We start from the raw sequence: 56,487 nt of genomic DNA, 5'->3' as shown, positions 1-56,487 counted from the left end.
ACTCCGCGGCCCCGCCGCCCGACGGCCGCGTGGTCCTGCCGGTCGTGCCGGCGCGGTGCGACCTGCACGCGATCGCGGAGGACAAGCGGGGCACGGTGCTGGGGCTGCGCACCGAGGTGGACGGTGTCGAGCAGCCGGTGTTCCACGTCGCCGCCTCCGACACGCTGCGCGGCGCGCTGTACGAGGTCGTGCTCGCGGCCTGCGGGCTGCCCACCGGCTCGGGCGGCTGACGGGGTCCCCGCTCGCGCCGCGGGGCTCAGGCCGTGGTGGCCGCGCGCCGGCGAGGGGCGGGCCCGTCACCGCTGGCGGTCGCGAGCAGGTCCTCCACCATCACCATGTGCATCGCCATCCGCAGGCGCGCGCGGTCCGGGTCGCGTGCGGCGACGGCCGCGAGGATCGCGTCGTGGTCCTCGAACGTGCGGTCCCCGGCCAGGTCGTGCAGCTCGTCCCAGACGCGCCGCCGCGCGTGGCCGCCGGCGAGCGCGGCGAGCAGCGCGGACAGGACGGTGTTGCCGGACCCGTCGGCGACCGCGCGGTGGAAGGCGAGGTCCGCGGCCGCCAGGCGGGCGGGGTCGGCGCGCGTGGCGACCAGCGCGCGGGCCGTGTCGTCCAGGGCGGCGCGGGCCCTGGCGAGGTGCGCGTCGGTCATGTGCAGCGCCGCCAGGCCGGCGGCCTCGGTCTCGAGGGTGGCGCGCACGGCGTGCAGCGGGCCCTGGTCGCCGGGCAGGTCGGCGAGGAAGGCCAGCGGCGCGAGCAGCGTTGCCGCGTCGAGGTCGGTGACGTACGTGCCGTCCCCGTGCCGCGCCTCGAGGATCCCCAGGACGACGAGGGCGCGCACGCCCTCGCGCAGCGACCCGCGGGAGACCCCCAGCTCGGCCGCGAGCTCCTTCTCGGCCGGGAGCCGGTCACCGGGGCGCAGGACGCCGTCCAGGATCAGGCGCTGGACGTCCTCGACGACGTCCTGGGTGCGTGACACGTGCTCGTCTCCGTCGTCGTCCGCTGCGGCGGTCGGTCGGGGCTGTCGGTGGGCTCGGTCGGTGGGGTGGTCGGTGCGACGCGGGTGTCTCAGCGCTCGGGGACGAGCGGCGGGATGCCGTACGTCTCGACCGCGGTGCGCCCCATGACGCGGTCGACCGCGGCGTCGTCGAGGCCGTCGAGCGTGGCGCGCAGACCACCCCAGACCTCGTGCCAGGACCCGTGGGCGTCGAGCGACGTCGGCCAGTCGCTGCCGGCCATGAGGCGGTCCGGGCCGAGCACGTCGAGCGCGTGGTCGACCGCCGGGCGCACGTCGTCCACGGTCCAGCCGGGGCCCGCGGCGCGGCCGAGGCCGGCCAGCTTGGCGACGACGTTCGGTGCCTCGGCGGCCACCTCGAGCGCGGCGGTCCAGTGCTGCCACGCGGTGGTGTCACCGGCGCGGCGCGCGGCGAGGGGCGGGGCGCCGAGGTGGTCGAGGACGATCGTCAGCTTGGGGTGCCGGTCGGCGACGGTGGCGACGTGCCGCAGCAGCTCGGGGGTGGTGGCGGGCAGGTCGAGGACGAGGCGCCGCTCGGTCAGCAGGGTCAGCCCGTCGTCGACGCCGTCGCGCAGGAGCCACTGCGGGTCCTGCTCGCGGTCGACGTGGTGGCTGATGCCCACGACGGGCTCGACGCGCCAGTGGTCGAGCTGGGTGGCGGCCTCGTCCGGCGCGTCGAGGGGCACCCACGCGACCACGCCGAGCACGTGCGGCGAGCACAGCGCCTGGAACAGCAGGTGCTCGCTGTCCGCACGGTTGTCGGCGGACTGGACGAGCACCACGCCGTCCACGTGGTGCTCGTCCAGGGCTCCGCCGACGTCACGGACTCGGTAGGTGCGATGCAGGAGGGAGGGGTCCTGCGACATCCACGGGTAATGGACCGACTCCGGGTCCCACACCTGCAGATGCGCATCCACGACGTCGTAGGGCATGTCGTCGACGGTAGCTGTGCTCCGATGTCTGAATCGTCGCAGCGGTCAATCCCTCATAGAACCCTCATAATAAAGCCTGTGACTGCGTCAGACATCCAATGTCTGCCGGGGCGCGATGTTGAACGTTCACACGGCGGCCGGGGTCGCCCGGATGCCGTGACTGCCCAGGTCACAGCGCTGGAGGCTGCGTGTCACAGCATTCGACGCGCCCCAGTCATCGCCCTGCGGCGTACCCCTGCTGCCCCCGCGGGTCCGCCGCCGCGCGCAGCAGACCGTCGGGACCCACGCCGGCCGCACTGAGCCGACCGAGTGACCACGGCGCCGCCTCCTGCACCGCGTGCCCCCGCGCGGCCAGCGCCGTGCGGACGTCCGCCCCCAGGCGCTGCTCCGCCACCAGGCCCCGCGGGGTGTGCGACCGGGGGTGGAACGACTGGTGCACGTGCGACGAGTGCCAGGTGGGCGCGTCGATCGCGGCCTGCAGGTCCAGCCCGCCGAGCAGGTGGCGCAGCAGGAACGGCACCGTCCACTGGTCCTGCTGGTCCCCGCCGGGCGTCCCGAACGCGAAGCCGTGGCCGTCGCCGAGCACGAGTCCCGGGCTCAGGGTCGTCCGCGGCCGGCGGCCGGGCAGCAGGCTCGCGGGCAGCCCGTCCTCGACCCAGCACATCTGCGCACGCGTCGGCAGCGAGAACCCCAGGCCGGGCACCACCGGGCTCGACTGCAGCCACCCGCCGGACGGCGTGGCCGACACCCGGTTGCCCCACCGGTCCACCACGTCGACGTGGCACGTGTCGCCCGGGCTGAGGCCGATCGGCGAGACGGTCGGCTCGCCGAGCCCGACGTCGAGCCGGGGCGCCGCACCGGCGTCCGCCGCCGCCCGTGCGGCGACCAGCGCAGCCGCGAGCCGCGGGGCGCGGCCGTCCGGGCTGCCGGGCCGGAACCCGCCGTCGGCGACCGGTCCCACCAGCCGCGCGCGCTCGGCCGCGTACGCGGGCGACAGCAGGGTGGCCAGGGGCACCGGGGCGCTGTCGCCGTACCAGGCGTCGCGGTCGGCCATGGCGAGCTTGGCCACCTCCACCACCACGTGCACCAGGTCGGCCGTCGGCCCGGGCACGTCGACCCGGGCCACGGCGTCGCGGACCAGGTCGGCCACGCCCAGCGCCTCGAGCACCCGCAGCTGCTGCAGCAGCACGGGCCCTTGGCCCCACGGCCCCGTCTTGTGGACCTCCACGCCTGCGAACGGCACCGCGACGGTCGGCTCCTCGGTGGCGTGCCACGCGGCCAGGTCGTCGGCCCGCAGGAACCCGGTGTGCGCGCGGCCCGTCGCGTCCATGACCGGGGTGCCGGTGACGAACGCGTCCACGGCCTGCGCGACGAACCCCTCGTAGAACGCGCGGCGCGCTGCCTCGATCTGCGCCTCGCGGTCCGCACCCGCAGCGGCCGCCTCGGCCAGCAGCCGCTCGAACGTGCCCGCGAGCTGCGGGTTGGCGAACCGTGCGCCCGCGGCCGGGACGGCCCCGCCGGGCAGGTACACCTCGGCGCTGCTCGGCCAGTGCGTGCGGAACATCTCCGCGACCGTCGCGATGGTGCGCGCCGCCGCCGGCACCAGCGGGTACCCGTCGCGGGCGTACCCGACCGCCGGACCGAGCACGTCGGCCAGGGGCAGGGTGCCGTAGCGCGCCAGCAGGTCGAGCCAGGCCCCGAAGGCGCCGGGGACGACCGCCGCGAGGTGCCCGGTGCCCGGGACCTCGGTGACGCCCAGGTCCCGGTACGCCGCGGTCGTGGCCCCCGCGGGCACCACCCCCTGCCCGCACACCACGAACGTGCGGCCGTCCGCCGCGCGGTGGCCGATGACCGGGGCGTCGCCGCCGGGGCCGTTGAGGTGCGGCTCGACGACGGACAGCGTGAACCCGGCGGCCGCCGCCGCGTCGAACGCGTTGCCCCCCGCCTCCAGCACCCGCATGCCCACGGCGCTCGCCAGCCAGTGCGTCGAGGCGACCATGCCGAACGTGCCGGTGAGGACGGGGCGGGTCGTGATCATGCGGTCAGGGTGCCACGGGGTCCCGACGGCGCGCGGGTCTCACTCGCCGCCGGGGAAGCCCAGCACGCGCCACGCCTCGTACGTGGCGACCGCCGCCGCGTTCGACAGGTTCATCGACCGGCGGCCCGGCAGCATCGGGATCCGCACCCGGTCGGTCACGCGCGGGTGGTCCAGGACGGCGGCGGACAGGCCCGTGGGCTCCGGCCCGAACAGCAGGACGTCGTCGTCGCGCCAGTCCACGTCGGTGTACCGGCGGGTGGCGCCGGTGGTGAACGCCAGCACGCGGGAGCCGGGCAGCGCCGCCAGCAGCGCCTCGAGGTCGGGGTGCACGACGACGTGGGCGAGGTCGTGGTAGTCGAGGCCGGCACGGCGCAGCCGGGCCTCCGACAGCTCGAAGCCGAGCGGCTCGACGAGGTGGAGGGTCGCCCCGGTGCCCGCGCACATGCGGATGGCGTTGCCGGTGTTGCCGGGGATCCGCGGTTCGTGGAAGGCGACGTGCACCGCTCGATCCTGCCACCCCGGGCGACACGCCCCGCGCGGGGACGAAGGGGCTCGCGGCGGGGGTGGTTGGGTGTGGGCGTGATCGACACCACGACCGCGGACGGCACGGCGGACGGGACGACGACGGGGAGCGCGACCGACGCACCCGGTCTCGTCCTGCGGCTCGACGCCCCGGCGGGCACCTGGACCGACGCCTTCCCGGTGGGCAACGGGCGGCTCGGGGCCATGGTCCGCGGCGGTACCGACCACGAGCGCCTGCACGTGAACGACGACGCGTGCTGGTCCGGCGCGCCGCTGGACGGACCGCCGCAGCCGGTCGGGCCCCTGCCGGCCGGCGGTGCACCGGAGGTGGTCCGGCGGGCGCGCGAGCTGCTGGCCGCGGGCGACCCGCTCGCGGCGGAGGCGGAGCTCGCGCGGCTCCAGAGCGGCTGGGTGCAGGCGTACCAGCCGCTGGTCGACGTGCTGCTGGACCAGCCCGAGGCCGCAGGCGGCACGGGGTACCGGCGGACGCTGGACCTCGGCACCGGGGTCGTCACGACGGGCTGGCGGTCCGGCGCGGGCGCCGCGTGGCGGCAGGACGTGCTGGTGAGCCACCCGGACGGCGCGCTGCTGCTGGAGCGCACCGGCCCGGCCGCCGACGCGCAGGTGCGTCTGACCACGCCGCACCCGTGGGCCACGGCACCCGCGACGCCGCCCGCACCCGGCTCCGACCCCGCACCCGGCGACGGCACCGCGCCGGACCCCCGGGCGGCCGTGGTCGTGGCCACCGTCGACATGCCCGCGCACGTGCTGCCCGACTGGGTGCAGGCGCCCGACCCGGTCCGGTACGGCGGCCCGGCGGTGCACGCGGCCGTCGCGCTCGCCGTGCTCGTGGACGGCCCCGGGGCGTCCGCGCGCGTGGTCGACGATGTCGTCGAGGTGCGCGGGGCCCGCCGCGTGCGGGTGCTGCTCACCACGGCCTCCGACCACGACACCGCCACCGGCACGCTGCACGGCGACCGCCCGCGCGTGACGGCCGACGCGCTCGCGTCGCTGGGACGGGCGCTCGCCGACGTCGAGGGGATCGCGGCGCGGCACGTCGCCGACCACGCCGCGCTGATGGGGCGCGTCCACCTCGAGCTGACCGACGTCCCCGTGCCGGACCTGCCGCTGGACGCGCGGCTGGTGCGGCACGCACGGGGCGAGGCGGACCCGCACCTGGCGGTGCTCGCGTTCCAGCACGGTCGCTACCTGACGGTCGCGGGCTCCCGTCCCGGCACCCTGCCGCTGAACCTGCAGGGCATCTGGAACGACCGGGTGCGCCCGCCGTGGAGCTCGAACTACACGATCAACATCAACACGGAGATGAACTACTGGCCCACCCTGGTCGGCGACCTCGCGGAGTGCCACGAGCCGCTGCTGGGCTGGTTGGACCGGCTGGCCGTCGCGGGCGCGGGCACGGCCCGCACGCTGTACGACGTGGGCGGCTGGGTGGCCCACCACAACAGCGACCCCTGGTGCTTCACGGGGCCTACCGGCCGCGGCCAGGACTCGGCGAGCTGGTCGTCCTGGCCGCTGGGCGGGGCGTGGCTCGCGCGGCACGTGGTCGACCACCACGACTGGACCGGTGACGTCGACGCGCTGCGCCGACACTGGCCCGTGGTGCGTGGCGCGGCCCGCGCGGTGCTCGACCTGCTGGTGGAGCTGCCCGACGGCACGCTCGGCACGTCGCCGGCCACCAGCCCGGAGAACCTCTACCTCCTGCCCGACGGGCGGCCCGCGTCGGTGTCGGTGTCGACCACGGCCGACCTGGCGATCGTCCGGGACCTGCTGGAGCACGTGCGACGCCTGGCGCCGGTCGTGGGCGACCGCGACGAGGACCTGCGCGCGGACGTCGACGGTGCGCTGGACCGGCTGCCCACCGAGCGGGTGGGGGCGGACGGGCGTCTGGCCGAGTGGCACACGGACGTCGCGGACGCCGAGCCGGGCCACCGTCACCAGTCGCACCTGTACCGGGTGTTCCCCGGCACGTCGCTCGACCCGGACACCGCACCGGGGCTGGCGGCCGCCGCGACGCGCACGCTGGACGCGCGCGGCCCGGACTCGACGGGGTGGTCGCTCGCGTGGCGGCTGGCGCTGCGGGCGCGGCTGCGGGACCCCGCGGGCGTCGCGACGCTCGTCGACGCCTTCCTGCACCCCGTCGACGCGGACCGAGGGGAGGGCCTCGGCGACCCTCCCGACGGTGGTCGGCGCGGCGGGGTGTACCGCTCGTTGCTGTGTGCGCACCCGCCGTTCCAGATCGACGGGAACCTCGGGTTCACCGCCGGCGTGGCCGAGGCGCTGGTGCAGGCGCACCACCGCGGTGCGGACGGTGTGCGCGAGGTGCACCTGCTGCCGGCGCTGCCCGCGGTGTGGCCCACCGGTCGGGTGCAGGGGCTGCGGCTGCGCGGGGGTCTGCGGCTCGCCGACCTGCGGTGGCGCGACGGTCGGGTGGTGCGAGCGGTCCTCACGGCGGACCGCCCCGGAGTGGTCGACGTGCGCGAGGGTGACGCGCGGCGCCACGTGACGCTGCGACCGGGGGTGCCGGTCGTCGTCGTGGGGGAGTGAGGCCCGGGTCTACACCGTGCCGGCGGGGGCCGGTGCGGTGGACTCGCGCACGACGAGCTCGGTCGCCAGGTCGATCCGCAGGTTCGCGGGCCGCTGGCCGGCGGCCAGGCTGAGGACCATCTCGGTCGCTGTCCCGGCCATCTCCCGCAGCGGCTGGCGCACCGTGGTCAGGGACGGGCCGAGCCACTGCGCGAGCGGGATGTCGTCGTACCCGACGACGGAGACGTCCTCGGGGATCGACAGGCCCAGCTCGCGCACCGCCCGCATGACGCCCAGGCTCTGGTAGTCCGAGCCGGCGAAGATCGCGGTGGGCCGGTCGGCGCGCGACAGCAGCTCGAGGCCGTGCTCGTACCCACCGGTCACGTGGAAGTCGCCCCAGCGGACCAGCGACGGGTCGGGGCGGATCCCCGCCTCCTCCAGCGCGCTGCGGTACCCGTCGACGCGGGCCCGGGAGCACAGCACGTCGGCCGGGCCGGCGATGACGCCCACCCGGCGGTGCCCGAGGGACAGCAGGTGCCGGGTGGCGATGAGCCCGCCGTTCCAGTTGTTCGACCCGACGGTCGGGACGCCCGCGGGCGGCTCGCCGAACGTGTCGACCACGACGAACGGGATCGAGCGGGACTCGAGCTGGTGCCGCTGCGTGGCGTCCAGGCTGGACAGGACCAGCAGCACGCCCAGCGGCCGACGGGCGAGGATGTCGTCGATGAGCTCCTGCTGCGGGCGGTGCGCGCCGCCGAGCTCGGACAGGACCACGCCGACGCGCCGTGCGGCGGCCGCGTCCTCGACGCCCTTGATGACCTCCTGCGCCCACGCGTTGTCGATGTGGTTGAACACCAGGTCGATCAGGTTGGGGTCGCCCGCCCCGCGCCCGCGGCGGCGCCGGTAGCTGTGCTCCTCGAGGATCGCCTCGACGCGGGTGCGGGTGCCGGCGGCGACGTCGGCGCGCCCGTTGAGCACCTTCGACACCGTCGGGACCGACACCCCGGCGAGCGCCGCGATCTCCGCGATGGTGACGTTCCGACCGCCGTCGCTGGACGTGGTCACGTGCTCTCCTCTGACCGGGGCCCCCTCGCGTCGGCCGGGTGCCGGCGCGGCGCACCCGGGACGGGTTCGCAAGTTTCGAGAGCGACGGTAGCACCGGCCGCAGGGGTCTGTCCGAGATGTGCGTCGGCGGCCGGGACGCACGCTGCCGGGTCTCGGTTCGGTCACGCGGGTTGACGCACCGCAAACGTTTGCCTAACGTGGCGGCCACACGGCGACGGGATCGTCCGTCGACACATTTTCGGCCACGAGGGCGTGGAGATCGATGCAGGCGCAGCAGCAGGACGTGCACCCGGCTCCGCCCGGTCCGTCGCCGCACGGCCATGGCCGTCACCTCCGGACCGCCCTCGGGGCGTTCCTCTCACCCGAAGGGTGGTGAAGCCATGTCCACGGACGGTGTGACCGTCGCCGGGGGCGCTCCCCAGGCGGCGCTCCAGGACCCGACGGCAGCCGCTGCGGCGCACTCCGCCACCGCCGGCCCCTCGGGGCCCGGCGGCCGGGCAGCCCGCCGACGTCGTGCCGGGCACAGGACCTGGCGGCGCGCGCTGCGCCGCGACTGGCAGCTCTACTCGCTGCTGGTCCTGCCGCTGGTCTTCTTCCTGATCTTCCGCTACCTGCCGATGTTCGGGAACGTCATCGCGTTCCGGCGGTTCCGGCCCGGCGGCTCGATCTTCGGCGAGGAGTGGGTCGGTCTGCACTACGTGCGGATGTTCATCAACGACCCCACGTTCTGGAACGTCTTCCAGAACACCCTCGTCCTGGGCGTGCTGAGCCTGGTCATCATCTTCCCGCTGCCGATCGTGCTGGCGCTCATGCTCAACGAGCTGCGCTCGCGGCGCTTCAAGCGGCTGATCCAGACCATCTCGTACCTGCCGCACTTCATGTCGGTCGTCATCGTCGCCGGCCTGGTGTTCCAGCTCACGGCGATGCGCGGGACCATCAACCAGATCGTCACCACGTTCGGTGGTGAGGCCGTCCCCTTCATGCAGCTGGCGGAGTGGTTCCGCACCATCTACGTCGGCTCGGAGATCTGGCAGACAGTCGGCTGGGGCACGATCCTCTACCTCGCCGCGCTGTCCACGGTCGACCCGCAGCTCTACGAGGCCGCCCGGATCGACGGGGCCAACCGCTGGCGCCAGACGTGGCACGTCACGCTGCCCGGCATCCGCCCCACGATGGTCGTGCTGCTCATCCTCAACATCGGGTCGTTCATGGCGGTCGGGTTCGAGAAGATCCTGCTGCTGTACAACCCCCTGCTGTACCCGACGGCCGACGTCATCGCGACGTACCTGTACCGGGTCGGCATCGGCTCGAGCCAGTTCTCGTACGCCACGGCCATCGGCCTGTTCGAGGCGATCATCGGCCTCACCCTCGTCCTGTCGGCCAACGCGATCTCGCGTCGAGTGGTGGGAGCGTCCCTGTGGTGACCGCCGAGAACGTCACGCACCTCGACGAGCGGCTGTCGCAGTCGACAGTCCGCGCCGTCAAGGACACCCGCGCCTACACGGCGTTCCGCATCATCAACGGCACGCTGCTGGTGATCATCGCCGGGGTCACGCTGTACCCGTTCATCAACCTCATCGCGCAGGCGTTCAGCTCCGAGTCGTACATCAACGCCGGCCAGGTCAACCTGTGGCCCAAGGGCTTCAACTTCACGACCTTCCAGCTCGTCATGGGCGACGCGATGTTCTGGCGCAACTACCAGAACACCGTGTACTACACGGTGGTCGCCACGCTCGTGGCGATGGTGCTGACGACGACGTTCGCGTACGCGATCTCGAAGTACCACCTCAAGGGCCGCAAGGTGTTCATCGGCATCGCCGTGTTCACCATGTTCTTCAATGGCGGCCTGATCCCCAACTACGTCCTGGTGAACGAGCTGGGACTGCGCAACACCGTGTGGGCGATCGCGCTGCCGAACGCCATCAGCGTGTTCAACCTGCTCGTGATGAAGTCGTTCTTCGAGAACTTCTCGACCGAGCTGGAGGAAGCCGCCGAGATCGACGGCCTGAGCACCTACGGCAAGCTCTGGCGGATCGTGCTGCCGCTGAGCAAGGCGGTCATCGCCACGATGATCCTGTTCTACGCGGTCTCCTTCTGGAACTCGTGGTTCGCCGCGTTCCTCTACATGGACCACCGCGACCTCTACCCGGTGACGGTCTACCTGCGCAACCTCATCGCCGGTGCGACGAGCGTCGACGGTGCCGCCGGATCGGCCGAGGCCACGCAGATCGCGGCCAACGTCAAGGCGGTGACGATGCTGCTCACCGTCCTGCCGATCGTGTGCCTCTACCCGTTCGTGCAGAGGTACTTCGTGTCGGGCGTGATGCTCGGCTCCGTCAAGCAGTGAGGCCCGGCACGCGGTGAGCCGCCGGACCCCCATACCCCCGCTGCCCCCCGGGCTGCGGTGCACTTCCCCGGATCAGGACGACGACGTTCCACCCGAAGGAGAATGATGAGGACGACGAAGAAGCGGCCCCTCGCGCTCGCCGCGACCGCCGCGACCCTCGCGCTGGCCCTGGCGGCCTGCTCGGGTGGCACGGACGAGGAGACGGCGCAGACGCCCGAGGTGAGCGACCTCGGGCAGGTCGGTGCCATGGAGGACTACGAGGTCGGCACGACGTTCAAGGCCACCGAGCCGGTGAGCTTCGGGCTGATGTACCGCGACCACCCGAACTACCCGCTCAAGGACGACTGGGACATCCTGACCAAGCTCAAGGAGAACCAGAACGTCGAGTTCGAGATCCAGACCGCCCCGCTGTCGGACTGGCAGCAGGCGCAGTCGATCGCCATCGGCGCCGGCAACGCACCGGACATCATCTCGGTGACGTACCCCGGCCAGGAGTCGGCGTTCGTCGCGGGCGGGGCGATCCTGCCGGTCAGCGACTACGTCGAGTACATGCCGAACTTCCTCGACAAGGTCGAGAAGTGGGACCTGCAGGCCGAGATCGACCGCATGCGCCAGGAGGACGGCAAGTACTACGTGCTGCCCGGTCTGCGTGAGTCGGTCCGGCCGTCCTACACCTACGCGGTCCGCAAGGACGTGTGGGAGCAGCTCGGCCTCAGCCTGGCGCCGGAGACCTACGAGGACTTCGCCGCCGACCTGGCCAAGGTCAAGGCCGCCTACCCCGACAAGTACCCGCTGTCCGACCGCTGGTCGGCCAACGGCCCGCTCGAGGCGACCCTCAACGTCGCCGCCCCGAACTTCGGCACCGCTGCGGGCTGGGGCTACGGCGAGGGCGTGTGGTGGGACGAGGACGCCGAGGAGTTCGTCTACACCGGCGCCATGGACGAGTACCGCGAGCTGCTCGAGTACTTCAACGGCCTCGTCGCGGACGGCCTCATGGACCCCGAGAGCCTGATCCAGGAGGACGACCAGGCCCTCACCAAGATCGCGTCGGGCCAGACGTTCGCGCAGCTGACGAACGACCAGGAGATCCTGAAGATCCGCACCGCGATGACCGAGACCGGCACCGCCGGTGAGGTCGCGATGATCCGGGTCCCGGGCGGTCCGGCCGGTGACATCGTCGCGGGCGGGCGCCTCGTCAGCGGCGTCATGCTCTCGTCGTCGGTGGCCGAGGAGGACGACTTCCTCGCGATGCTCCAGTTCCTCGACTGGCTGTTCTACTCCGACGAGGGCCTCGAGTTCGCCAAGTGGGGCGTCGAGGGCGAGACCTACACCAAGGACGCCGACGGCAAGCGCACCCTCATGCCGGAGATCGACCAGAACGGTCTGAACCCCGGTGCGCCGAAGTTCCTCAACGTCGACTACGGCTACCACAACGGTGTGTGGATGCTCGAGCACGGCTCCTCCGACGAGCTCGACCAGTCGATGCTGCGGCCCGAGGTCGTGGAGTTCGTCGAGTCGATGTCCGACAAGGAGCTCGCGCCGGTGGCGCCGCCGGCCCCGCTCGACGAGCTCGAGCGCGAGCAGGTGTCGCTGTGGACGACGGCCCTCAAGGACCACGTCTGGCAGAACACCGCCGCCTTCATCCTCGGCCAGCGCTCGTTCGACGAGTGGGACGCGTACGTCGCCGAGCTCGAGGGCAAGAACGTCCAGCAGTACCTGGACGTCGTGAACGGCGCGCAGCAGCGCTTCGCCGACGCGAACGGCTGACAGGAGCGGGCCCGGTCCTCGTCCTGGCGACGAGGGCCGGGCCCTTCCGCTGCCGGGCGGCGGAGGCCGCCCGGTGCGACCCCTGCACCGTCTCTCCTGACACGTACCGCCACGTGCGAGGGTTGTCCCCGTCCGCCGCGGCGGACGTCGAACCCCCTGCCACCGTCGCCTGGAGGTCGCACCCGTGCGTACCGTCGTCCCCGCCCAGCCCACCGGCCCGCTGCCCGACGCCTGGCGCGCGTGCGTCGGCACCGGCCGCATGAACCTCGCCCTGCGGTCCGACTACCGCGACTCGCTGGCCCAGGTGCAGCGCGAGGTCGGGTTCCACCACATCCGCGGCCACGGCGTGCTGTCGGACGACATGGGTGTGCTGCGGACCGACGAGGTCGACGGCCGCACCCACAGCCGGTACGCCTTCACGTACGTCGACCAGGTGCACGACTTCTTCCTGTCGGTCGGGATCCGGCCGTTCCTCGAGCTGGGCTTCATGCCGTCGCAGCTCGCGTCGGGCGACCAGACGGTGTTCTGGTGGAAGGGCAACGTGACGCCGCCGCGCGACCACGACGAGTGGACCGCGCTGGTGCGGGCGTTCGTGCGCCACCAGATCCACCGGTACGGCATCGAGGAGGTGCGCCGCTGGCCGATCGAGGTGTGGAACGAGCCCAACCTCACCGTGTTCTGGAAGGACGCCGACCAGGAGGCGTACTTCCGCCTCTACGAGGAGACGGCGCGCGCGATCAAGGACATCGACGCGGACCTGCAGGTCGGCGGCCCGGCCATCTGCGGCGGCTCCGACGACGAGTGGTGGGCGCCGTTCACCGACTTCGTGACGCGGCGCGACGTGCCGATCGACTTCGTCAGCCGGCACGCGTACGCCTCGGGGCCCGTGCAGCGGATCCCGTTCGGCGTCTACCAGACGCTCGTGGAGCCGCAGGACCTGCTCGACCAGTTCGACGCGCCGCGCCGGTACCTGGAGGGCACGAAGCTGGCCGGTCTGCCCGTGCACATCACGGAGTTCAACACCTCGTACCGCCCGGACAACCCGATCCACGACACCGCGTACAACGCCGCGTACCTGGCCCCCGTGCTGGCGGGCGGCGGCGACGTCGTCGACTCCTTCTCGTACTGGACGTTCTGCGACGTCTTCGAGGAGGCGAACGTCCCCACGTCGTTCTTCCACGGCGGGTTCGGCATGCTCACCCACCGGCAGGTCGCCAAGCCGACCTACCACCTCTACACGTTCATGGCGCGCATGGGGCGCGACGTGCTGTCGCGCGGTGCGGACCACCTGGTCTGCGCCGACCCCGACGGCCGCGTCACCGTGCTGGCCTGGCAGCCCGTGGGCGGCACCGACGCCGCCGACACGCCCGCCGAGCACCGCGTCGAGCTGTCGCTGCCGGTGCGCGGCGACGCCGCGTTCGTGCTGCGCGAGCGCGTCAACGAGCACGACGGCAACGCGTTCGCCGCGTGGCGCGAGATGGGTCGCCCGACGTCCCCGACGGCCCGCGAGCTGGACGTGCTGCGCGCGTGCGCCCGCCCCGCCGTCGAGCACGACCTGGCCCGTGGCGCGGACGGGCGCGTCGACCTCGACCTCGTCCTGGGACGCCACGAGATCACGTTCGTCGAGCTCACGCCCGTGTCCCCGACGCACCACGAGGGTCTGGACGACCGCCGCCTGCTGGGCGCGTCGGACGACCGCCTGGTCGCCGCGCACGAGCGGGGGCGGGCGTGATGTCCCGCCGCGACGACCTGGACGAGGTCGGCGCCGGCCCGCTGTCCCGCGGCGCCGCCGTCGTGATGTGGGTGCTGGTGATCAGCGCCCTGACGGTCGTCGTCGGCGGCGTGCCGCTGGTGCTCGTCCCCTTCCTCACGGGGGACGCCTCCAACGTGTGGGTCGTCGCCCTGCTGCTGGTCCCCATGGGTCCCGCGCTCGCGGCGGCCATGTTCGCGTGGCGCCGGTTCATCGAGGAGCGCGACCTGGCGCCCGCCCGGCACTTCTGGCGGGGCTACCGTCTCAACGCGCTCGACGTGCTGCGGTGGTGGGTGCCGGTGCTCGCGGCGCTGGCCGTGATCGCCTTCTCGCTCGCGCACCTCGACACGGCCGGCGTGCCCGGCGGCTACGGCATCGTGCTCGTGGTGCTGTCCGTGGCGCTGCTCATGTGGGCGGTGACGGCCCTGGCGCTGTCGTCGCACCTGAGCCTGCGCACGCGGGACGTGGCCCGCCTGTCCACGTACTACCTGGCGGCCAAGCCGCTGGTGACGCTCGGGGTGCTGTCCCTCGTGGTGCTGGCCGTGGGCATCGTCCTGTTCACGTCCGACTGGGTGCTGGTGATGCTGGCCGGGCCCCTCGCGTTCGCGGTGGTCACCACCACCGAGCCGGTCGTGCGCGACGCCGTGGCCCGCTTCACCGCCGACCCGTCCGCCGATCCCGAGCCGTCCGCGGCGGCCCCGTCCGCCGATCCCGACCCGTCCCCCTGAGGTGCCCGTGTCCCTCCCTGCCGGTGACCACATCCGCTACGGCGGCGACTACAACCCGGAGCAGTGGCCCACGGAGGTGTGGGACGACGACTACGCGGCGTTCGACCTCGCGCACGTCACGACCCTGACGGTCGGGGTGTTCGCGTGGGCGCACACCGAGCCGGCGGAGGGGGTGTACGACTTCTCGCGGCTCGACGCGATCGTCGAGCGGGCGCACGCGCAGGGCCGTGACGTCGTGCTCGCGACGCCGAGCGGCGCGATGCCGCCGTGGCTCGCCCGCGCGTACCCGGACGCCTGCCGGGTGGATCTCGAGGGGCGCCGGCACGTCTACGGGCAGCGGCACAACCACTGCCCGTCGTCGCCGGACTTCCGGCGGCTGTCCGTGGCGATGGCCGATCGGCTGGCCGAGCGGTACGGGGACCACCCCGCGGTGGTCGCGTGGCACGTCGGCAACGAGTACGGCGGCGCCTGCTACTGCGACCTGTGCGCGGCCGGGTTCCGCGAGTGGCTGCGGGCGCGGTACGGCACGCTGGAGCGGCTCAACGGGGCGTGGAACACGCTGTTCTGGTCCCACGTCTTCGGTGACTGGGACGAGGTCGTGCCGCCGTCGATGCTCTCCGAGCACTGGCGCGGGCCGAACCACACGGCGTTCCAGGGCATCACGCTCGACTACCGGCGCTACATGTCCGACCGCCTGCGCGAGGGGTACTCGGACGAGAAGGCGGCGATCCGGGAGCGCAGCGCCCTGCCCGTCACGACCAACCTCATGGGGTTCTTCCAGCCCCTCGACTACCACCGGTGGGCCGACGACCTCGACTTCGTGTCCTGGGACAACTACCCGCCGCTGCCGGACGACCCGCTGCGGACGGCGGCCCGCATGGCGGCCACCCACGCGGCCATGCGCGGGCTGAAGGGCGGCCAGCCGTTCTGGGTCATGGAGCAGACGCCGTCGACCACGGCGTCGCGGGACGTCAACCCGGTCAAGCGGCCGGGCGTGCTGGGCCTGTGGACGTGGCAGTCGGTCGCGCACGGTGCGGACGCCACCCTGTACTTCCAGATGCGGCAGTCGAAGGGCGCGTGCGAGAAGTACCACGGCGCGCTGATCGACCACTCCGGGCGCACGGACACGCGGGTGTTCCGGGAGGCCGCGGAGCTCGGTGCGGGCCTGGCGCGCACCGGGGACGCCCTGCTGGGCGCCCGCACGCCGGCCCGCGTCGCGCTGCTGCTCGACTGGGACTCGTGGTGGGCGGTCGAGATGACCGACGGGTACAACCGCCACGTCTCCTACCTGCAGACGCTGCTGCAGCACCACCGCGCCCTGTGGTCCCTGAACGCCGAGGTGGACGTGGTCCCGGTGACCGCGGACCTCGCACCGTACGACGTGGTCGTCGCGCCGCTGCTGCACCTGCTCAAGGGCGACGTCGTCGAGCGCCTGACCGCGCACGTCGAGGGCGGCGGCTCGCTGGTGACGACGTTCTACGGCGGCCGCGTCGACGAGGACGACAACGCGTACTGCGGCGTGCCGCCCCTCGACCCGCTGCTCGGCACGCGGGTGGAGGAGACGGACTCGGGCGTGCCGGGTGCGGCGAACCCGGTGACGCTCGAGCTCGACGGGGTCGCGACGACGCACGACGCGACGCTCGTGTTCGAGCTGCTCGTCCCCGACGAGGGCACCGAGGTCGTCGGCACGTACGGCGCCGACTTCTACGCGGGCCGGGCGGCCGTCACGCGCGCCCGGCGGGGCGCCGGCTCCGCGTGGCACGTCGCGACGGGCCTGGACGACGCCGGCCTGGCGCGGGTGCTGCGGCACGTGCTCACCGGGCACGGGCTGGTCGGCCCGCACGCGGACGACGTGGGCGTCGAGGTCGCACGCCGGGTCGCACCCGACGGGACCACGTCCACGTTCGTGCTGCACCACGGCGACGCGCCGGTGACGGTGACCGCGCAGGTGGCGGGGGAGGACCTGCTGACCGGGCGGGTCGTGCGGGTGGGCGACGACCTGACCCTGGCCCCGGCCGAGGTCCTGGTCCTGCGCGGCTGAGCACACCGCGCGGGCGTCGCCCGGGGTGGTTAGGCTCCCCGACCATGGCTCTCCTCGGTGACGACACGTCCGGTCCGACGCCCGCCCTGGCCCCCCTCGAGCGGGAGCGCGTCACCGCGGTCCTGGACGCGCGTGGTCTGGAGTACGGCATCGACGAGGACGGTGACGTCGGCGGGTACTTCGACGGGCACCTCTTCTACTTCTTCCTGCTGGGCCCCGGCGACATGTCGCTGCAGGTGCGCGGTCGCTGGAGCCGCGAGGTGCCCGCCGCGCGCCTCGCGGACGTGACCGCGCTGGTCAACGAGTGGAACTCGACCCACCTGTGGCCCAAGGGGTACGTGCGGACCGAGGACGACGTCCTCGGTGTCTACGGCGAGCACACGGTGGACTACGCCCACGGGGTCGCGGACGTCCAGGTCGACCAGCACCTCGCGTGCGGCATCGCCACGACGCTGCAGCTGTTCGCCCAGCTCGACGAGGCGTTCCCGGCCGAGGCGGCCGCGGCGCGGGCGGCGCTGCAGCAGCAGCAGGGCTGACACCCCACCCCCGACGACGAGGAGCCCCCGCATGCCCGCCCTGCAGCCGTACCGCGCCGCCGACGACCGGTACGCGACCATGCCCTACCGCCGCACCGGGCGCTCGGGCCTCGACCTGCCCGCGCTGTCCCTGGGGCTGTGGCACAACTTCGGTGACCTGACGCCGTTCGGCACGCAGCGTGACGTCCTGCGCCGCGCGTTCGACCTGGGCATCACGCACCTCGACCTCGCGAACAACTACGGCCCGCGGCCGGGTGCGGCCGAGGAGAACCTCGGCCGGCACCTGGCGGCGGACCTGCGGCCGTACCGCGACGAGCTCGTCATCTCGACCAAGGCGGGCTACGACATGTGGTCCGGCCCGTACCAGGACGGCGGGTCGCGCAAGTACCTGCTGTCCTCGCTCGACGCGTCGCTGCGGCGTACGGGCCTGGAGTACGTCGACGTCTTCTACCACCACCGCCCGGACCCCTCGACGCCGCTCGAGGAGACGATGGGTGCGCTGGCGCAGGCCGTGCGCAGCGGCAAGGCGCTGTACGTGGGGGTCTCCAACTACACGCCGGCCCAGACCCGCGAGGCGCACGCGGTGCTCGCCGGCATGGGCGTGCCGCTGCTCATCCACCAGCCGAGCTACTCGATGTTCAACCGGCACGTCGAGAACGTCGCCGAGGGGCAGACCGAGTCGCTGCTCGACGTCGTGGGCGACCTGGGGGTGGGGACGATCGTGTTCTCGCCGCTGGCGCAGGGGCTGCTGACCGACAAGTACCTGGGCGGTGCCGCCCCGGCGGGGTCCCGCGCGGCCGGTGCCAGCCCCTTCCTCTCCGAGCGCGCGCTCTCGGAGACGTACCTGGCGCGCGCGCGTGCGCTGAACGAGATCGCGGCGGGACGCGGCCAGACCCTCGCGCAGCTCGCGCTCTCCTGGGTGCTGCGCGACGACCGCATCACCTCGGCGCTCGTCGGCGCGAGCTCGGTGGCCCAGCTCGAGGACAACGTGGCCGCGCTGTCGGCGCCGCCGCTGACGGACGACGAGCTGGCCGCGATCGACGAGCACGCCGTCGACGGGACGGGCCGCTGAGGCGGTTCGGCCGATGAGGCGTGAAGGGGTGCTGCCGAGGTCCGGCAGCACCCCTTCACGCATCGCCCGGGACGGGCGTCAGTAGATCGGCCGCCCCGAGGCGTCCGGGACCCCGGACTTCCGGAAGAAGTAGGAGCGCACCTGGTCGCGCCACTCGGTGGCGGACCGGACCTGCTCGGTCAGCCGCTCGGCGACCCGCGCGTGCAGACGGTCGTCGACGAGGCCGCGCAGCGCGTCCCACGCGGGCACCCACGACTCGACGACGTCGACGGCGTCGGCGCGCGAGTCGTAGACGTGCTGGATCACGGTGGTGCCGCTGTGCAGCACGTGCGAGTACGGCACGTGGTGGAAGAACAGCAGCAGCTCGTCCGGGCAGGTGGCCAGGTCCTCGTACGTCTCACGCCACGGCGACGGGTACTGCCCGGCGTAGCCGGTCCCGGTCGCGACGGTCCGGTCGACGCCGATGCCGTCGCGGTCCGCGAAGTGGTACGTGCCCCACTTCGAGTACTCGTACCCGTCGACGTTGGGCCCGTAGTGCATGCGCCCCGGGTCCACCATGAAGCCCACGCCCAGCGGGGCCGTGTACGCCTCGTACGTCAGCCACGAGCCGTCCATGAGCGTGTGCAGCGTGTCGCGCACGCGCGGGTCGGCGCCGGGGAACGTCAGGCCGATCCACTCGTCGAGCAGCGCGACCGGGTCCGCCTCCGGGTCCCACGCGAGCCGCCCGTACGCGTACAGGTTGGCCTGCGCCAGCGGGTGGCCGGTCCAGAACTCGTCGTCCCCGACGTTGGACACGGCGGTGACGCCACCGGCCGGCAGCTCCCCGGACGGCGTGTCCCGCCGCCCCGGCAGCCCCGAGACGAGCGCCGCGACGTCCCGCGTCGCGTCCTCGGCCAGCGGGAACGTCAGCACCTGCGACCACAGCGGCCCCAGGTAGCACACGTGCTTCTGGTGGCCCGTGTACTCCTGCGTGACCTGCAGCTCGACGGCCAGGCGCGTGCGGGGCATGGCGGCCAGCACGGGCGAGATCGGCTCCCGGGTCTGGAAGTCGATCGGCCCGTACTTGACCTGCAGCACGACGTTGTCGTCGAACCGGCCGTCCAGGGGTGCGAAGTGGTCGTACGCGGCCCGCGCGCGGTCGGTGCGCCGGTCGCGCCAGTCCTGCTCGTGGTTGTAGACGAACGCGCGCCAGAACACCGTCCCGCCGTGCGGGCGCAGCGCGCGGGCCAGCAGGTTCGCCCCGTCGGCGTGGTCGCGGCCGTACGCGAACGGCCCGGGCTGCCCCTCGGAGTCCGCCTTGACGACGAACCCGCCGAAGTCGGGGATCGTCGCGTAGACGCGGTCCGCCGCGGCAGCCCACCACGCCTGGACGTCCGGGTCGGCGGGGTCCGACGTCGGCAGGCCACCGAGCACCACGGGCGACGCGAACGACACCGACAGGTACGTCCGCACCCCGTGGGGGCGGAAGAGGTCGGCGACGCGCGCGACGTCGGCCAGCCCGTCGGTGAGCAGCCGCGCCTCGGTGCGGTGGACGTTGACGTTGTTGATCGCCACCGCGTTGATCCCGATCGACCCGAGCAGCCGCGCGTAGTCGGCGACGCGGGACAGGTCCTCGCGCACGCGGCCGTCCGCGTAGAAGATCGAGCCGCCCGCGTACCCGCGCTCGACCTGCCCCATGACGGGGTGGACGTCGATGTTGTCCCAGTGGTCGAGCATGCGGACCGGGGCGACGGGCAGGTCGCGCACCGGCGGGGCGTCGTCACCGAACGCGTCCTCGCCCAGCCGTACCACGTCGTGCAGGCCGTAGAGCAGGCCCGTCGCGGCGCCGGCGACGACCACGGTGGTGCCGCCTGCGCGGACCCGGACGAACATGTCAGGGCTGAGGCCCGGCGCCCCGTCGGCGGCGACGAGCGCGCCGTCGGTGGCCACGGCCACCAGCGCGTCGTTCGGGTGCGGCGGCTGCGGGGCGCGACCCGGGGGCGGGACCTGTCGGGCCGCCCCGCTGTCGCGCTCGGCGGCACGCGACGCCACGACCAGCACGAGGTCGTGCGACCGGACGGACGCGGCATCGGGCAGCGCCTCGCCGGGTGCGAGGACCGTGACCGACCCGCCGTGCGCGGCGGTGGCCCGCCGGACCTCGTCGACGACGGTCGCGCCGACCGGCCCGGCGCCCGGGCCGACGGCCACGAGCACGCGCCGGGAGCCGAGCGGTGCGAACGCGGCGTCGGGCAGCCACGCGGGGTGGACCTGGGGCGTGTCGGTGGCGCTCACCAGTCGTGCACCGTGCCGTCCTTGAGCCGGTTGAACGGCAGGTACGCCGCCTGGTAGGGGTGGCGCGAGGCCGCGTCGTCGTCGTAGGTGACGCCCAGGCCGGGCTCGTGGCCCGGGTGCAGGTAGCCGTCCGCGAACGTGAACGACGTGCGGAAGACCTCGTCCGTGGTGGCGGAGTGCTTCATGTACTCCTGGATGCCGAAGTTGTGGATCGCGAGGTCCAGGTGCAGCGCTGCGGCCATGCCGACGGGGGAGATGTCGGTGGGGCCGTGGATGCCGGACTTGATCTGGTACTGCGCCGCGAAGTCGAGGATGCGACGCAGCGCCGTGATGCCACCGGTGTGCGTGACCGCCGAGCGGACGTAGTCGATGAGCTGCTCGCGGATCAGCGTCTGGTAGTCCCAGACGGTGTTGAAGACCTCGCCGATCGCCAGCGGCGTCACGGTGTGCTGCCGCACCAGGCGCAGGGCGTCCTGGTTCTCCGCCGGCGTGCAGTCCTCCAGCCAGAACAGGTCGTACGGCTCGAGGTCCTTGCCCAGGCGCGCGGCCTGGATGGGCGTCATGCGGTGGTGACCGTCGTGCAGCAGCGGCAGCTCGGGGCCGAACTCGTTGCGCACGGCCTCGAACACCCGGGGGATGTGGCGCAGGTAGGCCCGGGTGTCCCAGTCCTCCTCGGCCGGCAGGGGCGCGCGCTGCGCGGGCTCGTAGTCGTAGCGCCCGGACGACGACGGCTGCGCGGCGACCCCGTAGACGGCGTCGACGCCGGGCACGGAGGTCTGCACGCGGATGGACCGGAAGCCCTCGTCGAGGTGCTGGCGGATCGAGTCGAAGAGCTCGGGCAGGTCACGGCCCGACGCGTGGCCGTACGCCATGATCCCGTTGCGCGACGCGCCGCCGAGCAGCTGGTACAGCGGCATCCCGGCCAGCTTGGCCTTGATGTCCCACAGCGCGACGTCGACGGCGGCGATCGCGGCCATGGTCACGGGCCCGCGGCGCCAGTACGCGCTGCGGTAGAGGAACTGCCAGGTGTCCTCGATCGTGTGCGCGTCCCTGCCCATGAGCAGGGGGACCACGTGGTCGGTCAGGTAGCTGGCGACAGCCAGCTCGCGCCCGTTGAGGGTGGCGTCACCCAGGCCCTCCACGCCATCCTCGGTGACGAGGCGTAACGTTACAAAATTGCGGCCGGGGCTGGACACCAGCACCTCGGCCGAGCGGATCGTCGTGCCGGGCATCGTGGGAGGCTCCTTTCGCCCGATCGCGACGTCGCGAGGGGCACTGGTGAGAGTAGGCCCCGACACGCTAGGCTGGCAATCGTTTGCCAGCAAGATCCGCCCGGTGCACCGCCGCACCGTCGGCGACGAGCTGACCTGGAGGGTGCATGGCCGTCAGGCGACAGCCCACGTTGCGGGACGTGGCAGCGGCCGCAGGGGTCGCCGTGTCGACCGCGTCGCGGGCGCTGACCCGCCCCGGCCGGGTCAACGCGGACACCGCCGACCGCGTCGTCGCGGCCGCCAAGGAGCTCGGGTACATCCCGAGCGCGTCGGCCCGCGCGCTGCTCTCGGGCCGCACCGCCACCGTCGCGCTCGTGCTGCCCGACGTCACCAACCCGTTCTTCTTCGGGCTGGTGCGGGGCACCGGTGCGCGGCTGCGGGAGTCCGGGTACGTGCAGGTGCTCGCCGACACCGAGGAGTCCGCCGAGGTCGAGCTCGACACCCTGCGCAAGCTCCGCGGCCAGGTCGACGGCGCCGTGCTCGCCGCCTCGCGTCTGTCCGACGAGCAGATCGCGGCCGCGGCGGCGGATCTCGCGCTCGTCGTGGTCAACCGCACCATCCCCGGCACACCGGGCGTGCTGCTCGACACCGCCGGCGGCATGGTCCAGGCGCTCGAGCACCTGGCCTCGCTGGGGCACCGGCGGGTGGCCTACGCCTCCGGCCCGGTGACGTCGTGGTCCGACCGGCGCCGCCGCGAGGCACTGGAGCCGGCCGCGGCGCGCCTGGGCGTGGAGCTGGTCGTGCTCGGCCCCTACGCCCCGGTGCGGCAGGCCGGTGCGGCCGCGGCCGACGCCGCCCTCGACGCCGGTGCCACCGCCGTCGTCGCGTTCAACGACCTGCTCGCCTTCGGTGTCCTCGAACGGCTCGACGCCCGCGAGGTGCCCGTGCCCGAGCGCCTGAGCGTCATCGGGTGCGACGACATCTTCGGTGCCGACCTGGTGCGTCCCGCCCTGACGACCGTCGAGTCACCCGTGGAGGAGGCGGGGCGCATGGCGGCCGACCTGCTGCTCGCGCGGCTCGAGGGGAACCGCCCGGCCGACGACGACCCCGACGCGGCGCCGGCGGCCGACCCGGACGAGGCCTCCGACCTCGACCGGGCGCCCGACCTCGACGACGAGCCGGTCACCCGCGGCCGCGACGCGGCCGACCCCGTGCTGCTGCCCACGCACCTGGTCGTCCGGTCCTCGACCGGGCCCGTGGGCTGACGCCGCCCGACAGGTCGACAGCCCGGGGCGTCAGCCGTCGGCCGCGACCGTGGCCAGGACCCCCTCGGCGTACCGGTCGAGCTTGGCCGCGCCGATCCCGCTGATCGTGCCGAGCTCGGCACGCGTCGTCGGGCGACGGGTCGCGATCTCGCGCAGCGTCGCGTCGTGGAACACCACGTACGCGGGCACGCCCTGCTCCTTGGCGGCGCCCGCGCGCCACGCGCGCAGCGCCTCGAACAGCCCGGCGTCGCCGCCCGTCAGGTCCGCCGCCGCCGCCGGGGTGCGTCCGGAGCCGCGTCGCTCCCGCGTCGAGCGCCCGGTGCGCTCCGGCTCGCGGCGCAGCCGCACCTCGCGCTCCCCGCGCAGCACCTCCGCCGACGCGGGCAGCAGGCGGATCGTGCCGTAGCCCTCGGTGTCGACCGCGAGCAGCTCGGCCGCGAGCAGCTGACGCACCACGCCGCGCCACTCGCCGTCCGACAGGTCCTGCCCGATCCCGAACGTCGACAGCTGGTCGTGCCCGAGCTGCTGCACGCGCGGCGTCACCTTGCCGCGCAGGATGTCGACCAGGTGGCCCACCCCGTACCGCTGCCCGCGCTGGTCCAGCCGCACCACCGTCGACAGCAGCTTCTGCGCCGGCACGGTGCCGTCCCACGACTGCGGCGGCTCCAGGCACGTGTCGCAGTTGCCGCAGGGCCCGTCGGACTCCTGACCGAAGTACGCGAGCAGCTGCACCCGGCGGCAGTCCACCGTCTCGCACAGCGCGAGCATCGCGTCCAGGTGCTGCGTGAGGCGCCGCTTGTGCGCGGCGTCGCCCTCGGACGTGTCGATCATGCGGCGCTGCTGCACCACGTCCGCCAGGCCGTACGCGAGCCAGGCCGTCGACGGCAGCCCGTCGCGGCCCGCGCGTCCCGTCTCCTGGTAGTAGCCCTCGACCGACTTGGGCAGGTCCAGGTGCGCGACGAACCGCACGTCGGGCTTGTCGATCCCCATCCCGAAGGCGATGGTCGCGACCATCACGACGCCGTCGTCCCGCAGGAACCGGGACTGGTTGGCGGCCCGGACCCGCCGGTCGAGCCCTGCGTGGTACGGCAGCGCGTCGATGCCCTCCTTGCGCAGCGTCTCGGCCGTCTGCTCGACGGACGCCCGCGACAGGCAGTAGACGATGCCGGCGTCGCCCGCGTGCTCGGTGCGCAGCAGCTGCAGCAGCTGGGCGCGGGGGTTGTCCTTCGGCACGATCCGGTAGCGGATGTTGGGGCGGTCGAAGCTCGCGACGAACTGCGCGGCGTCCGTCAGCTGCAGGCGCTCGCAGATCTCCCGGTGCGTCGTGTGCGTCGCGGTGGCGGTGAGCGCGATCCGCGGCACGTCGGGCCAGCGCTCGTGCAGCAGCGACAGCGCCAGGTAGTCGGGGCGGAAGTCGTGCCCCCACTGGGACACGCAGTGCGCCTCGTCGATCGCGAACAGCGCGACGTGGCCGCGGTCCAGCAGGTCGAGGGTCTCCGGGACGCGCAGCCGCTCGGGGGCCAGGTAGAGCAGGTCCAGCTCGCCCGCCAGGAACGCGGCCTCCACCGCCCGGCGCTGGTCGCGCTCCTGCGTCGAGTTGAGGAACCCGGCGCGCACACCCAGGGCCGACAGCGCGTCGACCTGGTCCTGCATGAGCGCGATCAGCGGGGAGACGACGACCCCGGTGCCCTCGCGCACCAGCGCGGGCACCTGGTAGCACAGCGACTTGCCGCCGCCGGTGGGCATGAGCACCACCGCGTCACCGCCGGCGACCACGGTGTCGACGATCGCGGCCTGCTCGCCGCGGAACGCCTCGTAGCCCCAGACCCGGTGCAGCACCTCGGCCGGCGTCCCGTGGGACGGGGCCGGGCGTCCCGCGGCCGTGCTGCGCGGCGCGTCCGGTCGGCGCGCGCTCGTGCGGCCCGGCGCCGGCGCGCCCCACGGGTCCTCGTCCCACGCCTCGGGCGGCGGGGCGTCGTCCGGCGGCGGGGGAGCGTCGTCCCACCACGGCTCGGCCGGCGCGTCGTCCCAGGTCGGGGCGTCGGCGGGCGGCGGGTCGTCGAGCGGTCCGGCCGACCGTCGGCGACGGGTCTCGGGAACGGCGGGGTCCGGCAGCACGCCCCCACCCTACGAGCCGTCGGGCGTGCGGCGGGGCGCGTCGGCGTCCGGCTGTGGACGGGAGGCCGGGACCCGGCGCCTCAGCGCCCGTCGGCGGGCTCGGTGTCCCGCGGCTCGACGAACCGGGCCTGCAGCGCCGCCCCGGCGCCGTCGCTCAGCAGCGCACCCGCGGCGGCCTGGCCCCGTGCCTGCAGCGACCGCACCACGACCTTCTCGTCCCCCTTCAGCAGACCGTCGACCGCCTGCCGGGCCACGTCGGCGGGGTCGTCCTTGTGGCCCTGCCCCGCGCGCGTGTCCTGCATGCCGGCGGTCTCGAAGAAGTCGGTGTCGGTCGGGCCCGGCAGCAGCGCCGTGACGGTGACACCCGTGTCCCGCAGCTCGTACCGCAGCGCCTGCGCGAACGACAGGTCGAACGCCTTCGACGCGGCGTACGTCGCGTAGTACGGCCCGGGCATGAGCGCGCCCACGGACGACGTCACCAGGACCCGGCCGACACCGCGCTCGACCATCGCGGGCAGCAGCGCCTTGGCCAGCCGCACCGGGGCGACCACGTCGAGCGCGATCGTGGCCAGGTCGTCCTCCAGCGGCACGTCGAGGAACGCGCCGCCGGCGCCCCGCCCCGCGTTGAGCACGAGCACGTCCAGCGGCCGTCCCCCGGCCACGACGTCGGCGACGAGCGCGTCGACCCCCTCGGCCTGCGTGAGGTCGGCGCGCACGGCCCGCGCCGCGCGGCCGTGCTGCGTCAGGCCCTCGGCGACCAGGCCGATCGCCTCGTCCTCGGCGGTGACGACGAGGTCGTGGCCCAGCTCGGCCAGCCGCGTCGCGATCTCCAGGCCGATGCCGCTCGACGCACCGGTGACGAGCGCGAGCGGGGCGGGCAGCAGGGGCGTCTCCATGGCACGCACCTCCGGGTCGACGTCGGGCGCACCACGCTACGGGCGGTCCGGCAGGCGGGCACCCGGAGACCGCGGACCGGGCACCTGACACCGCACGAGGGCCCGCCACCTGCGGATCCGCCGCGCGGCGGACCCGCCGACGCGACGCGACGGGCGCGCGATCCGTAGGGTGGCGCCCATGGGAACCGCACTCGTCACCGGCGCCAGCGCCGGACTCGGTCTGGAGTTCGCCTGGCAGCTCGCCACCGCCCGCCACGACGTCGTCCTCGTCGCCCGCGACGAGCAGCGGCTGACCCGCCTCGCCTCGCAGCTCGAGGCCGCGGCCGGCGTCCGTGCCGAGGTGCTCGCCGCCGACCTCACCGACCGCGGCGACCTCGAGCGCGTCGCCGCCCGCCTGCGCTCGGACGAGCGGCCCGTCGGGCTGCTCGTCAACAACGCGGGCATGGGGCTCAACCAGAGCTTCGTCGACGGCGACCTCGCCGCGGAGGAGCGGGCGCTCGACCTCATGGTCCGGGCCGTCATGGTGCTGTCGCACGAGGCCGCCGGCGCGATGCGGGCGCGCGGCCGCGGCGCGATCCTCAACGTCGGATCCGTCGCCGGGCTCATCGCGACCGGCACCTACTCCGCGCACAAGGCGTGGGTGCGGGTGTTCACCGAGGCCCTGTCGGTCGAGCTCAAGGGGACGGGCGTCACCGCGACCGTCGTCGCCCCGGGGTTCACGCGCACCGAGTTCCACGAGCGCGGGCGCATCGACACGGCGCACTACCCCGAGGTGGGCTGGCTCGACGCCGAGGACGTGGTGGCCGCCGCGCTCGCGGACGTCCGCCGCGGTGTCGTCCTGTCGACGCCGAGCCTGCGGTACAAGGCGGTCTCGGCGCTGCTGCGCCTCGCGCCCCGCTCCGCGGTGCGGGCGTTCGGCGGGTACCGGCGCGCGCTGCCGGACGGTGCGCAGGCGCAGACCGACGAGTCCTGACCCGTCGGCCCGTCGGGCTGCGTGCCCGCGGCAGCGGCCGCCCCGGCACCCGGACGCCGGACGCCGGGCGCCGGGGCGGCCCGGTACCCTCGGGCCGTGACCGACGCCCCCGCCGCAGCGCCCCGTGACCAGCTCGTCGCCCTCGTCCGTGACCTCGCCGTCGTGCACGGGCGGGTCACGCTGTCGTCCGGCAAGGAGGCCGACTACTACGTCGACCTGCGCCGGGTGACGCTGCACCACCGGGCTGCCCCGCTCATCGGCCACCTGCTGCTCGACCTGCTCGAGGAGGTCGGTCTGGGCACCGCGGAGATCGACGCCGTCGGCGGGCTCACGCTGGGTGCGGACCCCGTCGCCACGGCGCTGCTGCACGCCGCCGCGTCGCGCGGGCAGGACCTCGACGCGTTCGTCGTGCGCAAGGCGGGCAAGGCCCACGGCCTGCAGCGCCGCATCGAGGGCCCCGACGTGGCCGGTCGTCGCGTGGTCGTCGTCGAGGACACGTCGACCACGGGCGGGTCGGCCATCACCGCGGTCGAGGCCGTGCGGGAGGCGGGCGGCGAGGTCGTGGCCGTCGCGACGATCGTCGACCGCGGCACCGGCGCGCGCGAGGCGATCGAGGCGCTCGGCGTCGCGTACCACCACCTGCTCGACCTGTCCGACCTCGGCCTGGCCTGACGGGCACCGCGGTGCGGCAGGGGGTGCGGTTCGGCGCGTACGCCGTGCTGGGGCTGGTCGCGTTCGTCACCGTGGGCTCGTGGACCGGTCTGGCTCCGCAGGGCGGCGGGATGCTCCTGCTCATCGGCGCGGTCGCCGTGCTGAGCGCCGTGGGCGGCGCGTGGCTGCGGAGCCGGCGCGCCGCGGAGCTGACGGCGTGGGCGGCGGCGACCGGCTGGACCTTCGCACCGCGGGACCCCGGGCTCGGTCTGGCCGCCCTGCAGACGGGCCGGCCCTTCGGCCAGGGCCGTTCGCGCACGGTCACGGAGGTCCTGACCGGCACGTACGAGGGGCTGTCCGCCGTGTCGTTCACGTACACGTGGACCACGGGCAGCGGTGACGAGCGGCGCGAGCACGAGGTGCACGTCGTCGCGCTCCGCCTGCCCGCCCACCTGCCGACGCTCGAGGTGACCGCCGAGGGCGTGGGCGCCCGCGTGGCCAAGGCGTTCGGTGCGCGCGACCTGCAGCTGGAGTCCGCGGCGTTCAACGCCGCGTACCGGGTCGACGCGCCGGACGCGCGCACGGCGCACGCGATCCTGCACCCGCGCACCCTCGAACGGCTGCTGCGGCCCGACGCCCTCGGCGTCGCCTGGCGCATCGAGGGCACGTGGATCACGTCCTGGGAGACGGGCGCCACGGACACCGCCCGCATCGCACCCCGGCTGGGCGTGCTGGCGGCCGTGGTGCGGGGGGTCCCGCGCCACGTGTGGCAGGACCACGGGTACGACCCGGCCCGGGACGACGTCGCACGCGGCACCTGAGCACGGGGACGCGGCCGGTACGATCGGCGCACGTCCCGACCCAAGGAGTCGCCGTGAGCGGAGGCCTCATCGCCCTCGTCGTGATCGCCGTCGTCGTCGTCCTCGTGCTGCTGTGGGGGGTCGCGCAGTACAACGGGTTCGTCCGCCTGCGGAACCTCGTGCAGGAGTCGTGGCGGCAGATCGACGTCGAGCTGCACCGCCGGCACGACCTGATCCCCAACCTCGTCGAGACGGTCAAGGGGTACGCCGCCCACGAGCGCGGCGTGTTCGACGAGGTCACGCGCGCCCGCGCGGCGGCCGCAGGACCGAGCGCCGGGCCCGCCGAGCAGGCCACGCAGGAGAACGCGCTGAACGCCGCGCTCGGCCGGCTGCTCGCCGTCGCCGAGAACTACCCCGTGCTGCGCGCCAGCGAGAACTTCCAGCAGCTGCAGGCCGAGCTGGCCAACACCGAGGACCGCATCGCCGCGGGGCGCCGGTTCTACAACGCCAACGTGCGCGAGCTCAACACCAAGGTCGAGTCGTTCCCCGCCAACCTCGTGGCCGGTGCGTTCGGGTTCACGCGCGCCGAGTACTTCGAGGTCGACGACCCGCAGGTGCGTCGGGCCCCGACCGTGGGGTTCTGAGCCGCCGCTGCCGCACCACCCGACGCCCGGCCCGTGGTGGCCGGGCGTCGTCGTGCTCAGTGCGAGAACGTCGCGATGTGCTGGGCCGACGGTGCGGCGTACCGGTCGGGCGCCAGCAGTGACGGCAGCCGGTGCAGCAGCGGGTCGACCAGGCCGCGGCGCGGGTCCAGCAGGTGCGCCTGCTCCAGGCGTGCCAGCAGCCGCGCCACCTCGGCCGTCGACAGGCGGAGCGCACGTGCCAGCTGCTGCGGCTCGACGAACCGGTCGGTGGTCGCGCACAGCGCCGCCAGCAGCAGCTCGGTCGGGCAGCCGCCCTCGCCGCGGCAGACGTCGTGGTGCAGCCCCGCCGCCAGCCACCGGACCAGCTCGTCGCCGACGTCGCCCAGGTCGCGGTGCTCGGCCAGCGCGCGCGGCAGGCCGCCGTGGCGCAGGTAGGCGCTGCGCACGTCCTGCGTGCCACCGCCCGGCTGGGCGAGCAGGACCTCGGACATGCTCGCGGGGTGCAGGCGCCGGACCGTGGCGGCCGGCACCTCCTGCTCCAGGGCGGCGAGGTCGGCGGGGTCGAGCACGGACGTCGTGACGACCACCTGGTCGCCGCGGTGGAACGCGTGGGCGGCCACCTGGGGCCACCCGGCGACGGTGCCCACCTCGTCCAGGACCAGCACGCGCGGGTCGTCGCACGCCGGAGCACCGGTCCGGGTGGGGGTGCGCACCGTCGTGGAGAGGTCGGCAGGCTCCCACTGCGCGACCGTGCCGTCGGGCTCGGTCCGTTGGACCGGGACGAGCACCACGCGGCGGGGGTCGGTGCGGGGGTCCGCCACGAGATGCGCGACGACGTCCTTGACCGCGGTCGTCTTGCCGACGCCGCGCGGGCCGGCGACGACGGTCACCGTGCCGGGACGGGGTCCGGCGGCGAGGTCCGCCAGGAGCGAGCGGGCCGCCTGCGTCGCCGGCTGCCACTCGTGGCGTGCGCGGGTCGCCAGGTCGGCGTCGTCGAGCACCCAGGACGCACGGCGGCGACGCGACCACCAGGGGTTGGCCGCGCGCAGCACCTGGGCGAGCTCGCTGTTGCGCATGCTCCAGCGTGCCCCCGGCGCAGGGCGTGCAGGCGGGACGAACGGCCCCGGAGGAGCCCCTGGGCGGCCCGGACGCCCCTCAGACGAGCGCGAGCAGGTCCTGCACCGAGTCCAGCACCGCCGTGGGGCGGAACGGGAAGCGCTGCACGTCCTGCTCCCGCGTGGACCCCGTGAGCACCAGGTACGTGCGCAGGCCCGCCTCGATGCCGGCCACGACGTCGGTGTCCATGCGGTCGCCGACCATGACCGTCGTCTCCGAGTGCGCGTCGATCCGGTTGAGCGCCGAGCGGATCATCATCGGGTTGGGCTTGCCGACGAAGTAGGGCTTGCGTCCGGTCGCGGCCGAGATCATCGCGGCCACGGCGCCGGTCGCCGGCAGGTCGCCGTCGGCGCTGGGCCCCGTGACGTCGGGGTTCGTGGCGATGAACCGGGCGCCGCCCTGGACCAGGCGGATGGCCTGCGTGATCGCCTCGAACGAGTAGGTGCGCGTCTCACCGAGCACGACGAAGTCGGGGCGGGTGGCGGTCAGCGTGTAGCCGGCCTCGTAGAGGGCGGTCGTCAGGCCGGCCTCGCCGATGACGTACGCGGAGCCCCCGGGCATCTGGTCGGTGAGGAACTGCGCCGTCGCCAGCGCGGACGTCCAGATCGACTCCTCCGGCACGTCGAGCCCGGTGGCGGCGAGCCGCGCCCGCAGGTCGCGCGGCGTGAAGATCGAGTTGTTCGTGAGGATGAGGAACGGACGGCCGGCGGCCTTGAGCGCGTCGACGAACTCCGCCGCGCCCGGCAGCGCGGTGCCCTCGTGGACCAGGACGCCGTCCATGTCCGAGAGCCACGACCGGATCTCGCGGGTCATCGCTCGGTGCGCTCCGCCGCACCGTCGTCGACGACCTCCGTGCCGGCCTGCCCGTCCACGGGCGGCGTGGCGGCGTGGCCGAAGACCTCCCGCTCGACGGCCGCGCGCTCGACCGGCTCGTCGTAGTCGGTGTCGCGGCCCTCGACCGTCTCACCGGCCTTCTCCTTGCGGCGCGCCTTCCACAGCTCGAACACCACGGGCAGCACCGAGACGCCGACGATGAGGATCAGCAGGGCCTCGATGTTGTTCTTGATGAAGGAGAAGTTGCCCAGCCAGTAGCCCAGGAGCGTGACCCCGACGCCCCACAGCAGGGCGCCGATGACGTTGTACGACACGAAGTGGCGGTAGTGCATCTTGCCGACGCCGGCCGCGACGGGCGCGTACGTCCGCACGAAGGGCACGAACCGCGCGACGATGATCGTGCGGCCGCCGTACTTGTCGAAGTACGCGTACGTCTGGTCGATGTACTTCTGCTTGAAGAACCGCGAGTCGGGCCGGTTGAAGACCTTGGGCCCGAGCTTGCGGCCGATCACGTACGCGACCTGGTCGCCCGTGAACGCGGCGAGGAACAGCAGGAGGCACAGCACCCAGATGTTGAGCTGCAGCGAGTCCTGCGCGACGAGCGCCCCGGCGGTGAAGAGCAGCGAGTCACCGGGCAGGAACGGGAACAGCAGCCCGGTCTCGATGAAGACGACGGCGACGATGCCGATGAGCGCCGCGGTGCCGAACGAGTTGATGAGCTTCTCGGCGTCGAGGAAGTCCGGGCCCAGCGCGGGCAGCGGGCCGGCCGCCAGGGCCTGCATCGGGGCATCGGTCAGGGCGGCAGCGAGCACCGTCGTCGTCAGCATGGGTCCCAGCGTACGGCGCGCGACGTGGGCGGCGGCTGGTCCCCGGGTGCAGGACCCGTGCACGTCGGGCCGCCGGCGCCCCGGGCGCGGACGGTGACGGCGCTGGGCGGGCGTGGGGGCCGGGTCACCGGTCGACCCGCGCGCTGCCCCCGCCCGCCAGCTTGAGGACCTCGGCCTTCGTCACCATCGTGGTGTCGCCGGGCGTGGTCATGGCGAGCGCGCCGTGCGCGGCGCCGTACTCGACGGCGGTCGCCAGCGGCTGCCCGTCGAGCAGGCCGTAGATCAGCCCGGACGCGAACGAGTCGCCGCCGCCGACGCGGTCGAGGATCTCGAGGCGCTCGCGGTACGTCGCCTGCACGACCCCGGTGTCGCGGGACCACGCGATCGCGCCCCAGTCGTTGCAGGACGCCGAGTGCACGGTGCGCAGCGTGGTGCCGATGACCTGGAAGTTCGGGTACGCGGCGGCGGCCTGCTCGATCATCGCGGCGAACGCGTCGACCTCGATGGCGGAGATGTTCTCGTCGACGCCCTCGACCTCGAACCCGAGGGAGGCCGTGAAGTCCTCCTCGTTACCGATCATGACGTCCACGTGCTCGGCGATGCGCCGGTTGACCTCCTGGGCCGTCGCCTGCCCGCCGATGGCCTTCCACAGCGAGGGCCGGTAGTTGAGGTCGTAGGACACGACGGTGCCGTGACGCTTCGCGGCGGTCACCGCCTCGACGACGAGCTCGGCCGTCGTCCCGCTGAGCGCGGCGTAGATGCCGCCGGTGTGCAGCCAGCGCACGCCCAGGTCCCCGAACAGGTGGTCCCAGTCGACGTCGCCGGGCTTCATCTGCGAGGCCGCGGTCAGGCCGCGGTCGGAGACCCCGACGGCACCGCGGACGCCGAACCCGCGCTCGGTGAAGTTCAGGCCGTTGCGCACGCCGCGGCCGATGCCGTCGTAGGGCACCCACCGGATGAACGAGGTGTCGACGCCGCCGGTGAGGACGAGGTCCTCGACCAGGCGGCCGACCTCGTTGTCGGCCAGAGCGGTGACGACGGCCGCGCGCAGGCCGAACGCGCGGCGCAGGCCGCGGGCGACGTTGTACTCGCCGCCGCCCTCCCACGCGCGGAACTGCCGGGCGGTGCGGATGCGGCCCTCGCCCGGGTCGAGGCGCAGCATCACCTCGCCGAGGGAGACGACGTCGTAGCGGCACTCGGCCGCGGGGCGGATGGGCAGGCTGCTCATGGGGTCCTCGGTCTCGTGGAGGTCGGCGTCCGGGGGCGGTGCGGCGCGGATCAGCGCCGGGTGAGGGCGACGGCCTCGGCGGTGAGGCGGGTGACGGTTGCGAAGTCGCCGGCACGCACGAGGTCCTTGCCCACCATCCACGAGCCGCCGACGGCGACGACGGCGGGCACGTCGAGGTACTCGTGGAGGTTCGCGGCGCTGACACCGCCGGTGGGGACGAACCCCACCCCGCCGAACGGGGCCGCGAGGGCGGCGATCGCCTTCGGGCCGCCCGACGTGCCGGCGGGGAAGAACTTCACGGTCGTCAGGCCGAGCTCGAGCGCGGCCTGGATCTCGGTGGCGGTGACCGCACCGGGCAGGGCGAGCACGCCGTGCTCCTGGCACCGCTCGACGACGGCCCGGCTCAGCCCGGGGGAGACGACGTACGAGGCGCCCGCCGCGACGGCCTGGTCGACCTGTGCGGCGGTCAGGACGGTGCCGGCGCCGACGAGCAGGTCGCCGCGCTCGCTCATGACGCGGATGGCGTCGGGGGCCGCGGCGGTGCGGAAGGTCACCTCGGCCACGGGGAGCCCGCCCGCGACGAGCGCGGCGGCGAGCGGCGCGGCGTCGGCGGCGTCGTCGAGCACGACGACCGGGACGAGCCGGGCGGCGGCGAGCTGGTCCAGGGTGTCCATCGCGGGTTCTCCTTCGAACGTGTTGCGCCTAGCGGAACGCTCGTGCCGCTGAGGGGAACACTGTCTCATGTCGGGGTCCACCCCGTCACCGGCGGGCGCGCCGCGGCACACCCGCCCGGGGGGGCCGCCGCTGCGCGGGGGTGACCAGTGGTCGGTTCGGCGGTGCTCCGGGCCCGGCTGGGTGCTCCGGGACGACCAGCGGTCAACCGCAGGGGGTGGGACCGGCCGGCCGGCTCACGGGTGGGGGAGGGTGAGCCCGTCCGGCAGCAGGGGCGGCAGCACGCGCAGCACGGCGGCGTGCAGCTCCGCGACGCGTCCGGGCGTCATGCGCTCGACCGGGGCGGTGACCGACACCGCCGCGACCGCTGCACCCGCGCGCACGAGCGGCACCGCGAGGCAGCTGATGCCCGCCTCGTTCTCCTCGACCTCCGTCGCGTACCCCGTGCGGCGCGCCCGCTCGAGGACGTCCCAGACGTGCTCGGCGTCGACCTCGCCCGCCGTGAGGTAGCCGGCGAGCGCCGCGCGGTCGGTCCCGCGGTACGCCAGGAGCGCCCGACCGAGCGCGGTGGTGACCGCGGGGCTGCGGCGCCCGATCGCCGACCAGACGCGCACCGGGCGCTCGGGCTCGACCTTGTCGAGGTAGACGACCTCGCGCCCGCCGAGCACGCCCAGGTGGACCAGCTCGTCGACGTCCCGGCTCAGCGCCACGAGCGCGGGGTGCAGCAGCACGGGCAGGTTCTCGTCGCCGAGGTAGTCGTCACCCAGCCGCGTCGCCGCGGGGCCGAGCACGTACCGGCCGGACGGCTCCTGCGTCGCGAAACCGCGGTGGCGCAGCGCGGCGAGCGTGCGGTGCACGGTCGTCTTGTTCAGCCCCAGCCCCGACGCGAGCTCCGCCAGCCCGGTGCCGTGCGGCCCGGCAGCCGCCAGCGCCTCGAGCACCCGCAGCGCCCGGTCGACGGCCTCGACCGGTGACGCCCCCGCGCCGACGGCGTCACCGGCGACCGGTGCCTCGTCCTGCGGGGGTGCCATGCCTGCAGCCTAGGAGCCCGCGGTCGCGAACCGTGGCGTGCGGACACGGCGCGCGCCACCGGGGCCGCGGTGCGGACCGCGCCGCGGGCGCCCGCGACTACGCTCGGCAGCATGCCGCGATCGGACGACCCTGCAGGTCAGGAAGGCTCCGTCGCGGGTGCGGCGCAGGCCGGCCCGGCGGTGGGCGGCCCGCCGGACGAGGTCGGCGTCGGGCCCTGGCCCGGGGGCCCGGCGGCCTGGCCACGGCTGCCCGGCACGGACCGCCTCGACCCCCGCTACGACCCCGAGCTGCTCGCGCACGGCGACCGGCGCAACGTCGTCGACGCCTACCGCTACCGGACGGTCGAGGCGATCGTGGCCGACCTCGACAGCCGGCGGCACCCGTTCCACGTCGCGATCGAGAACTGGGCGCACGACCTCAACATCGGCTCGGTGGTGCGCACGGCCAACGCGTTCAACGCCGCGGGTGTGCACGTCGTCGGGCGTCGTCGCTGGAACCGGCGCGGCGCGATGGTGACGGACCGCTACCTGCACGTGCACCACCACGCCGACGCGGCGGCGCTCGCGGCGTGGGCCGCCGGCGCCGGGCCGGACGGCGGGCGCCTGCCGGTCGTCGGCCTCGACAACGTGCCCGGGTCGGTACCGATCGAGGGGTACGCGCTGCCGCGCGCGTGCGTCCTGCTGCTGGGGCAGGAGTCCACGGGGCTGACCGCCGCGGCGCAGGACGTCTGCGACGTCGTCCTGCACATCACCCAGCACGGCAGCACGCGGTCGCTGAACGCGGGCGCGGCGGCGGCGATCGCCATGCACACGTGGATGGTGCAGCACGTGACGCCGCCCGGCGGCGCCGGCGCGCACTGACGGCGTCGCGCTCCCGGGCGGTCCTCGGGCGCGTGCACCACGACCTCTCCCGGGCCGGGCGACCTGGTCCCGGTGGACGTCCCGGAACGCTCGGGGCCCGGTGGTGGCAGACTCGTGTCGTACCGCACCCGAACATCAGGAGAGCCGCGATGCCCATCGCCACCCCCGAGGTCTACGCCGAGATGATCGACCGGGCGAAGGCCGGCAAGTTCGCCTACCCCGCCGTCAACATCACGTCGTCCCAGACCGTCACCGCCGCCATCCAGGGCTTCGCGGAGGCCGAGTCGGACGGCATCATCCAGGTCTCCGTCGGTGGCGCCGAGTACGCCTCCGGCTCGACCGTCAAGAACCGCGTCTCCGGCACGCTCGCGCTCGCCGCGTACGCCACCGAGGTCGCCAAGAACTACGGCGTGACCATCGCGCTGCACACCGACCACTGCGTCAAGAAGAACCTCGACTCGTGGGTCCGCCCGCTCCTCGCCCTCGAGGCGGAGCAGGTCAAGCGCGGCGAGAACCCGACGTTCCAGTCGCACATGTTCGACGGCTCGGACATCCCGCTGGACGAGAACCTCGTCATCGCGGCCGAGCTCCTCGAGCTCTCGCAGGCGGCCCGCACGATCCTCGAGATCGAGGTCGGCGTCGTCGGTGGCGAGGAGGACGGCCACGAGGCCGAGATCAACGAGAAGCTCTACACCACGGCCGAGGACGGTCTGAAGACCGTCGAGGCGCTCGGTGCGGGCGAGAAGGGCCGCTACCTGACGGCCCTCACGTTCGGCAACGTGCACGGCGTCTACAAGCCTGGTGCGGTCAAGCTGCGCCCGTCGATCCTCGCGGACATCCAGCGTGAGGTCGGCGCGAAGATCGGCAAGGAGTCGCCGTTCGACCTCGTCTTCCACGGCGGGTCCGGGTCGACGGCCGCGGAGATCGCCGAGGCGGTCGACAACGGCGTCATCAAGATGAACATCGACACCGACACGCAGTACGCGTTCACGCGCCCGGTCGTCGGCCACATGTTCACCAACTACGACGGCGTCCTGAAGATCGACGGCGAGGTCGGCAACAAGAAGGCGTACGACCCGCGCGCGTGGGGCAAGCTGGCCGAGGCCGGCATGGCCGCCCGCATCGTCGAGGCGTGCCAGCAGCTGCGCTCGGCGGGCACCCGGATCTCCTGACCGGTGCGCTGAGCCTGCACGACGGCCCCGGTCCCCGCGAGGGGGACCGGGGCCGTCGTCGTCCGGGGCCCGACGTCACCGGCGTCGGGGCGACGCGTCAGGACGTGGGCTCGTGTCAGGACGTGGGCTCGACCGGCTGGAACGGGGCGTCGTCGTCGTCGACCACGTCGAGCAGCTCGCCGATGCGCGTCACCTCGAGGAGGAAGCGCACGGTGGGCGGCACGCGCAGCAGGCGCACGCGGTGCTCGCTGCGGATCGACAGCCGGGCGAGGAAGGCCACGCCCGACGAGTCCATGAACGTGACGTGGTGCGCGTCCACCTCGATCGGCAGACCACGCTGCTCCGCCTCTGCCGTGGCCTCCTGGAGCTCGGGGCCGAGGTCCGCGTCCACCTCGCCCGACAGGACGATGCGGGTGCGGTCGGTCCCCACGATGACCTGCACTGCGCCGGGTTCGCCGACCGTGACCGGGTCGGTCGGGTCCGCCGTGGCGGCATCCTCGTCGGCGGAAGGACTGTTAGCGTCTCGCACGATGCTCCTTCCGGGCGCTGGTGGGGCTCGCCGGGTTGGTCGAGCCGTCCATCCGTTCGGCACGCTAGACGATCGGAGGTGGTGGTGGTCAACTCCCACGCCACGGAACCGACGTCCGAGACTACGCCAGCGAACCGGGGGAACGGTCCGGTCGCCCTGCCGTTGACCGGTCCTGCGCCCACCGCGGCGGCGCTCGGGGCCGCGTTCGCCGCCACCGAGGTGCCCTACGCGGTGCTGCGTACGCAACCCTCGGGCATCCGTGTCGTGTGGGTCAACGACGCCCTCGCGCGTGCCGTCGGGTACGCGGCCGACACCATCGTGGGGCTCGACGTGCTGGCGGACCCGCGGGTGCGGCCGACCGACCCGGAGGCGGTGCGGGAGTACCGGCGCGGGCCGTCGACCCACCCGGTCGTGCTGCGCCGCGCCGACGGCGTGCACGTGCGGTGCGTGGCGCACGTCTCGGCCGTGCCCGCCGGTGCCGACGTCCCGCCCGGGACGCTCGTCGCGGGCGTGCAGGACCTCACCGCCGAGCTCAGCGCGTCCGCCGAGCAGGCGGCGCTCGTCGCCGAGGAACGTCGTGAGCGGCGCAGCCTGTCGCTCATCGCACGCGTGTCGGACCTGCTCATGGACGTGGACGAGCCCCACGGGCTGCGCGAGATCGCGGCGCTGCTGGAGTCCGAGGTGGTCGAGCGTGCCGACTTCTTCCTCTTCGACAACGGGCTGTGGGCGGCGGACGGGCTCGAGCCCGTCCGTGCGGGCGTCGCGCGCCACCACGGGCCGTCGGGCCGGATGCTGTCGCGGTGCCGGCAGGACCCGGTGGGCCGGCTGCTGGCCGGCACCGACGGCGACGTGCTGGAGCTGGACCTGGCGGCCGAGCACCCCGAGGGCACCTACGCGCAGTGGCTGTCGGCACGGCTCGCGTCGGACGACGCCGACGGCGACCAGCGGGTCGTCGTGCAGGTGGTCCCGGGCCGGCGACGGCCGGTCGGCATGCTCGTCGTGCGGCCCCGCGGCGGCGGGGGGACCGCCGCGCTGGACGCCTCCGAGCGCACGGTCGTCGAGCTGGTGGCGCGACGCGTGGGGCTGTCCATCGACAACGTGCGGCTGTACGACCGCGAGCACCGCCTGGCCGAGACGCTGCAGCGGGCGATGCTGCCGGAGCAGGCCGAGGTGGACGGTCTCGACGTGTGGACGTACTACTCGCCCAACTCCGACGACGTGCAGGTGGGCGGCGACTGGTACGACGTGCTGCAGATCGACCCGCAGACCGTCGGCGTGGTCATCGGGGACGTCGTCGGGCACGACGTCGAGGCGGCCGCCACGATGGGTCAGCTGCGCTCGGTCGTGCGGTCGTACGCGTTCGACATCACCACGCCGGGTCCGGTGCTGGACCGGGTCGACCAGCTGTTCGGCGGCATGCGGATCCCGCGGGCCGCGAGCCTGGTCTACTCCGCGCTGGTCCGCGGCGAGGGCGGCTGCTGGACGCTGCGCTACTCCCGCGCCGGGCACCTGCCGCTGCTGCACGTGCGCGACGGGCGCACCCGGCTGCTGCGCGGCACGGGTGGTCGGCTCGTCGGGTTCGGCGAGGGCGGGCGGGCGACGGACGAGGTCGAGCTCGCACCGGGTGACGTCGTCGTCTACTACACCGACGGGCTGGTCGAGCGTCGCGACCGCAGCCTGCGGGCCGGGCTGGAGGAGCTGGAGACGGTGGCCGCCGCCGTGACCGCGCGGGACGCCGCGGGCATCGGCGAGGACCTGCTCTCGCGGCTCGCGGACCACCCGGAGGACGACGTCGCCGTCGTGGTCCTGCGTGTGCCCGGCACCGACGACCACCTGGCGGGAGCCGTCTCGCCGCGGCGGCGGCGGTGGGCGCTGCCCAGCGAGCCGGCGTCGATCGGCCGGGCCCGCCACGCGGTGGTGCGCACCTGCCAGGCGTGGGAGATCCCCGACGCCGCCAACGCCGAGCTCGTGGTCTCCGAGCTGGTGGCCAACGCCGTCCTGCACGGCTGGGGGCACGTGGCCCTGCAGCTGTACGACACGGGCGACGGGCTGCGCATCGAGGTCGAGGACGCCAACCCGACCCCGCCGGTGACGACCGACGGTCACCCCGGCCGCGTGGGGGGCTTCGGCATGCAGATCGTCGAGCGGCTCGCCGACTGGGGGTGGCGGCAGTCGCGCGGCGGCAAGGTCGTGTGGGCGAAGGTGCGCCCGGGGTCACTGCCCGCGTCGGCGCGGCACGCCTGAGGGCGGTCGCGCGGCGGGGGTCGCCGACCGGTCGTCCGGCAGGCGGGCCTTCGCGTGCCTGCCCGAGCTCGGGCTCAGGCGGGGGCGGGGGCGTCCTCGGGGGTCAGGGCCGCCTCGGCGCCCAGCTCGCAGCGGTGGTCCGCGTCGATGCGGAACAGCTCGAGCGCGCCGCAGATCTCCAGCACGAAGAGGTCCCGGTCGGCCGCACCGCGCAGCACCGTGGCGCCGCCGCGTCGACGCCCCGCGTCGGCCAGCGAGATGAGGAACGCCGCGCCCGTGGAGTCCATGAAGGTCACCCGGCACATGTCGATGACGAGCAGCTGACGACGCAGCCCGACGACGCGCGCCGTCACCTCGGGGAACTGGTCGCGCTCGGCCAGGTCGAGGTCGCCCGCCACGACGAGGGTCGTGGTCGTGGACGATGTCGAGATCTCGATCATGGGTCCTGTGCTCCGTACCGACCGGGGAGGGGGGCGCGGGGGCGGGTACTGGTCGGCCGTTCGACTGTAGTCGCGGGTCCCGCGACGTGCGAGCGCACGCCCGGCTCGTCCCGGTTCGCCCGGCCGGTCCGGTCGTGCCCCGCGGGGTCCGCCCGAGCGTGCCCGGTCGTCGGTGCGGTGCCCGGCGACCTCCCGCCGCGCACCGCGGTGCACACTGGCGCCATGACCCACGAGAACCTGCTGGACGGACCGCCCCCGACGCTGCTGCCCGCCGACGGCGCCGACGCGACGGCCCGGGCCGCGCTCGCCGCGGGCACCGACCCGCGCGACGTCGTGCCCCTGGCGCCCGCGTCGTCCCTGGTCTGGGCGCTGCTCGCGGAGCGCGCGGCCGACCCCGTCACGGCCTACGCCTTCGCCCGCACCGGCTACCACCGCGGCCTGGACGCGCTGCGGGGCGCCGGCTGGCGCGGCCGCGGCCCGGTCCCGGTCGCGCACGAACCGAACCAGGGCTTCCTGCGGGCGCTGCTCGCGCTCGCAGGCGCCGCGGACGCGATCGGCGAGACGGCCGAGGGCGAGCGCTGCCGCACGTTCCTGCGGGACTGCGGCACGTCGGCCGAGGAGGTCGCCGCGCTGCGGTGAGCCGTCCGCGGCGGGCGGGCCGGGCCTGTTCGGGTCCCCGCCCGGAACCGGCCGGGGACCCGTCCCGACCGTGGCCGCGCGGCGCTCCGGTACCCTTCCCGGTGGTACGCGTTCACTGCCGCGCGTGCTGGGGTCACCCGCGCCGCGAGCCCGCTCGCGCCCGTCTGCGGGCTGAGCCGCACCGCAGGCAGCCTGGGAGTGGTGATCGTCATGCCGGCCGTCGTGGTGCTCGGAGCCCAGTGGGGTGACGAGGGCAAGGGGAAGGCGACCGACCAGCTCGGTGACCGCACCGACGTCGTCGTGAAGTTCAACGGCGGCAACAACGCCGGGCACACGGTCGTCATCGAGGGCGAGAAGTACGCCCTGCACCTGCTGCCCTCGGGGATCCTCACGCCGGGCGTGGTCCCGGTCATCGCCAACGGTGTCGTGGTCGACATCGAGGTGCTGTTCGAGGAGATCGACGCGCTGGAGGCCCGCGGGGTCGACACCTCGCGCCTGCTGGTGTCGTCGGCCGCGCACGTCATCGCGCCGTACAACCGGACGATGGACAAGGTCGCCGAGCGGTTCCTCGGCAAGCGCCGCATCGGCACGACGGGGCGGGGCATCGGCCCGACGTACGCCGACAAGATCAACCGCATCGGCATCCGCGTCCAGGACCTCTTCGACGAGGGCATCCTGCGCCAGAAGCTCGAGGGCGCCCTGGACCAGAAGAACCACCTGCTGGTGAAGGTCTACAACCGGCGCGCGATCACGGTCGAGGAGACCCTCGACGACCTGCTGCGCCACGCGGAGCGGCTGCGCCCGTTCGTGGCGGACACCCCGCAGTTCCTCAACCGCTCGCTCGACGAGGGCAGGACGCTCGTGTTCGAGGCCGGCCAGGCCACGATGCTCGACGTCGACCACGGCACGTACCCCTTCGTCACGTCGTCCGCGTGCACCGCGGGCGGGGCGTGCACGGGCTCGGGTGTCGGTCCGACCCGCATCGACCGGGTGGTCGCGGTCGCCAAGGCGTACACGACGCGGGTGGGCGAGGGGCCGTTCCCGACCGAGCTGCTGGACGTCGACGGGGAGTGGCTGCGGCAGACCGGCGGCGAGTTCGGCACCACGACGGGCCGTCCGCGCCGCACCGGCTGGTACGACGCGGTCGTCGTGCGCTACGCCTCGATGGTCAACGGGCTCACCGACCTGGTGGTCACCAAGCTCGACGTGCTCACGGGCCGTGAGCGGATCCCGGTCTGCGTCGCGTACGACGTGGACGGCCGCCGGGTCGAGGACATGCCGATCGACCAGAGCGACTTCCACCACGCCCGCCCGGTCTACGAGTACCTCGACGGGTGGTCCGAGGACATCAGCGGCGCGCGCGACTTCGACGACCTGCCCAAGGCCGCGCAGCGGTACCTCCAGTACCTCGAGGACGTGTCGGGCACGCGCATCTCGTCGGTGGGCGTCGGGCCGGGCCGCGAGGCGACGATCATCCGGCACGAGCTGCTGGGCTGAGCCCTCCGCGCCCGGCCCGCCGCGACGTCAGCGGGTCCCGGGCTGCGGGGCGGCGAGGTCCGCCGGCGTCACGCCGCGCATCGCGACCGCGAGACCGGCCGCGACGGCGAGCGCCGCGACGGTGGCTCCCACGAGCGTCGTGGCGATGCCCCAGCGCTCGGCGACGGCACCGCCGAGCAGGGCGCCGACGGGCATCAGGCCGAAGACCAGGGTCCGGGTGGCGCCGCCCGTGCGGCCGAGCATGTCGCGCGGGACGATGCGCTGGCGCACGGACTGGCTCACGACGTTGCCGATCGTGCTGAACGTGCCCATGACCAGCAGGGCCGCGCCGATCGCGACCGGGTGCGGCACGAGCACGGGCAGCGCGAGGGTGCCGAACGCGACCGACCAGGAGCCCACCATCCCGCGCACCTCGCTGGTCCGCGCGAGCACGGGGCCCACGAGCGCGGAGCCGAGGACGGCGCCGACGGCGGCGAGCGTGAGCAGCAGCGGGTAGACGGTCGCGGGCACACCGACCCGGGACCCGGGGCCGACGACCCAGAGCACGAAGACGGTGATGTAGGCGGTGCTGGTCAGGTTGACGAGCGCACCGGCGAGGACGAGCGGGCGCAGCACCCGGTGCCGCAGGACGAGCGCGAGACCGTCGCGCACGTCCGCCAGGGCGCGCCGGACGACCCCCGGCGTCTCCTCGCCGGACGCGCGCGAGGGTGCGTGGCTGTAGCTGCCCCGCAGCCCGCGCCACAGGACGAGGACGGCGAGGGCCGCCAGCCCTGCCGGTGCCCCGAACGCCCAGCCCGTGCCGAGCGCGAGCAGCGCCCCGGACGCGGGGGAGCCGAGGAACGTGTTGGCCACCTCCTGCACCGACACGATCCGGCCGTTGGCGGTGGGCAGCTGCTCGGTGGTGACGAGGTCGGGCACCAGCGCGTTGGCGGCGAGGTCGGCGAAGACCTCGGTCGTGCCGTAGGCGAGGACGATCGCGAGCAGCCAGGTGAGGGTCAGGCCGCCGCTGACGGCGAGCCAGGCCGCGCCGGCGAGCAGGACGGCCCGTGCGGTGAGCGCGACCACCTGGACGCGGCGTCGGTCGGTGCGGTCGACGACGACGCCGGCGACGATGCCGAGCAGCAGCCACGGCAGCCACGTCGCGGCGGTGAGCAGCCCGATCTGGCCCGGGGACCGGGTGAACCCGATGGCGACGAGCGGGACGGCGACCATGAGGATGCCGTCGCCGAGGTTCGACGCGCCGGACGCGACGAGCAGCGCGCGGAACCGCGGCCCCAGCCCTCGGTCGCCGGTGGTGGGGGCGGGAGGTGCGGCGGCGGGCGGGGGCGCGGGCGGTGCGTCCGGCGTCGTGGTGGCGGTGCTGTCCATCGGGACCTCGCTAGGGTGAGAGGACGCTCTGCAAAGCGTTCTATGCAAAGAAGACTCTGCAAAGGTATCTCTGCACATGACGGACGACAAGTCCCTGCGCGGCCCGAGCATCGGCGCCGACGCCCTCAAGGCGTTCGCTCACCCCCTGCGCATGGCGATGTACCGGGCGCTGCGCAACGACGGCCCGGCGACGGCGAGCATGCTGGGGCGCGCGCTGGGGGAGTCGAGCGGCCAGACCAGCTACCACCTGCGCCAGCTCGAGCGGCACGGCTTCGTCGAGGACGACCCCGACCACACCGGGGGGCGCGAGCGCTGGTGGCGCGCGGTCGGGTTCACGATGGACAGCGCCGACCTGCTCGTCGACCCGGCCACGGCGTCGTCCGCCCACGCGGTGATGCAGGCGATGGTCGCGGAGCGGTCGCAGGAGCTCGCTGCCTGGGTCGAGGACGTCGACCTCACCTGGGAGGCGCAGGTGATGTCCAGCACCGGCCTCGACCTCACGCAGGACGAGACCCGCCGCCTCATCGAGCGCGTGCTCGAGGTGGTCGACGAGTACAAGGAGCTCAGCGACGCGCGCGGCGAGGACGGCGTCGACGGGGCGCGCCGCGTGCGCGTGCACCTCGACGTCTTCCCGGTGCGCCACGGACGGCCCGGCGAGGGCTGAGGCGCACCGGCGCGCAGCGCCGTCCGGCGTCCCGGTGCGGTCGCCGCTGCCCGGTGGCCACCGCGCAGGTAGGGTCGGGCCCCGTGAAGATCCTCGTCGTCGGCACCGGTGCCCGTGAGCACGCCCTCGCCCGCACGCTGTCCCTCGACCCGGAGGTGACCGGGGTGCACGCCGCCCCGGGCAACCCCGGGATCGCGCAGCACGCGACGTTGCACGCGCTCGACCCGCTGGACGGGACGGCCGTCGCCGCGCTCGCGACGTCGCTCGGCGTCGACCTGGTCGTCGTCGGCCCCGAGGCGCCGCTGGTCGCGGGCGTCGCCGACGCGGTGCGGGCCGCCGGGATCCCGGTGTTCGGGCCGTCGGCGCAGGCCGCGCGCCTCGAGGGGTCCAAGGCGTTCGCCAAGGACGTCATGGCCGCCGCCGGCGTGCCGACGGCCGCTGCACGCGTCGCCACCACGCTCGACGAGGTCGCCGCCGCGCTGGACGAGTTCGGCGCCCCCCACGTCGTCAAGGAGGACGGGCTCGCCGCCGGCAAGGGCGTCGTCGTGACCGACGACCGCGCCGCGGCGCTCGAGCACGCCGCCGCGTGCCTGGCCAAGGACGGCGGCCGTGTGGTCGTCGAGGAGTTCCTCGACGGCCCCGAGGTCTCGCTCTTCGTGCTCAGCGACGGCACCGACGTCGTGCCGCTGGTGCCCGCGCAGGACTTCAAGCGTGCGCTGGACGGCGACCAGGGCCCCAACACCGGCGGCATGGGCGCGTACTCGCCGCTGCCCTGGGCGCCCGACGGCCTGGTCGACGAGGTCGTCGAGAAGGTCGCGCGGCCCACGGTCGCCGAGATGGCCCGCCGTGGCGCGCCGTTCGTCGGGGTCCTGTACTGCGGCCTCGCGCTGACCAGCCGCGGCGTGCGCGTCGTGGAGTTCAACGCCCGGTTCGGCGACCCGGAGGCGCAGGTCGTCCTCGCGCGCCTCGCGACGCCGCTGGCGGGCGTCCTGCTGGCGGCGGCGCAGGGTCGCCTCGGTGCCCTCGAGCCGCTGCACTGGCGCGTCGACGCGGCGGTCACGGTCGTGATCGCGTCGGCCGGGTACCCGGGTGACGTGCGCACGGGTGACCCGATCACCGGCCTCGACGGTGCCGACACGGTGCCGGGCGTCCACGTCCTGCACGCGGGCACGGCGGTGCGCACGGCGGTCGACGACCCGGAGAACCCGGACAACCCGCTCAACGACCCGCTGCTGGTCTCCGACGGTGGGCGTGTGCTGTCGGTGGTCGGCGTGGGGGAGACCCTCGGCGAGGCCCGCCGCGCCGCGTACGTCGCGGTCGACCAGGTGGCCCTCGCCGGCTCGCACCACCGGACCGACATCGCGCTGGCGGTCGCGGAGGCCTGACGGACCGCACCACCACGTGGTCGTCCGTCGCGCAACGGCGGTGCCGCGCGCCACACTGTGCGCGTGACCCACGCACCCCTCGCCCCGACCGTCACGCTGCCGGGCTGGCGGCACGTGTACTCCGGCAAGGTCCGGGACCTGTACGAGCCCGACGACTCGGTGGCGGGCGTCGCGCTGCGCGACGAGCACGGCGACGTCGTGCTGGTCGTGGCCTCGGACCGGGTGTCCGCGTACGACCACGTGCTCAGCCCCGGGATCCCGGGCAAGGGCACGGTCCTCACGCAGCTGAGCCTGTGGTGGTTCGAGCAGCTCGCGGACCTGGTGCCGAACCACGTCGTGTCCACCGACGTGCCCGACGCCGTCGCGGGCCGGGCGATGGTCTGCCGGCGCCTCGACATGTTCCCCGTCGAGTGCGTCGCCCGGGGGTACCTGACGGGTTCCGGCCTCGCGGAGTACCGGGTGGACGGCGAGGTCACGGGCATCGCGCTGCCGGCCGGCCTGGTCGACGGCTCGCGGCTGCCCGAGCCGGTCTTCACGCCCGCGACCAAGGCTGAGCTCGGTGAGCACGACGAGAACGTGCGCTTCTCGGTGGTCGTCGACGCGGTGGGACCCGAGACGGCCGAGCGGCTGCGCGACCTGACGCTGGCCGTGTACGCGCGTGCCGAGCGGGTCGCGCGCGAGCGGGGCGTGATCCTCGCGGACACGAAGCTCGAGTTCGGCACCGACCCGACGTCCGGCGCGATCACGCTCGGTGACGAGGTCCTGACGCCCGACTCGTCGCGCTTCTGGCCCGCCGACGCGTGGGAGCCGGGCCGGTCGCAGCCCAGCTTCGACAAGCAGTACGTGCGGGACTGGCTGACGTCGCCCGCCTCGGGGTGGGACCGTGCGTCCGACGCGCCCCCGCCGCCGCTGCCCGCGGACGTCGTCGAGCGCACCCGCGAGCGCTACGTCGAGGCGTACGAGCGGCTGACGGGCCGACCGCTGGACGTCTGACCGCAGCGGCTCGGCCCGCTCGGTCGGGCGGCCGTCAGGCGGTGGCCTCCAGCCGGACCTCGTCCAGGGCACCCAGCTCCCGCCAGGCCAGCTCCTGCGGGGCGGTCACGGCCAGCACGTCGGCGGCGGGCAGCGGGCCCAGGTCGAGGCCGGTGAGGTCCGCGACGTCGGCGACCGGCACCTGGTACGTGCGGTACGGCCCGAGCGGCGGCGGCTCGTCGGCCTCGGCGGCCGCGTGCGTGGTGGCGGCGAGCTCGGTCGCCGGCAGCAGCGGCGTCTGGTCGAGCACGAACGCGGCGGACGCCAGGCGCCGCCCCGCGTCGAGCGACCACGCGGCGACCTTCCAGAAGCGGCGGGGGAGCTGGACGCCCCGGTACTCCGGGTCGTCCCCGGCGAGGACCGGGCCGGTGAGCACCGACAGCCGCAGCCGCTGCGCGCGGGCGTGCTCCAGCAGGTGGTCCTCCAGGCCCAGCCACAGCTCGCGGCTCTGGTTGAACCCCGAGGCCTGCGGCGCCGCGTTCGGGTACGTGAACGTGTCCCGGCTCGCCTGCGCCGCCTCCCCCGGGGTGCCCCACACCGGGTCGCGCCGCCGCACCAGGTGCCCACGGTCCAGGTCGTTGCGGGCGTACAGCTCCGGGCCCGTCTGCTCCTGCAGCGGGACGCGCTCGTCGAGGCGCCAGTCGTCGTCGCGCGGGACGTCGAGCAGCGCGACCCCGTCGATGTTGACGGCCGTGGCCGCGGCCAGCCGACGGGCCGGGTCCAGCAGCACCGTGAAGTGCGTGGCGGGGAGCTCGCGCACCTCCTGCGGCGCGCGGGGCAGCGGGACCAGCGGCCCCAGGAACGTCGGGTCGTACCCCATCAGCCACCCCTGCCCCCGAGCGGACCACCGGACCCCGACCACGGTACCCACGTCCGCCGCGGGCCGCCGGGGTGCTCGGGGGGCGACGTGCGCCGGGCCCGGGGGGTGGAGGCACGATGGGCGACGTAGTCTCCCTGCGGCTCACCCGTCCACGTCCCGGAGGTCCGGTGGAGGTCCCACACCCCCTCGTCCTGCGACGCGCGCGCCTGCTCGGGCAGGAGGCGCCCGTCGACGTCGTGCTCCGTGACGGCCGCGTCGCTGCGATCGGCGGTGCGGTCGACCTGTCCGGCGAGGCCGTCGAGGCCGTCGACCTCGACGGCCGGTTGCTGCTGCCCGGCCTGTGGGACCAGCACACGCACCTGACGCAGTGGGCGCTCGCGCGGGGGCGGCTCGACGTGTCCGGCGCGGGGTCGGCCGCGCAGGTGGTGGGGCTCGTCGCCGAGCGGCTGCGCACGCAGCCGCCGCCCGCGGGCCGCCCCCTGGTCGGCATCGGGTTCCGCGACGGGACGTGGCCCGACGTGCCGTCCGCCGCGCTGCTGGACGCCGTCGCCGGCGACGTGCCGGTCGTGCTCGTCTCGGGGGACCTGCACTGCGCGTGGGTGTCGAGCGCGGGTCTGCGGCTGTTCGGCGTGACCGCGCACCCGACGGGGGTCCTGCGGGAGGCCGAGTGGATGCCGCTCATGGGGGCGCTCGACCACGTGCCCGACGACGTGCAGGACGCGCTGGTCGCGGACGCGCTGCGCGCCGCGGCCGCCCGGGGCGTCGTCGGCGTGGTGGACCTGGAGATCGCGGACAACGTCACGGCCTGGCGGCGCCGGGCGGCGTCGGGCGACCCGGTGGTGCGCGTGCGCGCCGGCGTGTGGCAGCCGTACCTGGACCGCGTGGTGGCCGAGGACCTGCACACCGGTGACCGGCTGGCGGGGCCGCGCGTCACGCAGGGGCCGCTGAAGGTCATCGTCGACGGCTCGCTCAACACCCGCACCGCCTGGTGCCACGACCCCTACCCGGGCGTCGAGGGGCCGCTGGCGCGCGGCGTGCTCACCGTGCCGGCCGACGAGCTGGTGCCGCTGCTGCGGCACGCCCACGCGCACGGCCTGCGCTGCGCCGTGCACGCGATCGGGGACGCCGCGAACACGCTGGTGCTCGACGCGTTCGCCGCGACCGGTGCGCGCGGGTCGGTCGAGCACGCCCAGCTGCTGGACCCCGCGGACGTCCCGCGGTTCGCCGCGCTCGGGCTCACGGCGAGCGTCCAGCCGGCCCACCTGCCCGACGACCGCGACGTCGCCGACCGGCACTGGGCGGGCCGCACCGACCGCGCCTTCCCGTTCGCGGACCTGCACGCCGCCGGGGTCCCGCTCGCCCTGGGCTCCGACGCCCCGGTCGCGCCGCTGGACCCGTGGCTCGCGATCGACGCGGCGGTGTGGCGCACCGGCGACGACCGGCCGTCGTGGCACCCGGAGCAGGCGGTCGACGTGCGCACGGCGCTGGCGTCGTCCGTCGACGGCCGCCCGCTGGGCCTGCGCACCGGCGACCCGGCGGACCTCGTGGTCCTCGACGACGACCCCGTGGCGCTCGCGGCGACGCCGGGTGCGGTCCGCGACGTCCGCGTCACGGGCACCCTGGTCGCCGGCACCTGGGCCCACGCCGCCCTGTAGCCCCTGCCCGTAGCCCCTGCCCGGCGGGGTCGTCCGGCGGTCCCGGTGGCGCGGCCGCCCGGCCCTCGCCTGCGTGGTGGACGCCGCCCCGCGGCGTGCGGGCGTGCCCGTAGGATCGGCCCGAACCCGTACGTCGTGAACCAGGGAGCACCCGTGGGACGAGTCGTCGTCGATGTCATGCCGAAGCCCGAGATCCTCGACCCGCAGGGCAAGGCCGTCGCGAACGCGCTGCCGCGGCTCGGGTTCGGCCAGTTCACGTCCGTCCGTCAGGGCAAGCGGTTCGAGCTCGAGGTCGACGGGCCGGTGACGCCCGAGGTCCTCGAGGCGGCCGCGGCCGCGGCCGAGCAGGTGCTGTCGAACCCGGTCATCGAGGACGTCGTGCGCGTGGCCGACATCGAGGCCGACGCGGCCGCGACGGTGGTCTCGCAGGGTCTGGCCTGATGGGTCGCATCGGCGTCGTCACGTTCCCCGGCACGCTGGACGACCGGGACGCCGCGCGCGCGGTGCGCCTGGCCGGCGGCGAGCCCGTCGCGCTGTGGCACGCGGACGCCGACCTCAAGGGCGTCGACGCGGTCGTGCTGCCCGGGGGGTTCTCGTACGGCGACTACCTGCGCGCCGGCGCGATCAGCCGGTTCGCGCCGGTCATGGGCGAGATCGTCGACGCGGCCGCCACGGGCCTGCCGGTCCTCGGCATCTGCAACGGCTTCCAGGTCCTCACCGAGGCGCACCTGCTGCCCGGGTCGATGATCAAGAACGACCACCTGCACTTCGTCTGCCGCGAGCAGGTGCTGGCCGTCGAGAACGCCGACACCGCGTGGACGCGCGCGTACGCGCGGGGCGAGCGGATCACGATCCCGCTGAAGAACCAGGACGGCCAGTACGTCGCCGACGAGCGCACCCTCGACGAGCTCGAGGGCGAGGGGCGCGTCGTGTTCCGGTACGTCGGGCAGAACCCCAACGGGTCGCGCCGGGACATCGCCGGCATCACCAACGCGGCCGGCAACGTCGTGGGCCTGATGCCGCACCCCGAGCACGCCGTCGAGGCGGGCTTCGGTCCCGACGGCCCGGCCGGTCCGCGCAGCGGCACCGACGGGCTGCGGTTCTTCACGTCCGTCCTGCAGGCGCTCGTCTCCTGACCCCGGTGGCCACGCGCACCCGCGGCGACGTGCGTCTCGAGCTCGTCGCCTGGGACGACCCGGACGCCACCGCGCTGCGCACGGCCCAGCAGGCCGAGCTGCGGGCACGGTACGGCGACGACGACATCGGGCACGCGATGACCGGCGACTCGATCGTCGCGATGGTCGTGCTGCGCGTCGACGGTGAGGCCGTGGCCTGCGGTGCGCTCCGTGACGCGTCCGACGAGCTCGGCCCCGGCACGGGCGAGCTGAAGCGGATGTACGTCCGCCCGGAGCACCGCGGCCGAGGGCTGTCGCCGCGCGTCCTGACCGCGCTCGAGGAGGAGGCCGCCCGGCGCGGGCTGGACCGGCTCGTGCTCGAGACCGGCGTGCTGCAGCCGGAGGCCATCGGCCTGTACCTGGCCGCCGGGTACCGGCCCGTGGAGAGCTACGGCGAGTACGTGGGCGTCGTCGAGTCCCGCTGCTTCGCCAAGCGCCTGCTGCCACGCGTGAGCGTCGAGCGGGTCGACTGGGAGCACCCCGACGCGGTCGCGCTGCGCCGGGCGATGGTCGCCGAGCTCGCGCCGCTGTACCCCGAGCACGCGGACGACGCGGTGGGCACGGCCGCGCGGCTGGCAGACGACCAGGGCACGGCGGGCTCGACGACGTTCCTGCTGCGGCGCGACGGCGAGCCGGTGGGCTGCGCGACGCGCCGTGATGCCGCGGCGTCCTGGGGCCCGGGCACGGCCGAGCTCAAGCGGGTCTACGTGGTGCCGTCCGCGCGCGGTCGAGGGCTCTCGCGACGCCTCGTCGGGCTGGTCGAGGTCGACGCCCGTGCGCGGGGTGCCACACGCGTCGTGCTCGACACCGGCATCCGGCAGCCCGCCGCGCTGGAGCTGTACCTGTCGCAGGGCTACCGCCCGGTGGCGCCGCCCGCGGACGCCTGGCCGGTGCTTCCCGTCTCGCTGTGGCTGGCACGCGACCTCTGAGCCGCCGCGCCGCCCGGAGCCCGCAGCCGGCGTCCGTCAGGCGGCGTTCGGGTCCGCGACGAACGTGAGCACGACGTCGGGCCCCGTGAGCTCCAGCCCGTCGTCGGTGAGCTCGGCGGCGTCCACCCGGGCCAGGGCGTCGAGGTACGCCGTCTCCAGCGCCATCACCGCCGGCTCGCACGCCATGCGCGTCAGGCCGACGTCGCCGACCGACCACCCGTCGGTCGTGTCGACCGCGCCCGTGTAGGTGTTGCAGCCGGACGTCCCGGACACCCGCCCGTCCTCGACCAGCAGCGTCACCGGCGCGCCGCCGGTCACGGTCAGCGCGGCCCCGTCGACCTCGCCGGACGTCAGCGCCCACGCCCCGTCGGTCCGGTCACCGGTGCCGGGGGTGCCCGTCGCGGTCGACCCGCCGTCGGTGGTGGTCCCACCGGTCGGCTCGGTGCCGGTCGTGCACGCCGCCACCAGCAGGAGCGCGCCGACGAGGAGGGCCGTGGCCGGGGTGCGCCGTGCGCGGCCTGCTCGTGGCCGGCCCCCGCGCCGTGCGGTGCGCCCGGCCGTCGCGGGCCCGTGGCCCCGTCCCGTCGTGCGTGCCATGGCCGCCCCCTCGTGGTCCGCGGCGCACCCCGCCGCTGCCTCGACGGTATCCGCCGTGCGCGTGCCCGCCACAGGGCGCCCCCGCACCGCCGTGCGGACCGCGCCCGGTCGCGCGAGGGTACGGGGGTGACGATCCGCATCGGGACCTCCGGCTGGTCGTACGACCACTGGGACGGGGTCCTCTACCGCCCGGGGCTGCCGCCGCACGAGCGTCTCGCCCGGTACGTCGAGGAGTTCGACACGGTCGAGCTCAACGCGAGCTTCTACCGCTGGCCCCGCGACCGGTCGTTCGCGTCCTGGCGCCAGCGGCTGCCCGAGGGGTTCACCATGTCGGTGAAGGCGTCGCGCGGCCTGACCCACGCCCGGCGGCTGTACGGGCCCGAGGTGTGGTCCGAGCGCATCGCCCGGGCGTGGCACGAGCTGCGCGGCCGGCGCGAGGCGGTGCTGGTGCAGCTGCGCCCGGACGCGCAGCGGGACGACGCCCGGCTCGACTGGTTCCTGGGCTCCCTGCCGGACTGGGTGCAGGTCGCCGTCGAGCTGCGGCACCCGTCGTGGCAGACCGACGCCGTGTTCGACCTGCTCGCGCGGCACGGGGCCGCGTACTGCGTCGTGTCCGGGGCGGGGATCCCGTGCGTGCTGCGGGCCACGTCGCGCCTGGTCTACGTGCGGCTGCACGGCCCGGACCACCACCACCTGTACGCGGGCTCCTACTCCGACGACGACCTGCGCTGGTGGGCGGACCGGCTGCGGGAGTGGGAGGGGGCCGGGCACGACGTCGTCGCCTACTTCAACAACGACGGCGGCGGCAACGCCGTGCGCAACGCGTGGACCCTGCGCGGCCTGCTGGCGTGAGCGCCGTCAGAGCCCCGCGAGCACGTTGACGAGCAGCGCGACGAGGAACGTGCCGAACACGTACGACAGCAGCGCGTGCGCCAGCACGGTGCGCCGGGCCCCGGAGTCGACGATGTCCGGGTCGGAGGTCGCGAAGCTCATCGCCACCGTGATCGCGAGGTACGCGAAGTCGGAGTACCGCGGGGGTGCGTCCTGGTGGAAGTCGATGCCGCCGACCGGCTCGGCGTACCAGTCGAGCGCGTACCGGACGGTGAACATCGTCTGCAGCGCGACCCACGACGCGATCACGGCGGCCATCGCGGCGGTGATCCCGACGTCGCGGGCGCGCCCCTGCGAGCCGGCGAGCACCACGACGATCCCGACGAGGCTCATCACGCACGCCGTCAGCAGGAACGCGCCGGCCGCGAGGCGGGTCGGCTCCTCGCGGGTGGCGTGGGTCCGGGTCTGGTCGGCGTCGAGCGGCCAGAGGAACGACCAGCTCCACGCGGAGGACACGGTCGCCACGGTGGCCCACCCGACCAGCAGCGCGGTGACGATGGTGGCGTCCGGCACCGCGCGCACCGTGACGACAGCCGCGACGACGCCGACGGCCGACGAGACGGCCAGCCGCGTCGCCGGGGTGACGTCCCCTCGCGCGATGTCCTCGGTCACGTCCTCATCCAACCGCCCGAGCTGCTGGGCGGCACGTGCAGCCGGCTCACCCCGCACCACCGCCGGCCGACCCCTCGCGCCGCGTCCGCCGGGGGAGACGGGGCTGTTGCGATCCCAGGACCGGCGCTACTGTGGCCCGCATGTCCTCCGTCCGGGTGTGTTGTCGCTGAGCTGACGACCCCGCGCGCCTGCGGCTCCGCCCTCGCTGCGCACCCCGTTCGACCTCGAGGACCTCCCCGTGGCTCAGCCCGTTCTCGCGCATGTCCGTGCGACCACCGTCCGTGCGACCTCCGCCCGACCGTCGTCCGCCCGCGCCGCATCCACCGCCACCGCACCTGCCCGGGCCGCGGCGGCACCCGCCTCGCCCGTGCCCGCCCCACCCGTCGCCGCCTCGGACACCGGCGCGTCGCAGGTCCGTCGCGTCCCGGCCGTCGAGGTCGCGCCGACCGTGCCCGACCGGGAGGTCGCGGAGTTCCTGCTCGACGCCGACTCGCTCGACCCGACGACGCTCGCGCTCGCGGCCGCGCGGGCCGACGTCGTGCGCGTCGTCCACTCCGCCGCGGTGCCGACCCCGTCCGCCGTCCGTGCGCTCGTCGAGGTGCTGGAGGACGAGGTGCGCGCGGTCGGCCGTGACCGCGGTGACGTGCGGGTCGTCCTCGAGGTCGAGGCCGTCGTCGCGGCCGACGCCGCGGACGCCGCCCGTCGCCGGGCCGCCGTCGCCTACGCGGAGGCCTTCGCGGCGCTGACCTGGTCCCCGTCGGCGACGTGGTTGGTGGCGCCCCCGGAGGTCCTGGTCGCGGACGCGGCGGCGCTGGCGGCCCGTACGGGTGTCGACGCGGTCGCGCTCGCCCTGGTGGGGGACTCGCGCCGGAGCGCCGCGACGCTCGCCGCCCTCGCCGCGCGCTGACCGCCCGGCCCGGCCCGGCTCGTCGAGGTCCCCTCCGGGATGCGCGCAGGCGCCCGCGTTCCTAGCGTGGCCTGACCGGACGGGCGCCCGCCCGACGGTGGACGGAGGCGAGATGACCACCACACCGCAGGGCCAGGACCTGCCGGGGACGACCGGCAGCACCCCGTGGTCGGGCAGCACCCCGACGCCCGGCCCCTCGCTGACGCCCGGCCACAGCCCGGAGCCCGAGGACGGCCCGACGCGCGACGAGGCCCTGGCCAAGGTCCGCGAGCTGCTGGGGGACCACCACCTGGCCATGCTGACGACGCAGGACGCGTCCGGCGCGCTCGTCAGCCGGCCGATGGGGGTCCAGGACACCGAGTTCGACGGGGACCTGTGGTTCTTCACGACCCTCGACAGCCACAAGGTCGCGGAGATCCGGGCGGGCTCGCCCGCCAACGCCGCGTTCTCCGGGTCGTCGTCGTGGCTGTCGATCTCCGGCACGGCGGACGTGGTAAAGGACCAGGCCCGCATCGACGAGCTGTGGAACCCCGTGGCGGCGGCGTGGTTCCCCGACGGACCGACGACCCCCGAGCTGTGCCTCGTGCGGCTGCGGGCCGAGACGGCCGAGTACTGGGACAGCCCGGGCGGGCGTCTGGCGACCGTGCTCAGCCTCGTGAAGGCCAAGGTCACGGGCACGGCGTACGACGGCGGCGAGAACGCGACCGTCGACCTGTGAGCCGGCGACGGTCTCCCGGTTCCTCCCGGTTCGTCCTCCTGGTGGACGCCCCTGACGGCGGCCGGGCCCGCTGCGCTACGGTCCCGGCCATGCGATCTCGACGGCGTCTCGCGCTCCCCGTCCTGCTGCTGCTCACTGTGGCCGCGTGCTCCGAGGGCACGACCCCCGAGCCGGAGCCGAGCGCGTCGGCGAGCGACGGGCAGATCGCTGCCCCGACCGTCCCGGGGCGCGGTCAGACGGAGCTGCCGACCGTGGAGGAGCAGCAGGAGGCGCTGGCCTCCGCCGGCGAGTCCACGGAGGCGTTCGCGGCCCCGCTCGACGCGGGCGAGAGCGAGGTCGGCCAGGTGGCCGACGTGCCGGCGGGCCCGTACCTGCTCCGCGTCGTGTGCACGTCGTCGGACGGCGGCCCGGTCACCGTCACCGTCGCCGCCGCCGCCGACGGTACCGAGCTCACGTCGTACCAGGCGCCGTGCGTCCCGGTCTTCCAGGGCGGGTCGACGATGGCGGACAGCGACCCGTTCGAGGTCCCGGCCGGTGCCGTGGACGTCGGCGTGACGGCGGCGGCGGACTCCGTCGTCGCGGTCGGCCTGGTCGCCGCGGGCTGAGCCGACCGGGCTGAGCGAACCGGACCGAGCCCGCGCGGCGCGGGCCGGCGGCGTCCGCGCGGGTCAGTCCGGCAGCGTCGCCAGCGCCTGCGCGAGGTCCTCCCGCAGGTCCTCGACGTCCTCCAGCCCGACCGACAGCCGCACGGTGGCCTCGCCGATGCCCACCGCGGCACGGCCCGCCGGGCCGAGCCGGCGGTGCGTCGTCGTCGCGGGGTGCGTGACGATCGACTTGGCGTCGCCCAGGTTGTTGGAGATGTCGACGACGCGCAGCGCGTCGAGGAACCCGAACGTCGCCTTCTTCGCGACGTCGGGCGTCGCACCCGCCGGGACGGCGAGGTCGAGGGTGACGACCGTCCCGCCTCCGGTCTGCTGGGCGCGGGCCAGCGCGTGCTGCGGGTGCGAGGGCAGGAACGGGTAGCGCACCTGCGCGACCCCCGGCTGCTGCTCCAGCCAGCCGGCGAGGTCCAGCGCGGACGCGGCCTGGTGGCGGACGCGCAGGCTGAGCGTCTCCAGGCCCTTGAGCAGCACCCAGGCGTTGAAGGGCGACAGCGACGGGCCGGTGTTGCGCAGCAGCGTCTGCACCGGGCCGCGCACGTACTCCTCCGAGCCGAGGATCGCGCCGCCGAGCACCCGCCCCTGACCGTCGATGTGCTTCGTGGCGGAGTAGACCACCACGTCGGCGCCGTGCTCCAGCGGGCGGGAGAAGACCGGCGTCGCGAAGACGTTGTCGACGACGACGGTCGCCCCGGCCGCGTGCGCCAGGCGGCTGACGGCAGCGATGTCGACGAGGTCCTGCATCGGGTTCGACGGCGTCTCGAAGAACACGACGTCCGCGGGCGTCGCGAGGGCCTGCTCC

General features: G+C 74.6%; 53 protein-coding genes (2 of these 53 only partly in view). 31 read left to right on the top strand and 22 right to left on the bottom strand.

The annotated features are described in order from the left end of the window. Nucleotides 1-230, top strand: partial view of a hypothetical protein gene (locus KG103_RS15285; protein WP_207339365.1) — the end only. The gene continues 667 nt to the left of window position 1, outside the view; the window shows 230 of its 897 coding nt (coding positions 668-897); the start codon falls outside the window, past its left edge; its stop codon occupies nt 228-230. Between the two features lie 26 nt (nt 231-256). Here the strand turns inward: KG103_RS15285 and KG103_RS15280 are convergent, their stop codons facing one another. The 4 genes from KG103_RS15280 to KG103_RS15265 all read right to left on the bottom strand — a co-directional run bounded on the left by KG103_RS15280 (nt 257) and on the right by KG103_RS15265 (nt 4,483). After that, nucleotides 257-976 carry a FadR/GntR family transcriptional regulator gene (locus tag KG103_RS15280; RefSeq protein WP_207339364.1) on the bottom strand — a complete coding sequence of 240 codons (720 nt, stop codon included), beginning with the start codon at nt 974-976 and terminating at the stop codon, nt 257-259. Nucleotides 977-1,065: 89 nt separating this feature from the next. Continuing rightward, a complete protein-coding gene (locus KG103_RS15275) occupies nt 1,066-1,944 on the bottom strand; it encodes an amidohydrolase family protein (protein WP_207339363.1) in 879 nt (292 codons plus the stop codon). A 214-nt stretch (nt 1,945-2,158) separates the two neighbouring features. Beyond that, nucleotides 2,159-3,982 carry a gamma-glutamyltransferase family protein gene (locus KG103_RS15270; protein ID WP_207339362.1) on the bottom strand — a complete coding sequence of 608 codons (1,824 nt, stop codon included), beginning with the start codon at nt 3,980-3,982 and terminating at the stop codon, nt 2,159-2,161. Between the two features lie 39 nt (nt 3,983-4,021). Further along, complete coding sequence (locus KG103_RS15265) at nt 4,022-4,483, bottom strand: tRNA (cytidine(34)-2'-O)-methyltransferase (RefSeq protein WP_207339361.1); 462 nt, start codon at nt 4,481-4,483, stop codon at nt 4,022-4,024. Nucleotides 4,484-4,561: 78 nt separating this feature from the next. Here KG103_RS15265 and KG103_RS15260 point away from each other — a divergent pair, with 78 nt between their 5' ends. Continuing rightward, entirely contained in the window at nt 4,562-7,069 is a 2,508-nt protein-coding gene (locus tag KG103_RS15260; protein WP_207339360.1) for a glycoside hydrolase family 95 protein, read from the top strand. A gap of 9 nt (nt 7,070-7,078) precedes the next feature. Here the strand turns inward: KG103_RS15260 and KG103_RS15255 are convergent, their stop codons facing one another. After that, entirely contained in the window at nt 7,079-8,113 is a 1,035-nt protein-coding gene (locus KG103_RS15255; protein ID WP_207339359.1) for a LacI family DNA-binding transcriptional regulator, read from the bottom strand. A 380-nt stretch (nt 8,114-8,493) separates the two neighbouring features. Between KG103_RS15255 and KG103_RS15250 the strand changes: the two genes are divergently transcribed. From KG103_RS15250 to KG103_RS15215, 8 genes are all read left to right on the top strand, one after another. Further along, nucleotides 8,494-9,537: an ABC transporter permease gene (locus tag KG103_RS15250; RefSeq protein WP_242635206.1), complete on the top strand. Its 1,044-nt coding sequence runs from the start codon at nt 8,494-8,496 to the stop codon at nt 9,535-9,537. Next, nucleotides 9,534-10,460, top strand: coding sequence for a carbohydrate ABC transporter permease (locus tag KG103_RS15245; RefSeq protein WP_249670623.1), 927 nt, complete (start codon nt 9,534-9,536; stop codon nt 10,458-10,460). Before KG103_RS15250 ends, KG103_RS15245 begins: the two co-directional genes overlap by 4 nt. A gap of 105 nt (nt 10,461-10,565) precedes the next feature. Continuing rightward, nucleotides 10,566-12,227, top strand: a complete 1,662-nt coding sequence (locus KG103_RS15240) for an ABC transporter substrate-binding protein (protein WP_207339357.1) — start codon at nt 10,566-10,568, stop codon at nt 12,225-12,227. A 184-nt stretch (nt 12,228-12,411) separates the two neighbouring features. Then, on the top strand, nt 12,412-13,959 hold the full coding sequence (locus tag KG103_RS15235; RefSeq protein WP_207339356.1) for a GH39 family glycosyl hydrolase: 1,548 nt from the start codon (nt 12,412-12,414) through the stop codon (nt 13,957-13,959). Beyond that, nucleotides 13,959-14,705, top strand: a complete 747-nt coding sequence (locus KG103_RS15230) for a DUF624 domain-containing protein (protein WP_207339355.1) — start codon at nt 13,959-13,961, stop codon at nt 14,703-14,705. Before KG103_RS15235 ends, KG103_RS15230 begins: the two co-directional genes overlap by 1 nt. Nucleotides 14,706-14,712: 7 nt before the next feature. Next, complete coding sequence (locus KG103_RS15225) at nt 14,713-16,746, top strand: beta-galactosidase (protein ID WP_207339354.1); 2,034 nt, start codon at nt 14,713-14,715, stop codon at nt 16,744-16,746. A gap of 44 nt (nt 16,747-16,790) precedes the next feature. Next, entirely contained in the window at nt 16,791-17,282 is a 492-nt protein-coding gene (locus KG103_RS15220) for a type III secretion system chaperone family protein (protein WP_207339353.1), read from the top strand. 31 nt (nt 17,283-17,313) lie between these two features. Then, nucleotides 17,314-18,354: an aldo/keto reductase gene (locus tag KG103_RS15215; protein ID WP_207339352.1), complete on the top strand. Its 1,041-nt coding sequence runs from the start codon at nt 17,314-17,316 to the stop codon at nt 18,352-18,354. Between the two features lie 78 nt (nt 18,355-18,432). Here the strand turns inward: KG103_RS15215 and KG103_RS15210 are convergent, their stop codons facing one another. Then, complete coding sequence (locus KG103_RS15210) at nt 18,433-20,625, bottom strand: alpha-glucuronidase (protein WP_207339351.1); 2,193 nt, start codon at nt 20,623-20,625, stop codon at nt 18,433-18,435. Continuing rightward, nucleotides 20,622-21,857 (bottom strand): D-mannonate dehydratase ManD, encoded by a 1,236-nt coding sequence (gene manD / locus KG103_RS15205; RefSeq protein WP_207339350.1) that lies wholly within the window; start codon nt 21,855-21,857, stop codon nt 20,622-20,624. The genes KG103_RS15210 and manD overlap by 4 nt, the downstream gene beginning before the upstream one ends. Nucleotides 21,858-22,003: 146 nt before the next feature. Between manD and KG103_RS15200 the strand changes: the two genes are divergently transcribed. Continuing rightward, nucleotides 22,004-23,101 carry a LacI family DNA-binding transcriptional regulator gene (locus KG103_RS15200; RefSeq protein WP_207339349.1) on the top strand — a complete coding sequence of 366 codons (1,098 nt, stop codon included), beginning with the start codon at nt 22,004-22,006 and terminating at the stop codon, nt 23,099-23,101. Between the two features lie 30 nt (nt 23,102-23,131). Here the strand turns inward: KG103_RS15200 and recQ are convergent, their stop codons facing one another. Beyond that, complete coding sequence (recQ, locus tag KG103_RS15195) at nt 23,132-25,219, bottom strand: DNA helicase RecQ (protein WP_207339348.1); 2,088 nt, start codon at nt 25,217-25,219, stop codon at nt 23,132-23,134. Nucleotides 25,220-25,299: 80 nt separating this feature from the next. Continuing rightward, on the bottom strand, nt 25,300-26,115 hold the full coding sequence (locus tag KG103_RS15190) for an SDR family NAD(P)-dependent oxidoreductase (protein WP_207339347.1): 816 nt from the start codon (nt 26,113-26,115) through the stop codon (nt 25,300-25,302). Between the two features lie 178 nt (nt 26,116-26,293). Here KG103_RS15190 and KG103_RS15185 point away from each other — a divergent pair, with 178 nt between their 5' ends. The 4 genes from KG103_RS15185 (at nt 26,294) to KG103_RS15170 (ending at nt 29,183) form a co-directional block, all read left to right on the top strand. After that, nucleotides 26,294-27,088, top strand: a complete 795-nt coding sequence (locus KG103_RS15185; protein ID WP_207339346.1) for an SDR family NAD(P)-dependent oxidoreductase — start codon at nt 26,294-26,296, stop codon at nt 27,086-27,088. 96 nt (nt 27,089-27,184) lie between these two features. Beyond that, entirely contained in the window at nt 27,185-27,760 is a 576-nt protein-coding gene (gene pyrE, locus KG103_RS15180) for an orotate phosphoribosyltransferase (RefSeq protein ID WP_207339345.1), read from the top strand. Nucleotides 27,761-27,771: 11 nt separating this feature from the next. After that, the gene (locus KG103_RS15175; RefSeq protein ID WP_207339344.1) at nt 27,772-28,560 is read left to right on the top strand and encodes a hypothetical protein; all 789 of its coding nucleotides are present in this window, start codon (nt 27,772-27,774) and stop codon (nt 28,558-28,560) included. A 53-nt stretch (nt 28,561-28,613) separates the two neighbouring features. Then, nucleotides 28,614-29,183: a LemA family protein gene (locus KG103_RS15170; RefSeq protein WP_207339343.1), complete on the top strand. Its 570-nt coding sequence runs from the start codon at nt 28,614-28,616 to the stop codon at nt 29,181-29,183. Between the two features lie 56 nt (nt 29,184-29,239). On the opposite strand, the gene KG103_RS15165 is transcribed toward KG103_RS15170, so the two are convergent. The 6 genes from KG103_RS15165 to KG103_RS15140 all read right to left on the bottom strand — a co-directional run bounded on the left by KG103_RS15165 (nt 29,240) and on the right by KG103_RS15140 (nt 34,891). Continuing rightward, the gene (locus KG103_RS15165; RefSeq protein WP_207339342.1) at nt 29,240-30,259 is read right to left on the bottom strand and encodes an AAA family ATPase; all 1,020 of its coding nucleotides are present in this window, start codon (nt 30,257-30,259) and stop codon (nt 29,240-29,242) included. 79 nt (nt 30,260-30,338) lie between these two features. After that, a complete protein-coding gene (locus KG103_RS15160) occupies nt 30,339-31,112 on the bottom strand; it encodes an HAD-IIA family hydrolase (protein WP_207339341.1) in 774 nt (257 codons plus the stop codon). Beyond that, nucleotides 31,109-31,960, bottom strand: a complete 852-nt coding sequence (locus tag KG103_RS15155) for a VTT domain-containing protein (protein ID WP_207339340.1) — start codon at nt 31,958-31,960, stop codon at nt 31,109-31,111. Before KG103_RS15155 ends, KG103_RS15160 begins: the two co-directional genes overlap by 4 nt. 124 nt (nt 31,961-32,084) lie before the next feature. Then, entirely contained in the window at nt 32,085-33,188 is a 1,104-nt protein-coding gene (locus tag KG103_RS15150; protein WP_207339339.1) for a sugar kinase, read from the bottom strand. A gap of 50 nt (nt 33,189-33,238) precedes the next feature. Further along, entirely contained in the window at nt 33,239-33,862 is a 624-nt protein-coding gene (gene eda, locus KG103_RS15145) for a bifunctional 4-hydroxy-2-oxoglutarate aldolase/2-dehydro-3-deoxy-phosphogluconate aldolase (RefSeq protein ID WP_207339338.1), read from the bottom strand. Between the two features lie 234 nt (nt 33,863-34,096). Next, entirely contained in the window at nt 34,097-34,891 is a 795-nt protein-coding gene (locus KG103_RS15140; RefSeq protein ID WP_207339337.1) for an IclR family transcriptional regulator, read from the bottom strand. Nucleotides 34,892-35,002: 111 nt separating this feature from the next. Here KG103_RS15140 and KG103_RS15135 point away from each other — a divergent pair, with 111 nt between their 5' ends. Together KG103_RS15135 and fbaA are read left to right on the top strand one after the other, a co-directional pair. Continuing rightward, nucleotides 35,003-35,752, top strand: coding sequence for a TrmH family RNA methyltransferase (locus KG103_RS15135; protein WP_207339336.1), 750 nt, complete (start codon nt 35,003-35,005; stop codon nt 35,750-35,752). Nucleotides 35,753-35,901: 149 nt separating this feature from the next. Continuing rightward, complete coding sequence (gene fbaA, locus KG103_RS15130; RefSeq protein WP_207339335.1) at nt 35,902-36,924, top strand: class II fructose-bisphosphate aldolase; 1,023 nt, start codon at nt 35,902-35,904, stop codon at nt 36,922-36,924. Between the two features lie 115 nt (nt 36,925-37,039). Here the strand turns inward: fbaA and KG103_RS15125 are convergent, their stop codons facing one another. Further along, nucleotides 37,040-37,354: an STAS domain-containing protein gene (locus KG103_RS15125; protein WP_307859476.1), complete on the bottom strand. Its 315-nt coding sequence runs from the start codon at nt 37,352-37,354 to the stop codon at nt 37,040-37,042. Nucleotides 37,355-37,615: 261 nt separating this feature from the next. Between KG103_RS15125 and KG103_RS15120 the strand changes: the two genes are divergently transcribed. Beyond that, nucleotides 37,616-39,697, top strand: a complete 2,082-nt coding sequence (locus KG103_RS15120; protein ID WP_243656166.1) for a SpoIIE family protein phosphatase — start codon at nt 37,616-37,618, stop codon at nt 39,695-39,697. Nucleotides 39,698-39,771: 74 nt separating this feature from the next. On the opposite strand, the gene KG103_RS15115 is transcribed toward KG103_RS15120, so the two are convergent. After that, nucleotides 39,772-40,137, bottom strand: a complete 366-nt coding sequence (locus KG103_RS15115) for an STAS domain-containing protein (RefSeq protein ID WP_207339334.1) — start codon at nt 40,135-40,137, stop codon at nt 39,772-39,774. A gap of 222 nt (nt 40,138-40,359) precedes the next feature. Here KG103_RS15115 and KG103_RS15110 point away from each other — a divergent pair, with 222 nt between their 5' ends. Both KG103_RS15110 and KG103_RS15105 read left to right on the top strand, forming a co-directional pair. Then, a complete protein-coding gene (locus tag KG103_RS15110; protein ID WP_207339333.1) occupies nt 40,360-40,776 on the top strand; it encodes a DUF3151 domain-containing protein in 417 nt (138 codons plus the stop codon). 210 nt (nt 40,777-40,986) lie between these two features. Further along, complete coding sequence (locus KG103_RS15105; RefSeq protein ID WP_207339881.1) at nt 40,987-42,273, top strand: adenylosuccinate synthase; 1,287 nt, start codon at nt 40,987-40,989, stop codon at nt 42,271-42,273. Nucleotides 42,274-42,300: 27 nt separating this feature from the next. Here KG103_RS15105 and KG103_RS15100 read toward each other — a convergent pair whose 3' ends face one another. Continuing rightward, complete coding sequence (locus tag KG103_RS15100) at nt 42,301-43,641, bottom strand: MFS transporter (protein ID WP_207339332.1); 1,341 nt, start codon at nt 43,639-43,641, stop codon at nt 42,301-42,303. 76 nt (nt 43,642-43,717) lie between these two features. Here KG103_RS15100 and KG103_RS15095 point away from each other — a divergent pair, with 76 nt between their 5' ends. The 3 genes from KG103_RS15095 to KG103_RS18925 all read left to right on the top strand — a co-directional run bounded on the left by KG103_RS15095 (nt 43,718) and on the right by KG103_RS18925 (nt 46,683). Continuing rightward, nucleotides 43,718-44,305 (top strand): winged helix-turn-helix domain-containing protein, encoded by a 588-nt coding sequence (locus KG103_RS15095; protein ID WP_207339331.1) that lies wholly within the window; start codon nt 43,718-43,720, stop codon nt 44,303-44,305. 83 nt (nt 44,306-44,388) lie between these two features. Beyond that, complete coding sequence (gene purD, locus KG103_RS18930; RefSeq protein ID WP_207378072.1) at nt 44,389-45,690, top strand: phosphoribosylamine--glycine ligase; 1,302 nt, start codon at nt 44,389-44,391, stop codon at nt 45,688-45,690. Nucleotides 45,691-45,747: 57 nt separating this feature from the next. Then, nucleotides 45,748-46,683 carry a phosphoribosylaminoimidazolesuccinocarboxamide synthase gene (locus KG103_RS18925; protein WP_372434846.1) on the top strand — a complete coding sequence of 312 codons (936 nt, stop codon included), beginning with the start codon at nt 45,748-45,750 and terminating at the stop codon, nt 46,681-46,683. A 34-nt stretch (nt 46,684-46,717) separates the two neighbouring features. Here KG103_RS18925 and KG103_RS15085 read toward each other — a convergent pair whose 3' ends face one another. Then, nucleotides 46,718-47,542: a DNA/RNA non-specific endonuclease gene (locus tag KG103_RS15085; RefSeq protein WP_207339330.1), complete on the bottom strand. Its 825-nt coding sequence runs from the start codon at nt 47,540-47,542 to the stop codon at nt 46,718-46,720. A gap of 167 nt (nt 47,543-47,709) precedes the next feature. Between KG103_RS15085 and KG103_RS15080 the strand changes: the two genes are divergently transcribed. The 4 genes from KG103_RS15080 to KG103_RS15065 all read left to right on the top strand — a co-directional run bounded on the left by KG103_RS15080 (nt 47,710) and on the right by KG103_RS15065 (nt 51,301). Next, nucleotides 47,710-49,197, top strand: coding sequence for an amidohydrolase (locus KG103_RS15080; RefSeq protein WP_249670622.1), 1,488 nt, complete (start codon nt 47,710-47,712; stop codon nt 49,195-49,197). Nucleotides 49,198-49,350: 153 nt separating this feature from the next. Further along, complete coding sequence (gene purS / locus KG103_RS15075) at nt 49,351-49,638, top strand: phosphoribosylformylglycinamidine synthase subunit PurS (protein WP_207339328.1); 288 nt, start codon at nt 49,351-49,353, stop codon at nt 49,636-49,638. Further along, a complete protein-coding gene (purQ, locus tag KG103_RS15070; RefSeq protein WP_207339327.1) occupies nt 49,638-50,333 on the top strand; it encodes a phosphoribosylformylglycinamidine synthase subunit PurQ in 696 nt (231 codons plus the stop codon). Before purS ends, purQ begins: the two co-directional genes overlap by 1 nt. A 5-nt stretch (nt 50,334-50,338) precedes the next feature. After that, nucleotides 50,339-51,301, top strand: coding sequence for a GNAT family N-acetyltransferase (locus KG103_RS15065; RefSeq protein ID WP_249670621.1), 963 nt, complete (start codon nt 50,339-50,341; stop codon nt 51,299-51,301). Between the two features lie 36 nt (nt 51,302-51,337). Here KG103_RS15065 and KG103_RS15060 read toward each other — a convergent pair whose 3' ends face one another. Next, nucleotides 51,338-51,898, bottom strand: a complete 561-nt coding sequence (locus KG103_RS15060) for an META domain-containing protein (RefSeq protein WP_207339326.1) — start codon at nt 51,896-51,898, stop codon at nt 51,338-51,340. Nucleotides 51,899-52,024: 126 nt separating this feature from the next. Between KG103_RS15060 and KG103_RS15055 the strand changes: the two genes are divergently transcribed. After that, complete coding sequence (locus KG103_RS15055) at nt 52,025-52,750, top strand: DUF72 domain-containing protein (RefSeq protein WP_207339325.1); 726 nt, start codon at nt 52,025-52,027, stop codon at nt 52,748-52,750. Between the two features lie 6 nt (nt 52,751-52,756). On the opposite strand, the gene KG103_RS15050 is transcribed toward KG103_RS15055, so the two are convergent. Then, complete coding sequence (locus tag KG103_RS15050; protein ID WP_207339324.1) at nt 52,757-53,401, bottom strand: DUF1345 domain-containing protein; 645 nt, start codon at nt 53,399-53,401, stop codon at nt 52,757-52,759. Nucleotides 53,402-53,768: 367 nt separating this feature from the next. On the opposite strand from KG103_RS15050, the gene KG103_RS15045 reads away from it, so the two are divergent. The 3 genes from KG103_RS15045 to KG103_RS15035 all read left to right on the top strand — a co-directional run bounded on the left by KG103_RS15045 (nt 53,769) and on the right by KG103_RS15035 (nt 55,631). Continuing rightward, a complete protein-coding gene (locus KG103_RS15045) occupies nt 53,769-54,308 on the top strand; it encodes a hypothetical protein (RefSeq protein WP_207339323.1) in 540 nt (179 codons plus the stop codon). Between the two features lie 112 nt (nt 54,309-54,420). After that, nucleotides 54,421-55,026: a pyridoxamine 5'-phosphate oxidase family protein gene (locus KG103_RS15040; RefSeq protein WP_207339322.1), complete on the top strand. Its 606-nt coding sequence runs from the start codon at nt 54,421-54,423 to the stop codon at nt 55,024-55,026. 89 nt (nt 55,027-55,115) lie between these two features. Next, a complete protein-coding gene (locus KG103_RS15035; protein ID WP_207339321.1) occupies nt 55,116-55,631 on the top strand; it encodes a hypothetical protein in 516 nt (171 codons plus the stop codon). A gap of 63 nt (nt 55,632-55,694) precedes the next feature. On the opposite strand, the gene KG103_RS15030 is transcribed toward KG103_RS15035, so the two are convergent. Next, on the bottom strand, nt 55,695-56,487 hold the 3' portion of the coding sequence (locus KG103_RS15030) for an O-succinylhomoserine sulfhydrylase (protein WP_243656232.1). Its footprint extends 455 nt past the window's final position; 793 of the gene's 1,248 nt are visible here — the last part of the coding sequence; its start codon lies beyond the right edge, outside the window; its stop codon occupies nt 55,695-55,697.

The sequence above is a fragment of the Cellulomonas wangleii genome (genome assembly GCF_018388445.1).
GTDB classification, from domain to species: Bacteria; Actinomycetota; Actinomycetes; order Actinomycetales; family Cellulomonadaceae; genus Cellulomonas; species Cellulomonas wangleii.
This window is presented reverse-complemented; position numbering and strand designations above follow the sequence as displayed.

Coding starts and splice junctions, on each gene's coding strand:
- KG103_RS15275 (WP_207339363.1), bottom strand. CDS start 1,944: ATGCCCTACGACGTCGTGGATGCGCATCTGCAGGTGTGGGACCCGGAG.
- KG103_RS15270 (WP_207339362.1), bottom strand. CDS start 3,982: ATGATCACGACCCGCCCCGTCCTCACCGGCACGTTCGGCATGGTCGCC.
- KG103_RS15250 (WP_242635206.1), top strand. CDS start 8,494: ATGTCCACGGACGGTGTGACCGTCGCCGGGGGCGCTCCCCAGGCGGCG.
- KG103_RS15240 (WP_207339357.1), top strand. CDS start 10,566: ATGAGGACGACGAAGAAGCGGCCCCTCGCGCTCGCCGCGACCGCCGCG.
- KG103_RS15230 (WP_207339355.1), top strand. CDS start 13,959: ATGTCCCGCCGCGACGACCTGGACGAGGTCGGCGCCGGCCCGCTGTCC.
- KG103_RS15220 (WP_207339353.1), top strand. CDS start 16,791: ATGGCTCTCCTCGGTGACGACACGTCCGGTCCGACGCCCGCCCTGGCC.
- KG103_RS15215 (WP_207339352.1), top strand. CDS start 17,314: ATGCCCGCCCTGCAGCCGTACCGCGCCGCCGACGACCGGTACGCGACC.
- manD (WP_207339350.1), bottom strand. CDS start 21,857: ATGCCCGGCACGACGATCCGCTCGGCCGAGGTGCTGGTGTCCAGCCCC.
- KG103_RS15200 (WP_207339349.1), top strand. CDS start 22,004: ATGGCCGTCAGGCGACAGCCCACGTTGCGGGACGTGGCAGCGGCCGCA.
- KG103_RS15190 (WP_207339347.1), bottom strand. CDS start 26,115: ATGGAGACGCCCCTGCTGCCCGCCCCGCTCGCGCTCGTCACCGGTGCG.
- KG103_RS15185 (WP_207339346.1), top strand. CDS start 26,294: ATGGGAACCGCACTCGTCACCGGCGCCAGCGCCGGACTCGGTCTGGAG.
- KG103_RS15165 (WP_207339342.1), bottom strand. CDS start 30,259: ATGCGCAACAGCGAGCTCGCCCAGGTGCTGCGCGCGGCCAACCCCTGG.
- KG103_RS15160 (WP_207339341.1), bottom strand. CDS start 31,112: ATGACCCGCGAGATCCGGTCGTGGCTCTCGGACATGGACGGCGTCCTG.
- KG103_RS15155 (WP_207339340.1), bottom strand. CDS start 31,960: ATGCTGACGACGACGGTGCTCGCTGCCGCCCTGACCGATGCCCCGATG.
- KG103_RS15150 (WP_207339339.1), bottom strand. CDS start 33,188: ATGAGCAGCCTGCCCATCCGCCCCGCGGCCGAGTGCCGCTACGACGTC.
- eda (WP_207339338.1), bottom strand. CDS start 33,862: ATGGACACCCTGGACCAGCTCGCCGCCGCCCGGCTCGTCCCGGTCGTC.
- KG103_RS15140 (WP_207339337.1), bottom strand. CDS start 34,891: ATGGCACCCCCGCAGGACGAGGCACCGGTCGCCGGTGACGCCGTCGGC.
- KG103_RS15135 (WP_207339336.1), top strand. CDS start 35,003: ATGCCGCGATCGGACGACCCTGCAGGTCAGGAAGGCTCCGTCGCGGGT.
- fbaA (WP_207339335.1), top strand. CDS start 35,902: ATGCCCATCGCCACCCCCGAGGTCTACGCCGAGATGATCGACCGGGCG.
- KG103_RS15115 (WP_207339334.1), bottom strand. CDS start 40,137: ATGATCGAGATCTCGACATCGTCCACGACCACGACCCTCGTCGTGGCG.
- KG103_RS15110 (WP_207339333.1), top strand. CDS start 40,360: ATGACCCACGAGAACCTGCTGGACGGACCGCCCCCGACGCTGCTGCCC.
- KG103_RS15105 (WP_207339881.1), top strand. CDS start 40,987: ATGCCGGCCGTCGTGGTGCTCGGAGCCCAGTGGGGTGACGAGGGCAAG.
- KG103_RS15100 (WP_207339332.1), bottom strand. CDS start 43,641: ATGGACAGCACCGCCACCACGACGCCGGACGCACCGCCCGCGCCCCCG.
- KG103_RS15095 (WP_207339331.1), top strand. CDS start 43,718: ATGACGGACGACAAGTCCCTGCGCGGCCCGAGCATCGGCGCCGACGCC.
- KG103_RS15085 (WP_207339330.1), bottom strand. CDS start 47,542: ATGGGGTACGACCCGACGTTCCTGGGGCCGCTGGTCCCGCTGCCCCGC.
- purQ (WP_207339327.1), top strand. CDS start 49,638: ATGGGTCGCATCGGCGTCGTCACGTTCCCCGGCACGCTGGACGACCGG.
- KG103_RS15060 (WP_207339326.1), bottom strand. CDS start 51,898: ATGGCACGCACGACGGGACGGGGCCACGGGCCCGCGACGGCCGGGCGC.
- KG103_RS15040 (WP_207339322.1), top strand. CDS start 54,421: ATGACCACCACACCGCAGGGCCAGGACCTGCCGGGGACGACCGGCAGC.
- KG103_RS15035 (WP_207339321.1), top strand. CDS start 55,116: ATGCGATCTCGACGGCGTCTCGCGCTCCCCGTCCTGCTGCTGCTCACT.